54 protein-coding genes and 1 other RNA gene (2 of these 55 only partly in view) are annotated in these 57182 nt (G+C 59.2%); 26 read left to right on the top strand and 29 right to left on the bottom strand.

The genetic code is table 11. From position 1 onward, the window contains the following. Window positions 1-75, bottom strand: the 5' end (the start) of a protein-coding gene (locus GRX76_RS05400; protein WP_160152373.1) for a GspE/PulE family protein. 1710 nt of this gene lie to the left of the window's left edge; the window shows 75 of its 1785 coding nt (coding positions 1-75); its start codon is at window positions 73-75; the stop codon falls past the left edge of the window. 213 nt (window positions 76-288) lie between these two features. On the opposite strand from GRX76_RS05400, the gene GRX76_RS05395 reads away from it, so the two are divergent. The 3 genes from GRX76_RS05395 (at window position 289) to GRX76_RS05385 (ending at window position 3167) form a co-directional block, all read left to right on the top strand. Next, window positions 289-966: a TIGR00153 family protein gene (locus GRX76_RS05395; RefSeq protein WP_160152372.1), complete on the top strand. Its 678-nt coding sequence runs from the start codon at window positions 289-291 to the stop codon at window positions 964-966. Window positions 967-978: 12 nt separating this feature from the next. Continuing rightward, complete coding sequence (locus tag GRX76_RS05390; protein ID WP_160152371.1) at window positions 979-2256, top strand: inorganic phosphate transporter; 1278 nt, start codon at window positions 979-981, stop codon at window positions 2254-2256. 113 nt (window positions 2257-2369) lie between these two features. Continuing rightward, window positions 2370-3167, top strand: coding sequence for a PhzF family phenazine biosynthesis protein (locus GRX76_RS05385; RefSeq protein WP_160152370.1), 798 nt, complete (start codon window positions 2370-2372; stop codon window positions 3165-3167). Window positions 3168-3245: 78 nt separating this feature from the next. On the opposite strand, the gene GRX76_RS05380 is transcribed toward GRX76_RS05385, so the two are convergent. Then, complete coding sequence (locus GRX76_RS05380; RefSeq protein WP_160152369.1) at window positions 3246-4535, bottom strand: Xaa-Pro peptidase family protein; 1290 nt, start codon at window positions 4533-4535, stop codon at window positions 3246-3248. 62 nt (window positions 4536-4597) lie between these two features. Continuing rightward, window positions 4598-5068, bottom strand: coding sequence for a DUF6314 family protein (locus GRX76_RS05375; protein ID WP_236250634.1), 471 nt, complete (start codon window positions 5066-5068; stop codon window positions 4598-4600). Between the two features lie 18 nt (window positions 5069-5086). Between GRX76_RS05375 and GRX76_RS05370 the strand changes: the two genes are divergently transcribed. The 4 genes from GRX76_RS05370 to ilvD all read left to right on the top strand — a co-directional run bounded on the left by GRX76_RS05370 (window position 5087) and on the right by ilvD (window position 10695). Further along, a complete protein-coding gene (locus GRX76_RS05370; RefSeq protein WP_160152367.1) occupies window positions 5087-5950 on the top strand; it encodes a carboxylate/amino acid/amine transporter in 864 nt (287 codons plus the stop codon). 23 nt (window positions 5951-5973) lie between these two features. Further along, the gene (gene argE / locus GRX76_RS05365) at window positions 5974-7128 is read left to right on the top strand and encodes an acetylornithine deacetylase (protein WP_160152366.1); all 1155 of its coding nucleotides are present in this window, start codon (window positions 5974-5976) and stop codon (window positions 7126-7128) included. Between the two features lie 257 nt (window positions 7129-7385). Next, window positions 7386-8696 carry an amino-acid N-acetyltransferase gene (gene argA / locus GRX76_RS05360; protein ID WP_160152365.1) on the top strand — a complete coding sequence of 437 codons (1311 nt, stop codon included), beginning with the start codon at window positions 7386-7388 and terminating at the stop codon, window positions 8694-8696. Window positions 8697-8859: 163 nt separating this feature from the next. Further along, window positions 8860-10695: a dihydroxy-acid dehydratase gene (ilvD, locus tag GRX76_RS05355; protein ID WP_160152364.1), complete on the top strand. Its 1836-nt coding sequence runs from the start codon at window positions 8860-8862 to the stop codon at window positions 10693-10695. A 65-nt stretch (window positions 10696-10760) separates the two neighbouring features. Here the strand turns inward: ilvD and GRX76_RS05350 are convergent, their stop codons facing one another. From GRX76_RS05350 to lgt, 10 genes are all read right to left on the bottom strand, one after another. Continuing rightward, window positions 10761-11411, bottom strand: coding sequence for an energy transducer TonB (locus GRX76_RS05350; RefSeq protein ID WP_160152363.1), 651 nt, complete (start codon window positions 11409-11411; stop codon window positions 10761-10763). A 224-nt stretch (window positions 11412-11635) separates the two neighbouring features. After that, window positions 11636-12973: a lipopolysaccharide assembly protein LapB gene (locus GRX76_RS05345; protein ID WP_160152362.1), complete on the bottom strand. Its 1338-nt coding sequence runs from the start codon at window positions 12971-12973 to the stop codon at window positions 11636-11638. A gap of 12 nt (window positions 12974-12985) precedes the next feature. Continuing rightward, entirely contained in the window at window positions 12986-13609 is a 624-nt protein-coding gene (locus GRX76_RS05340) for an energy transducer TonB (RefSeq protein WP_160152361.1), read from the bottom strand. A 5-nt stretch (window positions 13610-13614) separates the two neighbouring features. Then, the gene (locus GRX76_RS05335; RefSeq protein WP_160152360.1) at window positions 13615-14016 is read right to left on the bottom strand and encodes a biopolymer transporter ExbD; all 402 of its coding nucleotides are present in this window, start codon (window positions 14014-14016) and stop codon (window positions 13615-13617) included. A 151-nt stretch (window positions 14017-14167) separates the two neighbouring features. Further along, the gene (locus GRX76_RS05330) at window positions 14168-14695 is read right to left on the bottom strand and encodes a MotA/TolQ/ExbB proton channel family protein (protein WP_160152359.1); all 528 of its coding nucleotides are present in this window, start codon (window positions 14693-14695) and stop codon (window positions 14168-14170) included. Window positions 14696-14709: 14 nt separating this feature from the next. Next, window positions 14710-16077 carry a MotA/TolQ/ExbB proton channel family protein gene (locus tag GRX76_RS05325; RefSeq protein WP_160152358.1) on the bottom strand — a complete coding sequence of 456 codons (1368 nt, stop codon included), beginning with the start codon at window positions 16075-16077 and terminating at the stop codon, window positions 14710-14712. Further along, complete coding sequence (locus GRX76_RS05320) at window positions 16074-16856, bottom strand: DUF3450 domain-containing protein (RefSeq protein ID WP_160152357.1); 783 nt, start codon at window positions 16854-16856, stop codon at window positions 16074-16076. The genes GRX76_RS05325 and GRX76_RS05320 overlap by 4 nt, the downstream gene beginning before the upstream one ends. 273 nt (window positions 16857-17129) lie before the next feature. Continuing rightward, on the bottom strand, window positions 17130-17654 hold the full coding sequence (locus GRX76_RS05315) for a dihydrofolate reductase (protein WP_370463948.1): 525 nt from the start codon (window positions 17652-17654) through the stop codon (window positions 17130-17132). Continuing rightward, on the bottom strand, window positions 17651-18484 hold the full coding sequence (locus GRX76_RS05310) for a thymidylate synthase (protein ID WP_160152356.1): 834 nt from the start codon (window positions 18482-18484) through the stop codon (window positions 17651-17653). Before GRX76_RS05310 ends, GRX76_RS05315 begins: the two co-directional genes overlap by 4 nt. Before the next feature lie 20 nt (window positions 18485-18504). Beyond that, complete coding sequence (gene lgt, locus GRX76_RS05305; protein ID WP_160152355.1) at window positions 18505-19395, bottom strand: prolipoprotein diacylglyceryl transferase; 891 nt, start codon at window positions 19393-19395, stop codon at window positions 18505-18507. A gap of 90 nt (window positions 19396-19485) precedes the next feature. Here lgt and GRX76_RS05300 point away from each other — a divergent pair, with 90 nt between their 5' ends. From GRX76_RS05300 to GRX76_RS05280, 5 genes are all read left to right on the top strand, one after another. Then, entirely contained in the window at window positions 19486-20310 is an 825-nt protein-coding gene (locus tag GRX76_RS05300; RefSeq protein ID WP_160152354.1) for an NRDE family protein, read from the top strand. Between the two features lie 446 nt (window positions 20311-20756). Continuing rightward, entirely contained in the window at window positions 20757-22724 is a 1968-nt protein-coding gene (locus tag GRX76_RS05295; protein WP_160152353.1) for a murein L,D-transpeptidase, read from the top strand. A gap of 320 nt (window positions 22725-23044) precedes the next feature. Further along, a complete protein-coding gene (locus GRX76_RS05290; RefSeq protein WP_160152352.1) occupies window positions 23045-24448 on the top strand; it encodes a murein L,D-transpeptidase in 1404 nt (467 codons plus the stop codon). 376 nt (window positions 24449-24824) lie between these two features. Further along, window positions 24825-26075 (top strand): murein L,D-transpeptidase, encoded by a 1251-nt coding sequence (locus tag GRX76_RS05285; RefSeq protein WP_236250556.1) that lies wholly within the window; start codon window positions 24825-24827, stop codon window positions 26073-26075. A 492-nt stretch (window positions 26076-26567) separates the two neighbouring features. Next, window positions 26568-27101 (top strand): DUF882 domain-containing protein, encoded by a 534-nt coding sequence (locus GRX76_RS05280; RefSeq protein WP_160152351.1) that lies wholly within the window; start codon window positions 26568-26570, stop codon window positions 27099-27101. An 86-nt stretch (window positions 27102-27187) separates the two neighbouring features. Here GRX76_RS05280 and GRX76_RS05275 read toward each other — a convergent pair whose 3' ends face one another. Both GRX76_RS05275 and GRX76_RS05270 read right to left on the bottom strand, forming a co-directional pair. Then, on the bottom strand, window positions 27188-28396 hold the full coding sequence (locus GRX76_RS05275) for an imelysin family protein (protein WP_236250555.1): 1209 nt from the start codon (window positions 28394-28396) through the stop codon (window positions 27188-27190). A gap of 102 nt (window positions 28397-28498) precedes the next feature. Continuing rightward, window positions 28499-29200 (bottom strand): HAD family phosphatase, encoded by a 702-nt coding sequence (locus GRX76_RS05270; protein WP_160152350.1) that lies wholly within the window; start codon window positions 29198-29200, stop codon window positions 28499-28501. Window positions 29201-29632: 432 nt separating this feature from the next. Between GRX76_RS05270 and GRX76_RS05265 the strand changes: the two genes are divergently transcribed. Continuing rightward, complete coding sequence (locus GRX76_RS05265; RefSeq protein ID WP_236250633.1) at window positions 29633-30136, top strand: RNA pyrophosphohydrolase; 504 nt, start codon at window positions 29633-29635, stop codon at window positions 30134-30136. Between the two features lie 102 nt (window positions 30137-30238). Beyond that, entirely contained in the window at window positions 30239-32518 is a 2280-nt protein-coding gene (gene ptsP / locus GRX76_RS05260) for a phosphoenolpyruvate--protein phosphotransferase (RefSeq protein ID WP_160152349.1), read from the top strand. A 131-nt stretch (window positions 32519-32649) separates the two neighbouring features. On the opposite strand, the gene gcvH is transcribed toward ptsP, so the two are convergent. Both gcvH and gcvT read right to left on the bottom strand, forming a co-directional pair. Beyond that, a complete protein-coding gene (gene gcvH / locus GRX76_RS05255) occupies window positions 32650-33039 on the bottom strand; it encodes a glycine cleavage system protein GcvH (RefSeq protein ID WP_160152348.1) in 390 nt (129 codons plus the stop codon). 87 nt (window positions 33040-33126) lie between these two features. Further along, window positions 33127-34215, bottom strand: coding sequence for a glycine cleavage system aminomethyltransferase GcvT (gcvT, locus tag GRX76_RS05250; RefSeq protein ID WP_160152347.1), 1089 nt, complete (start codon window positions 34213-34215; stop codon window positions 33127-33129). Window positions 34216-34562: 347 nt separating this feature from the next. Here gcvT and GRX76_RS05245 point away from each other — a divergent pair, with 347 nt between their 5' ends. Both GRX76_RS05245 and GRX76_RS05240 read left to right on the top strand, forming a co-directional pair. After that, window positions 34563-36344 carry an SLC13 family permease gene (locus GRX76_RS05245; RefSeq protein ID WP_160152346.1) on the top strand — a complete coding sequence of 594 codons (1782 nt, stop codon included), beginning with the start codon at window positions 34563-34565 and terminating at the stop codon, window positions 36342-36344. A gap of 186 nt (window positions 36345-36530) precedes the next feature. After that, window positions 36531-37208 (top strand): 2OG-Fe(II) oxygenase, encoded by a 678-nt coding sequence (locus GRX76_RS05240; RefSeq protein ID WP_236250554.1) that lies wholly within the window; start codon window positions 36531-36533, stop codon window positions 37206-37208. Window positions 37209-37246: 38 nt separating this feature from the next. On the opposite strand, the gene GRX76_RS05235 is transcribed toward GRX76_RS05240, so the two are convergent. From GRX76_RS05235 to GRX76_RS05200, 8 genes are all read right to left on the bottom strand, one after another. After that, entirely contained in the window at window positions 37247-37813 is a 567-nt protein-coding gene (locus GRX76_RS05235; RefSeq protein WP_160152345.1) for a CBS domain-containing protein, read from the bottom strand. 123 nt (window positions 37814-37936) lie between these two features. Next, entirely contained in the window at window positions 37937-38227 is a 291-nt protein-coding gene (locus tag GRX76_RS05230) for a hypothetical protein (RefSeq protein WP_236250553.1), read from the bottom strand. Between the two features lie 202 nt (window positions 38228-38429). Further along, window positions 38430-39692 carry a hemolysin family protein gene (locus tag GRX76_RS05225; RefSeq protein WP_160152343.1) on the bottom strand — a complete coding sequence of 421 codons (1263 nt, stop codon included), beginning with the start codon at window positions 39690-39692 and terminating at the stop codon, window positions 38430-38432. Window positions 39693-39698: 6 nt separating this feature from the next. Next, window positions 39699-40784: a rhomboid family intramembrane serine protease gene (locus GRX76_RS05220; RefSeq protein WP_160152342.1), complete on the bottom strand. Its 1086-nt coding sequence runs from the start codon at window positions 40782-40784 to the stop codon at window positions 39699-39701. Between the two features lie 249 nt (window positions 40785-41033). Further along, on the bottom strand, window positions 41034-42269 hold the full coding sequence (locus GRX76_RS05215) for a UbiH/UbiF/VisC/COQ6 family ubiquinone biosynthesis hydroxylase (protein ID WP_236250552.1): 1236 nt from the start codon (window positions 42267-42269) through the stop codon (window positions 41034-41036). 59 nt (window positions 42270-42328) lie between these two features. Next, a complete protein-coding gene (locus GRX76_RS05210; protein WP_236250551.1) occupies window positions 42329-43612 on the bottom strand; it encodes an FAD-dependent monooxygenase in 1284 nt (427 codons plus the stop codon). Continuing rightward, a complete protein-coding gene (pepP, locus tag GRX76_RS05205) occupies window positions 43609-44943 on the bottom strand; it encodes a Xaa-Pro aminopeptidase (RefSeq protein WP_160152341.1) in 1335 nt (444 codons plus the stop codon). The genes GRX76_RS05210 and pepP overlap by 4 nt, the downstream gene beginning before the upstream one ends. Before the next feature lie 56 nt (window positions 44944-44999). After that, on the bottom strand, window positions 45000-45596 hold the full coding sequence (locus tag GRX76_RS05200; protein WP_160152340.1) for a UPF0149 family protein: 597 nt from the start codon (window positions 45594-45596) through the stop codon (window positions 45000-45002). A gap of 261 nt (window positions 45597-45857) precedes the next feature. Here GRX76_RS05200 and GRX76_RS05195 point away from each other — a divergent pair, with 261 nt between their 5' ends. From GRX76_RS05195 to GRX76_RS05180, 4 genes are all read left to right on the top strand, one after another. After that, window positions 45858-46061, top strand: coding sequence for a TIGR02449 family protein (locus GRX76_RS05195; protein ID WP_160152339.1), 204 nt, complete (start codon window positions 45858-45860; stop codon window positions 46059-46061). Continuing rightward, window positions 46061-46375: a cell division protein ZapA gene (locus GRX76_RS05190; RefSeq protein ID WP_160152338.1), complete on the top strand. Its 315-nt coding sequence runs from the start codon at window positions 46061-46063 to the stop codon at window positions 46373-46375. Before GRX76_RS05195 ends, GRX76_RS05190 begins: the two co-directional genes overlap by 1 nt. Before the next feature lie 200 nt (window positions 46376-46575). Beyond that, window positions 46576-46755: non-coding RNA, 6S RNA (ssrS, locus tag GRX76_RS05185), on the top strand. Between the two features lie 56 nt (window positions 46756-46811). Beyond that, complete coding sequence (locus GRX76_RS05180) at window positions 46812-47453, top strand: 5-formyltetrahydrofolate cyclo-ligase (protein WP_160152337.1); 642 nt, start codon at window positions 46812-46814, stop codon at window positions 47451-47453. A gap of 104 nt (window positions 47454-47557) precedes the next feature. On the opposite strand, the gene GRX76_RS19155 is transcribed toward GRX76_RS05180, so the two are convergent. Both GRX76_RS19155 and ilvA read right to left on the bottom strand, forming a co-directional pair. Continuing rightward, entirely contained in the window at window positions 47558-47698 is a 141-nt protein-coding gene (locus tag GRX76_RS19155; protein ID WP_201277016.1) for a hypothetical protein, read from the bottom strand. A gap of 385 nt (window positions 47699-48083) precedes the next feature. After that, window positions 48084-49607 carry a threonine ammonia-lyase, biosynthetic gene (gene ilvA, locus GRX76_RS05175; protein WP_160152336.1) on the bottom strand — a complete coding sequence of 508 codons (1524 nt, stop codon included), beginning with the start codon at window positions 49605-49607 and terminating at the stop codon, window positions 48084-48086. A gap of 176 nt (window positions 49608-49783) precedes the next feature. On the opposite strand from ilvA, the gene rpiA reads away from it, so the two are divergent. From rpiA to GRX76_RS05160, 3 genes are all read left to right on the top strand, one after another. Continuing rightward, on the top strand, window positions 49784-50461 hold the full coding sequence (gene rpiA, locus GRX76_RS05170; RefSeq protein WP_160152335.1) for a ribose-5-phosphate isomerase RpiA: 678 nt from the start codon (window positions 49784-49786) through the stop codon (window positions 50459-50461). A gap of 45 nt (window positions 50462-50506) precedes the next feature. Continuing rightward, entirely contained in the window at window positions 50507-51133 is a 627-nt protein-coding gene (locus tag GRX76_RS05165; RefSeq protein ID WP_160152334.1) for a hypothetical protein, read from the top strand. 199 nt (window positions 51134-51332) lie between these two features. Further along, window positions 51333-51677 carry a DUF4168 domain-containing protein gene (locus tag GRX76_RS05160; protein ID WP_160152333.1) on the top strand — a complete coding sequence of 115 codons (345 nt, stop codon included), beginning with the start codon at window positions 51333-51335 and terminating at the stop codon, window positions 51675-51677. Window positions 51678-51694: 17 nt separating this feature from the next. On the opposite strand, the gene GRX76_RS05155 is transcribed toward GRX76_RS05160, so the two are convergent. After that, window positions 51695-52021 (bottom strand): helix-turn-helix domain-containing protein, encoded by a 327-nt coding sequence (locus GRX76_RS05155; protein WP_160152332.1) that lies wholly within the window; start codon window positions 52019-52021, stop codon window positions 51695-51697. A 141-nt stretch (window positions 52022-52162) separates the two neighbouring features. On the opposite strand from GRX76_RS05155, the gene GRX76_RS05150 reads away from it, so the two are divergent. After that, a complete protein-coding gene (locus GRX76_RS05150) occupies window positions 52163-53260 on the top strand; it encodes an AraC family transcriptional regulator (protein WP_160152331.1) in 1098 nt (365 codons plus the stop codon). A gap of 76 nt (window positions 53261-53336) precedes the next feature. On the opposite strand, the gene GRX76_RS05145 is transcribed toward GRX76_RS05150, so the two are convergent. Then, window positions 53337-54566, bottom strand: a complete 1230-nt coding sequence (locus GRX76_RS05145) for an OmpA family protein (RefSeq protein ID WP_160152330.1) — start codon at window positions 54564-54566, stop codon at window positions 53337-53339. 270 nt (window positions 54567-54836) lie between these two features. Here GRX76_RS05145 and GRX76_RS05140 point away from each other — a divergent pair, with 270 nt between their 5' ends. Then, on the top strand, window positions 54837-55985 hold the full coding sequence (locus tag GRX76_RS05140) for an acyl-CoA dehydrogenase family protein (protein ID WP_160152329.1): 1149 nt from the start codon (window positions 54837-54839) through the stop codon (window positions 55983-55985). After that, on the top strand, window positions 55982-57182 hold the 5' portion of the coding sequence (locus tag GRX76_RS05135; protein WP_160152328.1) for a DASH family cryptochrome. Its footprint extends 116 nt past the window's final position; the window shows 1201 of its 1317 coding nt (coding positions 1-1201); the start codon lies at window positions 55982-55984; its stop codon lies beyond the right edge, outside the window. The genes GRX76_RS05140 and GRX76_RS05135 overlap by 4 nt, the downstream gene beginning before the upstream one ends.

Genomic DNA, 57182 nt, shown 5'->3' with positions numbered 1-57182 from the left:
GCTCACCAGGTCTTCCAGTAACCCCGGCAAGTCGAGAACCCGGTCCGCGCCTCTCACCCCTGTGCCTACAGCCATACCCTGTTACCCGTCTACGCTTAAGTGTGAAGGCGCATTGTAGCTCTATTGATCGGCGGTGAAAGTGCGAGAGATTCGCAGAATGGCGGCGAAACCAAAGCGTCACTGTGCCCTGCGCAGATGTTGGGGTACCATGCCGCCAAATTTGGCCGCTGCGGGTTCAACCAAGCGGCCTTCTTGTTAACTGTCAGGACCGGAAAAAAGGAACAGACCATGCCCCTGTCCAATATCGCCAACCTGTTCGGCCGCTCGCCGATCAAGCCGATCAAGGAGCACATGGCGACTGCCCACAAGGCGTCAGCGGATCTGGTGCCCTTCTTTGAAGCCCTCATGCAAGGGGACTTCAGCACTGCCAAAACCGTACAACAGCGCATTTCCGCCAGCGAGAACCGCGCCGACGACATCAAAAAAGACCTGCGTCTGCACCTGCCGGACAGCCTGTTTATGCCGGTCTCCCGCACCGACCTGCTGGAACTGCTGCACGCCCAGGACAAAGTGGCCAACAAGGCCCAGGATATCGCCGGGCTGGCCATTGGTCGCCAGATGGAGATCCCGGCCTCCATGCACGCCATGATGAGCACCTTCGTGGAAAGCGCCGTGGCCGCTTCCGCCCAGGCACTTACCGCCATCAACGAACTGGATGAACTGCTGGAGTCTGGCTTCGCCGGACGCGAGGTGGACATCGCCCAGCGCATGACCGAAGAGCTCGATGACCTGGAGCGCAAGTCCGACAAGCTCGAAGTGGAAGTGCGCGCCTCTCTGTTCAAAATGGAGAAAGGGCTGCCGCCAGTAGACGTGATTTTCCTCTATCGGATCATCGAGTGGGTCGGCGACCTGGCCGATGAGGCCCACGGTGTGGGCAACCGATTGCAACTGTTGCTCGCACGTTAAAGGGGGAAGACCATGGATATCATTGCTCAGTACGGCCATATCTTCCTGATCCTGGCCTGTGTTTTCGGTTTCTTCATGGCCTGGGGTGTGGGTGCCAACGACGTCGCCAACGCCATGGGCACCTCGGTGGGCTCCCGCGCACTGACCATCAAACAGGCGATCATCATCGCCATGATCTTCGAATTCGCCGGCGCCTACCTGGCCGGTGGCGAGGTTACCTCCACCATCCGCAAGGGCATCATCTCCCCAGACCTGTTCAACGATAAACCGGAACTGCTGGTGTACGGCATGCTGTCGGCACTGCTGGCGGCGGGTACCTGGCTGATGATTGCCAGTATCCTCGGCTGGCCGGTGTCCACCACCCACTCCATTGTCGGTGCCATTGTCGGTTTCTCTGCCGTGGGTATCTCCGTGGACGCGGTGGCCTGGGCCAAGGTCGCGAGCATCGTTGCCAGCTGGGTGGTATCGCCGGTGCTCGCAGGCACCATTTCCTTCCTGCTGTTCAGGAGCGTGCAGCGACTGATCCTCAATACCGAGGATCCCTTCAGCAACGCCAAGCGCTACATCCCCATGTATATGTTTGCGGTGGGCTGGATGATCTCCATGGTGACCCTCACCAAGGGCCTCAAGCACGTATTCAAAGACGCCGGCATTTCCCTTTCCTTCTGGCAGGACGCGCTGATTGCCGGCGTTATGGGCCTGGTGGTGATGGGTGTAGGTATCGCTCTGCTGAAGCGCATCAAGCGCGACCCGGCAATGGAAAAAGACAACCGCTTCGCCAACGTGGAGCGCGTGTTCGCCATTCTGATGATCTTCACCGCCTGTGCCATGGCCTTTGCCCACGGCTCCAACGACGTGGCCAACGCGGTAGGCCCGCTGGCGGCGGTCGTAAACACCGTGCAACAGGGTGCGGTCACTGCCAAGGCGGTAATGCCACCGTGGATCCTGCTGCTGGGTGGTGCCGGTATCGTCGTCGGTCTCGCCACCTATGGTTTCAAGGTTATGGCGACCATCGGCCGCAAGATCACCGAGCTGACTCCGAGCCGCGGTTTCGCTGCCGAGCTGGGCGCGGCCTCTACCGTGGTGCTCGCCTCCGGCACCGGCCTGCCCATCTCCACCACCCACACCCTGGTGGGTGCGGTACTGGGGGTTGGCCTGGCACGAGGAATCGGCGCACTCAACCTGCGCATGATCACCACCATTGCCGCCTCCTGGATCGTCACCCTGCCCGCGGGCGCGGGTCTGGCGATTCTGTTCTTCTTCTTCTTCAAGGGCGTCTTTGGCTGGTAAGCACCCAAAGTTGGGTTGGTAATAGAAATTACCGCCCGCGCCTGTTAAAAAGGGAGAGCTAATTAGCTCTCCCTTTTTTTTGTTTGTGCTGGCAATGTGAGAAGGATCCCTCCATGCAACTGCCCATCTATCAGGCTGACGCCTTCACCTTAGAACTCTTCAAAGGCAACCCTGCCGCCTACGTACCGCTTACCCGCTGGCTCGACGACGCGCTACTGCAACAGATCGCCGCCGAGAACAATCTCGCCGAAACCGCCTACACCGTGCCCGCTGGCAACGGCTTTGAACTGCGCTGGTTTACGCCCGGCGAAGAAGTCCCCCTGTGCGGCCACGCCACCCTGGTAACCGCCCACCTGCTGTGGACGGAACTGGGCTTTACCGACGAAGAGATCCACTTTTTTACCCGCAGCGGAGAGCTGGTGGTGCGCCGGGACGGCGAGCAGCTGGCGCTGGACTTTCCCGTCCAGACCAATCGGGATATCCCTGTCGTCGATGCGTTCACCCTGGCACTGGGCACAGAGCCTCTCCGTGCACTCGAAGTTGCCGGCTCAGATGACCAGCTGCTACTCGAGTTCGCTTCCGCGGAAGTTGTCGCCGGGCTCGACCCCGATATGCGTGCAGCGGCAAAGCTGCCCTACAAAGGCCTGATCTGTACCGCCCCCGGGGAGGGATTCGACTGCGATTTCGTCAGCCGCTTTTTCGCCCCCGCCATCGGCATCGACGAAGATCCGGTTACCGGTTCCGCACACACGCGGTTGGTGCCCTTCTGGGCCGAGAAACTCGACAAAACCGCATTGAAAGCCAGACAGATTTCCCCCCGTGGTGGCGAGCTGGATTGTGAATTGAAAGGTGATCGCGTGATCATGCGCGGCCGTGCGGTGACTTACCTGCGCGGGCAGATCACCCTGTAACAGAAGGCTATCGCGAGCTAAACCGATAGAGGGCCGGACCTGTTGACCGGCCCCAAGATCCACCTCAATACAACGACATCACGCCAAGCGCCCCAAAGGGCTGGCGAGGCTGTCTGGCGGCAGGGTAAACCAAGCGGGGCCCTCTTCCGTCATGTACAGGCAATCTTCCAAACGCACGCCGAATTCTCCGGGAATATAGATACCCGGCTCGTTGGAAAAGCACATGCCCGGTGCCAGTTTCACTTTCTCACCCCGCACAAAGTTCACCGGCTCATGCCCTTCCATACCGATGCCGTGACCAGTGCGATGGGAAAGACCGGGCAAGCGGTAATCCGGCCCGAAACCATTTTTCAGGTAAAACGCCCGCACCGCATCGTCAACACTGCCCGCGGGGGCGCCGAGCTTGGCGGCCTCGAAGGCAACGTTCTGGCCCTCGCGGACCAGCTGCCAGATTTTTTGCTGTTTTTTGCTGGCTTCGCCGTAAACAAAGGTGCGGGAAATATCCGACTGGTAACCCTCTACGCTGCAGCCACAGTCCATCAAAACGACCTGTCCTTCGCGGATCTGCTGCGGTTGATCGGTGCCATGGGGATAGGCACTGCCCTCACCGAACAGCGCCATGGTCCAAACACCCTGCCCACCCAGCGCAGTCTGCGACTCGCGCATCAGCTGATTCACATCCGCCGGTGTCATCCCCGGGCGCAGCTGCTTCAACACCATGCCGTAAGCCGCCAGGGTAATTTCATTGGCCTTTTTCATCAGCGCCAGCTCCGCCGGGCTCTTGACCATGCGACAGCCGCGAGTGACAGGATCCGCACTTACCTGCTTGAACCCGGGTAGCGCTTCGCGCAGCCCATCGGCGACAAACCAGCGCACCGAGGCCTCCAAGCCGATAACGCCAGACTTAGAGCCGGGCTTAGAGCCAGGCGTAAAGCCGCGATCTTTCATCACCGACGCTACCCGTGCAAATGGGCTCTCGTGTTCGTGCCAGGTGCGCACGTCACTGCCAAAGGTCATCGATTCACGCACCGACGGCTCTTCAAAAAACGGCGTAACCACCGCAATGTCGCCGCGCCGGGGGATAATCACACAGGTCAGGCGCTCGGAGCGCCACCAGCGAATACCGGTGAAATACAGCATTGCAGCGCCAGGTTCGAGCACAATGGCGTCGATGCCCGATGCATCCATCAACTCCTGGGCCTTGGCGACCCGCGCCTGCCGCTCAGCCACAGTGATCGGCTGCACGCCAGCAAGCAGGGACTCAGGCTTATTAGCTTTTGCAGGGGATTCGGTAGCCGCGCGCAGGGGCAGGGCCGGCGCCACCGCCAGCAACGCGGCCGCTTTCAGTAGTTGACGTTTGGTGGGCATGAAACACTCTCCACTATTTATAATTGGCAGAGAGTATCGTGTTTTAGCGCTAAAAACAGGCGCTACCAGTAGTGATAATGCAGGCGCTCGTTCTTGCGCGGTCCGTGGATCTGCCAAATCAGTTCGATTTCATCCGGGTGCAGAATCAGGTCGGCGGTGTAGGTATCCTCCCCGCAAAGATGGGGAGACTGATGGCGAAACCCGTGTTCCGTCACCGGCACCAGATTGAACAGCAACACCGGCGCCTCGCGACGCAAATGTTCAAGGCGCACAAAATCGCTACAGCGCGTCCAGCGATAGCGGTTTTGCAGATCAACCTTGTGCCCGTCGGCATCGGTAAACTCGGCCCGCTCGGCAAACAGGATATGCGCACCGAAATTGCTGACGCCCACTTCGCCACGCCCGTGCCCACGCCAGTTGGTTTTCGACCCGGGGCCGTTACTGGCATTGAAGCTGAAGGCACGGACTTTCTTTAAACGCTCACACAGTTGCGCCAGGGCCTCCAGACCTTTGTAATCCACCCGTTTGTTCACCAATTCGATATCCAGTTCATGATTCTGCTGATACTCATCACCCTGCTGTGGGCCTTTTCTTTCAGCCTGATCGGTGTTTACCTCGCCGGCCAGGTCGACAGCTACTTCGCGGTTCTCACCCGGGTTCTACTGGCAACCCTGGTATTTCTGCCGCTACTCAACTGGCGTACTCCGCCGCGCACCGCGCTCACATTAATGGCGGTCGGTGCCGTGCAGCTGGGCCTGATGTATCTCTTTTACTACCAGTCTTTCCTGCTACTCAGTGTTCCGGAAGTGCTGTTGTTCACCATCTTCACCCCGGTCTATATCACCCTGATCTACGACCTGCTGGCCCACCGCTTCTCACTGTGGAATCTGTTGATTGCCGCCGTCGCGGTACTCGGAGCAGCCATCATCCGCTGGAACAACCTCAGTGAGGACTACTGGAAAGGCTTTTTAGTGGTACAGGGCGCCAACCTTTGTTTCGCCACCGGCCAGGTAGCCTACAAGCAGTTTATGCAATCTGACCAAAAGCGCGCAGCCACCCTTCCGCCGCGGCAAACCTTCGGCTGGTTTTTCATCGGCGCCAGTATCGTAGCGGCTACTGCCTGGCTCATACTGGGCGAACCAAAGTACCCGAGCAACGGGGTTCAGTGGGGCATATTGTTGTGGCTGGGTGCCGTAGCATCCGGGCTGGGCTACTTTCTCTGGAACAAGGGCGCCACGCAGGTATCCCTCGGCACACTCGCGGCCATGAACAACGCGCTGATTCCGGCCGGGTTACTGGTAAACCTGTTACTCTGGAATCGCGACGCGAACCTGCCACGCCTCGCTATTGGCGGCGCTATCATCGTAGCCGCGGTATTGATCAGTGAGTGGCGCAACACGCACAGACGGAATTGAACTTTTTTAGAAGGACAAATGAAATGAGCATCCGCACTCTGCCAACGCTGCAGAGCCAGCTGCAACAACTGGTTGCCAGCCCCAGCGTCAGTGCCACCAATCCCAAACTGGATATGGGCAACCGCGGCGTGATCGACCTGCTGGCTGCCTGGCTGGAGACCCTGGGTTTTCGCATCGAAATCATGCCCATGGAGGACCAGCCCCACAAAGCCAACCTGATCGCCACATTGGGTCAGGGCGATGGTGGACTGGTGCTTGCGGGGCACACGGATACAGTGCCTTACGATGACGACCGCTGGCAGTCAGACCCGTTCAAACTGAGCGAGCGCGACAACCGTTTTTACGGTCTCGGCAGTACGGATATGAAAGGTTTTTTCCCCTTGGCGATTGAAGCCGCGAAAGCCTTTGCGAATAAGCCGCTGCAGCAACCGCTGATCATTCTCGCCACCGCCGATGAAGAAACCTCCATGTCCGGCGCCCGCGCGCTGGTGCAAGCCGGTCTGCCCAAAGCCCGCTACGCGATTATCGGCGAGCCCACCGGCCTCAAGCCCATCCGCATGCACAAGGGCATGATGATGGAACGGCTGCGCATTACCGGCCAGGCCGGGCACTCGTCCAATCCCGCCTACGGCGCTAGTGCGCTGGAAGCCATGCACACCGCCATGTCGGAAATTCTCAAACTGCGTGGGGAGTGGCAAGAGCGCTACCAGAATCCCGGTTTTGCCGTGCAGGTTCCCACCCTGAACCTGGGCTGTATTCACGGCGGCGACAACCCCAACCGTATTTGTGGCCACACCGAATTGCAGTTCGATCTGCGCCCACTGCCGGGCATGCCGATGGAGGAACTACGCGGTGAGCTTCATCAGCGCCTGAAAGATACCGTCAGTGGCGAAAAAATTTCGTTGGAAATGGATTCACTGATCGGTGGGGTCGAGGCCTTCGAGGAACCGGCACAGTCTGAACTCGTGCAGGTCGCGGAGAAATTTACCGGCCACAGCGCCGAGAGTGTAGCTTTTGCAACCGAGGCGCCTTTTTTACAAAAACTCGGGATGCAGACCATCGTGCTCGGTCCCGGGGATATCGACCAGGCACACCAGCCGGATGAGTATCTGGGATTGGAGCGGATTGACCCGATGGTGGAAATTCTCAGAGGCATGATCGGGCGTTTCTGCCTGTAGTCGCGAGCAAGATTGAAGACCTGTGGCGGTGCCGCTACCGGGTGCGCTTTTACGAGACACGCCGTAAACCCATCCCTGGGGGCTCGTCTGCGGCCGTCCTGGCCGCAGACGGTCTCGTAAAAGCGCACCCGGTATCGTCACCTTCGCGGAAAAATCTGCGTTTTTAAACAAAAATGAAACAGTAATTGGAAATTAATCCCGCAGAAAATGCGGTATATTCGCTTACTAACCGAGCCACCTGCTGAAATGACATCGTCGTGAACACCGATAACACCACACTTAACTGGTTCCGAAACGCTGCGCCCTATATCAATGACCTGCGCGGGCGAACCCTGGTGGTTGCAATTCCCGGGGACGGTTTCGAGCACGAGAATTTTCGCAACCTGGTGCATGACCTAACGCTGCTGATCAGCCTCGGGGTAAAACTGGTGCTGGTGCACGGCGCGCGCGCGCAGGTGAATCGCGCACTGGAAAGGGCCGGCATTGAAAGCCGCTTTCAGGGCAATACCCGCATTACCGACCGCGAAACCCTGGAAGTCATCAAGGCCGCGGTGGGTAAATTGCGCTTTGAAATTGAAGCGGCCTTTTCCCAGGGGCTACCGGATTCGCCGATGGCGCGCTCCGCGCTGAAGGTGGTATCCGGGAATTTCGTCACCGCGCGCCCGGTGGGCATCATCGACGGTACCGATATGCGCTGGACCGGCCAGGTGCGGCGCATGGAAGTGCCGGCGATTACCCGCGCACTGGACGAAAATTCTCTGGTGCTGTTATCGCCATTCGGTACCTCGCTGACCGGCGAGCTGTTTAACCTGAATTATCTGGATCTTGCGGCGGAAGCGGCCAAAGCGCTCAGGGCGGAAAAACTGATTCTGTTCCGCGACCTGCCGCAACTGAAGGTGAATGGGGAGCCGGTATACGACCTGAGTATTCACCAAGCGGAAGACATTGCCGATACCGTGGACAGCGAGACGCTCAGCTGTGCCCTCAGCGCCTGCAATGCCGGAACCCAGCGGGTACACCTGCTGAGCTACGCCGATAACGGCGCGCTATTGCAGGAGCTACTCAGTCGCGAGGGTGCCGGCACCATGATTTACCGCGACAGCTACGAAGTCATTCGGCGCGCGCGGATCAATGACGTCGGCGGGATTCTCGGGCTGATCCGGCCACTGGAAAAGCAGGGTATTCTGGTGCGCCGTTCGCGGGAAAAGCTCGAATCGGAAATCGACCATTTCACCCTGGTGGAAGTGGACGGTACCCCGGTGGCCTGTGCCGCGCTCTATCCGATTCTCGACGAACAGGGCGATACCATCGCCGCGGAAATCGCCTGCGTGGCAATTCACCCGGAATTTCGCGGTGGCGGCCGCGGCGCCAAGCTGTTGCAACACCTGGAACGACAGGCGAGAACCCTGGACCTGGCAGAGATTTACGTACTCACCACCCAGACCGAACACTGGTTTATCGAGCGCGGCTTCACCCAGGTGGACGTCTCGGCGCTTCCCGCCAGCCGGAAGTCTCTTTACAACATCCAGCGAAATTCCCGCGTTTTACGCAAGGCCCTTAAAGGGTAATAGCCTTGCGATAAACAGGGCGCAGGGCGGACAAGCTTTGCGCCAATTTCCATCATTGCCACAAGCCGCGCAATAAGGCTCCCGTTTTGCTAATCTGTCGCGTCCTGCCTGCGCGCCGGGCAGCCATCCATTGAATTCATTGTTTTCGGTTATAAGTACCACTATGCCTCAGTACCGCTCCCGCACATCCACCGCTGGCCGCAATATGGCTGGCGCTCGCGCCCTGTGGCGCGCCACCGGCATGAAGGATGAAGATTTCCACAAGCCGATTATTGCCGTGGCCAACTCTTTCACCCAGTTTGTGCCCGGGCACGTGCACCTGAAAGACATGGGCCAGCTGGTAGCGCGGGAGATCGAGAAGGCCGGTGGGGTGGCGAAAGAGTTCAACACCATCGCCGTGGATGATGGTATCGCCATGGGCCACGACGGCATGCTGTACAGCCTGCCCAGTCGCGAGATCATCGCCGACTCGGTGGAATACATGGTGAACGCCCACTGCGCCGACGCGTTGGTGTGTATCTCCAACTGCGACAAGATTACCCCGGGAATGCTGATGGCCGCCCTGCGGCTGAATATTCCAGTGATCTTTGTGTCCGGTGGCCCCATGGAAGCGGGCAAAACCAAGCTGGCCGATCACAAGCTGGATCTGGTGGATGCCATGGTCATTGCCGCGACCGACGACGCCAGCGACGAGCAGGTGGCCGAATATGAACGCTCCGCCTGCCCGACCTGCGGCTCCTGCTCTGGTATGTTTACCGCCAACTCCATGAACTGCCTGACCGAGGCCCTGGGCCTGTCACTGCCAGGCAATGGCACCATGCTCGCCACCCATGCCGATCGCGAACAATTGTTCCTGCGTGCCGGACGCGAAATCGTGGCGCTGGCCAAACGCTATTACGATAACGACGACGAGACGGCGCTGCCGCGCACCATTGCCAATCGCGCTGCTTTCTCCAATGCGATGGCGCTGGACATTGCCATGGGCGGCTCCACCAACACTATTCTGCACCTGCTCGCCGCAGCCCTGGAAGGTGAAGTGGACTTCACCCTGGCGGACATCGACCGCCTGTCGCGCAAGATTCCACAGCTGTGCAAAGTGGCACCCAATACCCAGAAATACCATATCGAAGACGTTCACCGCGCCGGCGGCGTCATGTCGATTCTCGGGGAACTGGAAGCCGGCGGACTGCTGGACGCCAGCCTGCCCACGGTACACAGCAACTCCTTCAAGGAAGCGCTGGAGCAATGGGACATTCGCCGTACCGACGACCCCGCAGTACACAAATTCTTCCGCGCCGGCCCCGCCGGTATCCCAACCCAGACGGCCTTCAGTCAGGATTGCCGCTGGAACAACCTGGACGGCGATCGCGAGAACGGCTGCATTCGCTCGGTGGAGCATGCCTACTCGCAAGAGGGCGGCCTGGCAGTGCTGTTCGGTAACCTCGCGCCGGACGGCTGTGTGGTAAAAACCTCCGGGGTGGAAGAGGAACTGTGGCAGTTCGAAGGGCCGGCACATATTGTCGAGAGCCAGGAAGACGCCGTGGCACACATCCTGGAAGGCAAGGTGAAGGAAGGAGAAGCGGTTATTGTGCGCTACGAGGGCCCAAAAGGTGGCCCCGGTATGCAGGAGATGCTGTATCCCACCAGCTACCTGAAATCCAAGGGGCTGGGTAAGTCTTGTGCCCTGATTACCGATGGCCGCTTCTCCGGTGGCACCTCCGGCCTGTCTATTGGCCACGTCTCACCGGAAGCCGCTGGTGGAGGCAATATCGGCCTGGTGCAGGACGGCGATCTGGTGCGCATCGATATACCCAAGCGCCTGATCGAAGTAGACATTCCGGAAGCGGAGCTTCATCGCCGCCGCGAAGCCATGAATAACAAGGGCCAGGAAGGCTGGAAGCCTGCCAAGGTCCGCCCGCGCAAGGTTAGCCGCGCACTCAAGGCCTATGCACTGCTCGCTACCAGCGCCGACAAGGGCGCGGTACGAGAGATCGACTGATCTGCGAGTCGATATCCCTTAAAAAAATAGCGGGCCGATAAGCCCGCTATTTTTTGCCTTACCCCTTATTCTGCCATTTTGAAACTGATCCGATTGCGCACACCGTGCTTCTCCACCGGTTGCCCCTCAGACATCAAAGGTCGGTATTTGAAACGCTCCACCGCATTGAGTGCGGCACTGTTGAAAATATCCGTCGGCACGCCGGCGCTATCATAGCCACCGACAACACTCGGGTTTTTCACACTGCCATTCGTGCTAATAGTGAATTCCACCACTACATAACCCTCTATACCCCTCGCCAGTGCCCTGCGCGGGTAGCGCGGCGCCGGCTTGTAGATGGGCAAAGGATCGGCATTCACCAGCGTCGGATCGAATGTCCGCCGCTCGACCACCGGTGGCTCAAAAGTTATCGGCACATCGCCCGGTTCAATATTCCGCTCCACCACGGTTGGCTGAACGGTCGGCGGTATTTCCTGGGGCTTCAGCACCGGATCCGATCGATAGACCGTAGGTGTTACCTCCGGCATATGAATCGGCGCAACCCTGGGGGGAAGCGCTTCCGTTGGTGCCCGGTAGTCAGTGGCAATCAGTTGCGACATACCCAGCAGTAACAGCCCGGTAACGCCGAGCGCAAACGTGCCGTTGCGTAGCAGGACTGCCGATTTTTTGGAAATGGAAAACTGGGGAATGGTATTGGGCAGATAAGCCTGTTCCATAAACACCTCTCCTTTTTATTTTCAGGTGTTGATTGGTCGCGCCAGCGACTGAGTGTCGTAGCGCGGCGGAAAAAGCTGATCAGCTACTTTCAGTATTTAGTCGATTCTGGCGAAAATGCAAATAATTCCCATTTATTGACCAAGTAAACGCCAGTCCACGCAAAAATCAGACAAAAAAAAGGCCGCACTAAGTGCGGCCTCTCGGTTCGGATAAAACACCCGGCTTACATTGCCAGTTGCTTTTCCCGCTCCGCTTCGTTCTCTACGAACGTAATCCACTGGCTGGCAAACTTCTCGGAGCGCTTGTCTTTCTTCGCTTCTTTGAAGTTCTTCAGTGCAGCGTCGTACTTCTTCAGGTTGGCATTGGCCATACCCAGCACGATGTAGAGCTGATCGGGACGTTTGATATCGCCCTTTTTCAGCGCCTTCGCACCCATGTCTACCGCTTCCTTATTCTTGTCCAGATCCAGGTAAATACCTGCCAGACGGGAATAGAGGTCGCCTTTATCAGACATGCTGGCCGCTGCTTCCAGCTCCGGAATCGACTTTTGCAGCTCCTGAGCCATCTGGTAAGCCTGAGCCAGGGTTTCCAGATTCTTGGAGGTACGCGGGATCTTTTTCTCTTTGATACCCTTGTCGATTACCTTGGCACCCTTGTACGGCATTTCCGCACCCATAAAGAGGTAAGCCATGTTCAACAGCTCTTTCTCTTTCTGCAGGGCACCAGCAAGGTAGGCGGCTTCCATCATGTGAAGCATATCGTCTTCACGCTTGAGTTCGCCGTACATGCCCGCCAGCTGCTTGTAGTACTCCCCTTTCGGGTAGTGCTTAACCAGCTTCTCAAGGATGTTGGTCACTTGCTTGTAGTCGTTCTTCTCGTAGTAGAGGAAACGCTGCAGGCCGAACCATGGTTCCTTGGGCACCTTGCCTTCTTTTTCGTACATGGACACTGCCTGGTTCATATCGGCCAGTGCCTTGTTGTTGTCACCCAGCTGGTAGTAAGCCTGGGCGCGCAACGCGTAAGAATCGGCAGTAATGCGATCGGAAACCGCGAACCACTTGTTCAGGTAGTTGACTGCTTCTTTGTAGTTTTCGGTTACAAAGTACAGCTGGGCTATGGTGAACAGGGTTCCTACTTCCAGTGCTACTGGCAGGTTGGATTCACCCTGCTGCAGTACTTTCTTGTAGTTGGCGATGGCGTCGTTGTAGCGCTCCATCTGGAAATAAACGAAGCCGTAGAAGTAGTACATCTGCGCTATTTCATAGCCGTTGTACTTGTCTTTTCCCGCTTCCATTTCCTTCAGAGCAGCCAGCGCGGCCGGCCAGTTCTGGGCATCGGCAGCTTCCTGCACAGCACCCAGCTTTTTGAACACGTTCTCACGCATGGCCGGCACTTTGCGGGTCTTCTGCTCGCTCTGGGCTTCCGCCTGGGCGAAAGGTGCAGATACACCCGCAGCCTCCAGTACCGTAACGCTTACGGCTGGTGCCAGTACCAGGGGCAGCGCTACGGACGTGCGCAGGACGAGCCTGGAAAGGCTTTTCGTCACGGTCGTCATAATCATATGCGTCCCCTATTAGTTCTTGGCCATGTTGAAGCTGATCTTGGTTTTTACACCAGGCACTTCAATTGGCTCACCATCAACAACCCGCGGCTTGTACTTGTACTTCAACGCAGACTTGATCGCCGCACTGTTGAAGATAGTGGTGGGGTTACCGTCGAGCGTGAATGCTTCCACGACTTTCGGGTCCCGCACAGAGCCGTTCTTGGTTACCGTGTATTCCACAACTACCCAACCTTCAATACCACGCTGCAGTGCGCGACGCGGATACTGGGGCTGAACCTTCACGATCGGCAGGTAGTCACCTTCAGAGGCGAAACCACCGATACCACCCACGTTGAGGTCGGCGCTGGCAGCCGGGGCAGACATGTTCAAAGCATTGTCTACGTCAGGCTGGTCAAACTCCGGCTCCGGCATATCGGGCGGCGGCTGTTCAGGTTCGTCGGGCTTGTCCGGTTTGCTGGTATCGTATTGCGTTTCGATCTTCTGCTCCGGCATCACGACGTCGGCTACCTTGATCTGCTCTTCCTCTTTGGGAGCACCCAAGTTGGCTTCGATCAGCGCATGCATGGTGAAGATCAGGGCAAAAGTGGTGGCTACCGCCAGCGCACCCGCCCCTACTAGTCTTACCGGGTTCATAGCTGTTAACTCTTCTCTGTAGCGACCGAGACTTTCTCGATTCCGATCTTCCTGGCCGCATCTGCGATCAGGGCAACCTTCTCGATACTCGCCTTCTTATCGGGCTGAATAACCAACCACCCTTTCGGGTTTTCGGCATAGAGACGCTCCAGGGTGTTTTTCACCAGGCGGTCGTCTACTTGCTCTTTGGCAATCCAGATTTCGTCGTTGTCGTTAATCGCTACCAGAATAGAGGCGGCTTTGAGGTCAGCGGTAGTCGCTTCCGGCTTAACAACATCGACGCCCGGCTCCTTGATAAAGGTCGCGGTGACGATGAAGAAGATCAGCATGATGAACACCACGTCCAGCATGGGCGTGAGGTCAATTGCTTGCCCTTCTTCTTCTGCCGTAGTCTTTTTTCTGCTCATTGCAACTCTCTCTAGCGAAATGCTAATAGCGAGATTTGGCCTTGTGGAGCCTGCACATCAGCGATGTGATAGTGAAAGCTCCCTGAATTGGCTAAACCTTCCGGTGAACAGGCCCCAATTGAGGAACCTGCGCACCTGTACAGTGGTGCCGTCAGTGATCCATCGTCAGATGATCTTCCAGCAGCTGGGTTTCACGCTCTGCGGTACGGGTGATGTAGGTATTGGCAAATACCCCAGACAGTGCAGTCACCATACCCGCCATTGTCGGGATGGTGGCCATGGATACACCGCTGGCCATTTGCTTGGCATCACCACCGCCAGTGATCGCGAGAACTTCGAACACGTTGATCATGCCCCAGACAGTACCCAGCAGGCCGAACAACGGCGCCAGGGCAACACAAGTCTGGATCATGTCCATATTGCTCTGAATTTTCTCGGATACCCGGGAAACCAGTGCGTAGCGGATCTGGTGAGCACTCCAGGATTTGCGCTCGGGGCGCGCTTCCCAGGTGTCCACGGCGCCCTGAACGTCACGTTTCAGACCGCCATTGAAGTAAAAGACCCGCTCGAAAATCAGCGTCCACATGAAGAAGGTCAGGCCGGCGATCAGAAGTAGTACTGGCCCGCCCGACGCCATAAAGGCGTTGACGGCGGCCCATGCGTCATTTAATGCGTGCATGTTGCCGCCTCCTCTTATTTACGCTCAGCGTTTTCTGCAACGATACCGGCACTCTGTTCGTCCAGGATGTGCAGGATGCGCTTGGCACGGCCGTTCACGATGGTGTGCAGCAGCACGGTCGGGATAGCCACGACCAGACCCAGAACGGTGGTTACCAGTGCAGAGGAGATACCACCCGCCATGGCTTTAGGATCGCCCGCGCCGAAGATGGTGATCGCCTGGAAGGTGATGATCATACCGGTAACGGTACCCAGCAGACCCAGCAGCGGAGCAACCATGGCGATGATCTTCAGCAGGTTCAGACCGGATTCGATGGCCGGACGCTCTTTCAGCACCGCTTCTTCCATCTTCAGTTCCAGAGTCTCGCCGTCAACACCTTTGTTCTCTTCCGCAACAGCCAGAACACGACCCAGCGGGTTGTTGGTGTTTGGAGTAGAAGAGCGCAGCTGGGCATTCACTTTAGAGTTAACACCGGACAGCACCAGCAGACGCCACAGGGCCAGCAGTACCGCAACTACACCAACTGCAGAGATGATGTAACCAACGATGCCACCCTGGTGCCAACGCTCAACCAGGCTCGGGCTGGCGATCATGGCTTTCAGGTAAGAACCGCCGGTAGGACCAGTGGGGTCGATACCGAAGGGGCTGAAGCCGCTGGTCGCTGCCTGCAGGTCAGACGCCATGCTCAGGTACTTGCCGTCGGGCTGACGGATCAGCTCGGCCATCTTCTGGTTGTCGTTCATTTCCAGGTATTTGCCGTTGGAAACCAGGTTGAAGTTACCAACACGTACAACTTCCTGCTCAGCCTGCTCACCGTCGGGCTTGATCACAGTGCCGCTGAACTTGACAACTTTGCCTGACTCCACAGTCTCACGCTGCAGCTCGTACCACAGACGCTCGATTTCCTTGATGGTCGGCAGTTTGGTCGCAGAGTTCATTTTGTCGATCAGCTGATCGAGGAACTCGGCACGGCCAGGGTATTGAGCGGAAACCAGGGAACCTTGCAGGTTGGCGCGCAGGTCGCCAGCGGTAGAGGTCAGGTGACCAAACAGTTCTTTCAGAGAGCCGAGGCGCTCGTCCAGCTGCTGACGCTTTTGTTGAACCAGCAGTTCCTGTTCTTCGTACTTCTTCTCCAGCGCCGCGGAGCGGGCTTCTTCAGAAGTGCGGGTGTTTTCTGCCTGGCTCAGCAGGGAAGCCTGATTGGCTTTCTGGCGACGGAAGTCCGCTTCGCGCTTTTTGTGCTCGGCAGACTCGGCAACTTTAGAGGTCTGAACCATTTTCAGCAGTTGGTCCAGGGAGGTAGCTTTGTCCTGGGCTACAGCGGAAACGCTGATCAGGCCAGCGGCAGCTACTGCTAATACGCTTTTGGCGATGGTTTTCATTGCGCAGCCTCCGGAGCCGGAATCGGCATAGTCATGATGTCGGTAGTGGCCTGTTTCTTGGCGATTTTCAGACCCTGCATGATTGCGCGGCGGTATTCGCCGGAATCGATCTCAACCCATGCTTTCTGGGCCTTGTCGTAAGCCAGAGAGATTTTGGAGTCGGTGGTCTGAGCTACCAGGGCAATACGGCCGATCTGCAGTACGTTTACTTCACGATCCTGACCGTTCACGTTCAGGGTATCGCCGTAGCTGTCGATCTTACGCGCGTATTCGGCTTCGAAGTTGTACAGCTCCAGCACCTGACGGAATTTCTCCGCTACAGTGATATCGGAACGGTCCATATTGTTCTTCACACCGGCGAGGTTTTCTTTACGCTCGGCCAGTTTGAAAGGGGCGTCCAGTTCGATGAACTGCTCCAGGCCGTCCAGCATGCGCAGGATCAGGGGCTGGATTTGACGCTCGATCACGGTGACCTGATCGATAGACTCGTCGAGGTCCTTGATCACGGACAGCTGGTTGGCCAGCTGCTTTTCGAGCTGACGGTTGTATACACGCAGACCGTCAATCTCTTTGTTCACAACCTTGAACTGCTGGAGCAGGTCAGAGGTTTCCTGAGCGATCTTGTCGATACGCTTTTGAGATGCAGTCGCTGCCGCAGTTTTCTGCTGACCGACTTTAAGAACGGTGTCGAGTGTATCCGCAGTGGCTACGCTACCGTACAGTGCGCCGGCAGACAGCGCAGTGGTCAGCGCCACAGCCATGAATCGCTTGGTTTTCATTAGACCCCCCAGTGGGTTCAATATTTCACAACATGGTCGCGATGAATTAGCTGCCACAACGCGGTAGTTTTTTGGTTTGAAGACAGCTAAGAGCCGCACATTGTAAACAGGCGAATTGATTATTCAAATGCCGATTGACTGAGCCGCCTCCCCTGTGTAGCAAGGTAACACCCGGGTAACACCCCCGGGGTTCATGCACACAATTGCAGCGGCTCAAACTGTGCAACATTCGACCAAATCTACTCGAAAGAGTATTTTTTAGTCAAATTGCATTTATTTAAACCTGTCGTACTGGACTAAGCAGTAGTTGTATTCGTCCTTGTCCGAAGCCGGGTAACAGTCCCTTCCGACCTCTTCCCAGGTTTCATCCAGTTCCGGGAAGAAGGCGTCTCCCTCCACCTCTGCTTCCACCTCGGTGATATACAAACGCTGTGCCAAGGGCATTGCCTGGCGGTAAATTTCAGCACCACCAATGACCATAATCTCTTCAGCACCATCACCCGCCGCCGCCGCTTGCGCAGCCAGCGCCAGCGCCTGTTCCAGGGATGCCGCCAGCGACACCCCCTCTGCGCGCCAGTCCGGATTGCGGGTGATAACGATATTTTTCCGCCCCGGCAGCGGTCGACCGATGGATTCAAAGGTCTTGCGCCCCATCACCACGGGCTTGCCCAGGGTGGTGCGCTTGAAAAACTGCAGGTCCCCGGAAATCCTCCAGGGCAGCGCATTCTCGCGACCGATGGCGCGATTGCGCGCCATCGCCACAATCATGGCCAGCGGTGGTTTCAGCCCCGCCATCATACCGCCACCGGGGCGGGGATGTGCGGGTGCGCCTGGTAACCCTGTAGCTCAAAGTCCTCAAAGCGGAACTCGAACAGGTCTTTCACTTCGGGGTTGATCACCATCTTCGGCAGCGGCAGGGGTTCCCGGGACAACTGCTCCTCCACCTGCTGCATATGGTTGGAGTAGAGGTGGGCGTCACCGAAGGTATGCACGAAATCGCCGGGCTCAAGGCCACACACTTGCGCCAGCATCAGGGTGAGCAGGCTGTAGGAAGCGATATTGAAAGGCACCCCCAGGAAGATATCCGCACTGCGCTGGTACAGCTGGCAGGACAACTTGCCATCGGCCACGTAGAACTGAAACAGGGCGTGGCAGGGTGCCAGCGCCATTTTGCCGGCTGCCGCATTGGCACTTGGGGAGACCCCTTCATCGGGCAGGTCCGCCGGGTTCCAGGCACTGACAATCAGGCGGCGGGAATCCGGGCGCGTCTTGAGCTGCTGAACAAGGTCTTTTATCTGGTCGATATGGCGACCATCGGCGGTAGGCCAGGAGCGCCACTGATAGCCGTAGACAGGCCCGAGGTCGCCCTTTTCCGTCGCCCACTCATCCCAGATGCGCACGCCGTTTTCCTGCAGGTAGCCAATATTGGTATCGCCCTTCAGGAACCACAGCAGCTCGTGAATGATGGAGCGCAGGTGGCATTTCTTGGTGGTAATTAACGGAAAACCCTCGGCCAGATCAAAGCGCATTTGATAACCGAATACGCTGCGGGTACCGGTGCCCGTGCGATCGCTTTTGAGGGTGCCGCTGTCGCGCACATGGCGCATGAGGTCGAGATACTGCTTCATTTATATAACCGGCCGTAAAGTTAGTTGGCTTCGCGCTTGGCGGCGCCGTTACTGGGCTTGCTGGAGCCCTTCTGTTTCTTATCCTGCCCTGCGGCATTCGGTGTTTCACCCTGGCCACGGCCTTCGGGCAGCGGCTGGGTGCGGTAACTCCAGATCAGCAAGATGATACCGGCAGCGATCATCGGCAGGCACAGCAATTGACCGCGGGTCATCCAGCCGAACATCACACTGATGCCGGTATCTGGCTGGCGCACAAACTCCACCAGGAAGCGGAAAATACCGTAAAGCAGGATGAACAGCCCACCCACAGCCAAACGTGGGCGCGGCTTGCGGGAGAAAATCCACAACACCACAAACAGGACCAGGCCCTCAAGAAACGCCTGGTAAAGTTGCGAAGGGTGACGTACCAACAGCTGCGGGTCACGGGGAAAGACCATTCCCCAGGGCATGTCGGTTTCCCGCCCCCACAACTCTTGGCCGATAAAATTGCCGATACGCCCGAGCCCTAGGCCAATGGGTACCAACGGCGCCACAAAATCGATCAGCGCGGGGAAGGTAGTGCCGATCTTGCGCGCATAGATCGTCGCCGCAACCATCACCCCGATGAGGCCGCCGTGGAAGCTCATGCCGCCCTCCCAGACCTTGAACAGACTGAGCGGGTGCTGCACCAGTTCGCCAAAGTTGTAGAAGAACATGTAGCCGAGACGACCGCCCACCACCACGCCAATGGCGCAGAACAGGATCAGGTCCTCTACCTCGGATTTGATCACCGGCGACCAGGGTTTCTGGGCGCGACGCAGGGCCAGCCACCAGGCAGCAACAAAGCCCACCAGGTACATAAGGCCGTACCAGTGGATCTTGAGCGGCCCTATGGCCACTGCAACGGGATCAATCTCGGGGTAAGTCAGCATACTCAAACCGCAGTTATTCAAGTTGGGCGTTATTATGGTTGGAAAGTTATTGCCATTTAAAGCCCAGGAGTGGGCCCCGGGGGAAAATCCATGTGCCTGCTTCTGATTGCCTACCGCCAGCACCCCCACTATCCCCTCGTGATGCTGGCCAACCGGGATGAGTTCTACCAGCGCCCAACGGCACCTGCCCAGCCCTGGCAGGAGCAGGCAATCACCGCAGGCAGGGACCTGGAAGCCGGCGGCACCTGGCTCGGCATGGCGCCGGGCGGCCGGGTAGCGGCGGTAACCAATATCCGAGAGCCCGGCACCCCGGAGCCCCCGAATGCGCAGTCCCGTGGCGAAATCCCGTTGGCATTTCTATCCGGCACGGCCAGCCCCGTCGACTTTTCCACAGGCCTCGAAGGCGCGCGCTACCGCGGGTTCAATGCAGTACTGTTTGACCACAAGGTCGGGGCAGCACTGGTCTGCGCAGGCAATCGCCACCAACCCTTTGCCCTGACACCCGGTGTTCACGGCATCTCCAATGGCGCCGCGGACGCCCCCTGGCCCAAGGTCACCCGCGGCAGGGAATCCCTGGCAGCACTGGTTGCCGAGCTCCCGGAGCAGCTGGACAGTGAACATTTTGTGGCCCCGGCGATGGCACTGCTGGCGGACACACTGCGCGCGCCCATCGCACAACTCCCGGATACCGGAGTGGGAAGGCCAATGGAATTGGCCCTTTCGTCCATTTTTGTGCGCATCGAACCGGAAGATCTCGCCGGCGAGTCGCCGATTTCCCTGGCCGGTGGCTACGGCACTCGCGCAAGCACGCTGGTCGCCGTGCACCGGGATGGCAGCACACACCTGTGGGAACAGACTTATGTCGACGGCCAGGCCAGTGGCAGGCTGCGGCACTTTTCGTATCCGCCAACTTAGTCCTACCGCCAACTTGGCCCTACCGCCAATTTTCGCGGCGGAAGTTGTGCGCCCGCCCGGTAACACTCACCTCATTTCATCGGTATCAGCACCCTGCTTGCCTAATCTTTCCACGAAAAGCGCACTCTTTTCCTGCCAGCCACCATCTCCGGAGCAAATCGCACCAACCAACTAAGGTGAAATGAAGTTGGCGCCAAGCAAATTTCGCATTTGTTGCCATACTTAATTTCACAGGCAGGCGGATGTTGAGATACGCGCAAAACGGCTCTCAACTTTCGCTTACATAAAAGGAAGGTCGCGCGGGATGCTCGACTTAGGTGTGCCGTTGGCGACTCTCGGTCGTCGATCGAATAAGGACAGGCACTCCGAAGGTTGGGAAGGTATGAACGATCGGGCACCCGGCTTCCGCACTGTAAACCGGCGCCCTGCAGTATCGCTGAGGTACCATGTCATATTTCATTCCAGAGCGTCGCAAACACAAATCGCCGCTGCCGCTGATTTTTCTCGGCAGTTTGTGTGTGTTTGCCCTCTATTACGCTTTTACAGCCAATCAGAAAACGGTGCCGGTACTGCCGGAAAATGCCGTGCGCCCCCATTTGGTGAACTGGCTGGAGGACAACCCCGACGCCTGGCCGGCCCAGGACCCGATCTTCAATCCGGTGGCCGTACGCCGCATTTACCGGCGCACGGATTACCGGCTGCTGTGGTTTGATAACTACAGCCTCAGCGATACCGCCAACGACCTGCTGAAGCAGCTCACGGCCTCCAGCTCCGGTAATCCCAGCAGTATGGTGGACTACCGCTATCACCTGGGTTATTTCGACCGCACCCTGCGGGACTCCCCACAGCGCCTGCAGATGGCCGCGGTGCTGGACGTACTGCTGACGGATGCCTTCATTTCCTACGCTCAGGATACCCAGCTGGACAAGCTCAATCCCAAGAGCCCCAAGCATCACCCGCGTCTGCGCCGCAAGGACATCACCCCGGTCAACCTGACCGAGGGCGGCTTCCAGATGGCCAGCGCCCGCGGTGATGGCGACGACGCCGCCAGTGGATTCGAGAGCCCGCTGTATGCGGCCAACGACAGCGGCCGGCAGTATTTCCGTGGCTACAACCGCAGTGGGCAGAGCGCCCAGAGCACTGACCGCTCGCGCTACTATACCCAGCAGCGCTCTCAACAGGCCTACACCAACGGCTCCCGCTACGGTACCAGCCACGCGTCACGCTACTCCACCCATAGTTATCCACAGGCCTATCCGCGCGTGATGCCGCGCTTCCGCAGCCTGCAGGATGAGGGATCCGGTCTGACACCGAGTCACGGTGAGGGACTGTACACCGAAGAGAATACGCCTTTCGGCAGCGACGCCCAGGCCCTGCGCGAGCAACTGGCCCGCTACCGGGATATGGCCGCCCGCGGCCAGTGGCGCCCACTGCCGCCGGGACCGGCCATGACCCTGGGTGCCAAGCACGCGAATGTGGTGCACCTGCGCAACATGCTGACGGTGTACGGGGACTATTACAGCTACGGCAACGACAACAGCAACAAGTTTGACCAGCGGTTGCACGAAGCGGTGGTGCGCTTCCAGGCACGCCACGGCCTGAGACCCGACGGCATTGTCGGCCAACAGACCCGGCAGCGCCTGAATATCTCACCCACGGCACGTGCGCACATTATCGAAACCAACATCCGCCGCCGGGAAAAACTGCCCGCCAACCTCGGGGATCGCTTCATCCAGGTCAATATTCCCGGCTACAACCTCAGCTACGTCGAAAACGACCGCATCAAGCTGTCCATGAATGTGGTGGTGGGCAAGAAAGTGCACCAGACGCCGGAGATCAACACCCGCGTCGCCCGCGTGGTCTTCAACCCCACCTGGACGGTGCCCCGCAGCATTCTGGTCAACGAGATACTGCCCAAGGCCCGCGCCAATCCCCACGGCATGGAAAACATGGGTTACCGGGTGGTGAACGGCAGTGGGGATTACCTGCCGCTGACCTCGCAGAACCTGAAATCCGCGGCCGCCGGTGGTTTCCTGATGCGCCAGAAAGGTGGCGAGCAGAATATCCTCGGCCGGGTGAAATTTGAGATCCCCAATGCCGACGACATCTATCTTCACGACACCCGCGCCAAAAGCCTGTTCGGCCTGACCGACCGCGACTACAGCCACGGCTGTGTGCGCCTGGCCAAACCGCGCCAGCTGGCCGAGGTGCTGCTGCGGGACGAGCCGGGCGACTGGAGCCGCTACCGCATCGAACAGCTCACCACCGGTGACGACACCACCGAAGTTCGCATGAGCCAGAACGTGAAGGTCTACCTCACCTACTGGACCGCCTGGGTAGACGGCCAGGGCCGGATGAACTTCCGCCCGGACATCTACGGCAAGGACGGCCTCGCGGTAAACCAGTTCGACTGATCGATCGCTGGCTCCCATTGGAGCCAGCCCCCTCTTCTCTCACTGCCCACCAAACGCCGGGTGGCAACCCCACCCGGCAAACCCGGCTCCGCATCTCGCCATCTCCTTCCGTCCCGCTCTCCAATATTCCGAAACCACTCGAAAGCCTTTCCCCGAATACCGCAATCGTATTTGGCGCCATTCCGGTCACAAGTTACCAATTAGGGGTATGTGGATCGCTGACTGCGACCAAATCCGGACGTTTGTTCGCCCTATTTGCACTCGCAGCCTCGGGACAATCGCCTTGATGAGTAATTGCTTGATCGTTTAGGGGTCAGTTGATGGGTAACAAGCTGGGAATTCCGTTGGGCTTCGGCGCCGCCATGATTCTGTCTCTATCGCTGGATGGGCTGGCCGACCAGCCAGCCAAAGATAGTAGCAATACCGAAGACGAGGCCCTGGTCACACAGGCCTCCGAAGCACGCACTGCTCAGCGCGCTTCGCCAGACATAAACCACGAAAAAGCACCCGAGAACGCCACCCCGGTAGCTGTTGCCGGCAACCGCAATGACTACAGCCCCTTCACGCCCTACGGACGCCAGTATGCGCTGATGCGGGAAGAACTCGCGCGATACCAGGCGCTGAGCGAGGGGGGGCACTGGCAGCCGCTACCCAAGGGACAGACACTGGCACCCGGCGTAAGGGACCCGCAGGTGCTGGTCCTGCGCAGCCTGCTGATGCAGTACGGCGACCTGCCTCTTAGCGACGATATGGCCAGGGCCGCCCTGGAGAACAGCGGCCCCGAAGGCGGCAAAAGCGCGGGTAAAAAGCCCGCAGAAACTTACGACGATACAGTGCGCCGGGCGGTGGAACGGTTTCAGCGGCGCCACGGTCTGCGCGCCGATGGCATCGTCGACCGCGCCACCCGCGACCACCTGAACATCCCCCCCAAACAGCGCCTCGCCACCCTGGAAGCCAATATGCAGCGCTGGCAAAAAATGCCCAAAGACCTGGGACCGCGCTACATCCTGGTCAATATTCCCGAGTACACCCTGCGCCTGATGGAGGGGGAGCGAGAGCAGTACCGCATGCGCGTGGTGGTCGGCAAGACCAAACACGCCACACCGCTACTCACCACCCGACTCACCCGTGTGGTCTTCAATCCCACCTGGACGGTACCGCGCAACATCGCCGTGCGCGAACTGCTGCCCAAGGGTACCGCCAACCTCGCTGCCGGCGGCTACCGGCTGGTGAACAACCGCGGTAAATCCGTGCCTTTCAGCGGTGGCAACCTGCGCGCCCTGCGCCTGGGTAGCGTGGCCCTGCAACAGCGAGGCGGCGAGGGCAATGCCCTGGGGCGCTTCAAATTCATTATTCCCAATCAGCAGGCCATCTTTCTCCACGACACCCAGAGAAAGGAGTTGTTCAAACGCAACCAGCGCGCCTTCAGTCACGGCTGCATACGCCTGGAAAAACCCCAGGAATTTGCCGAAATCGTTCTTGCCAATCAGAACCCTAAACGCGGTCAATGGGATGCAGAGCGCCTATCCCGTTATGCCAGTGGCACGCGCACTCGCTCCGTGGCCCTGGATCAACCCATCCCGGTCCATATTGCCTACTGGACTGCCTGGGTCGATGAAGAGGGGCTGCTGAATTTCCGCCCGGATGTCTACGGCCGCGACCGCCCCGCTGACAGCGACGATGCACAAGAACCCGATCCAGAAAGCGGCGACGCAGCAGAGTGAGGTAAGGGGGGCCCTAATGAAAATCAGCAAGAGCAGTACACCCAGCGCAAATCGACAGTGCCCGCAGCGGATCGCCGCGCGGCACCTCTCGGCAGTCGCCGCCCTGAGCTGCTGCGCGCTGCTACCATTGGCGATCATCACATACGCAGACGACGCGCAGACCGCCAAACCACCAGCTGAAAATACCCGGCAGGGCTCTCAGCCAGATAAGAGCCCTCAGCCAGACAAGAGTCCTGAGCCAGACAAGAGTCCTGAGCCAGACAAGAGTCCTGAGCCAGACAAGAGTCCTGAGCCAGATAAGGGCCCTCAATCAAATAAGAGCCCTCAGCTAAATAAAAGTCCCCAACCAGAGACGGACGCCGAGCAGCAGTCCAAAGTGCAGCAGCCTTCCGCCGACGAAAAAGTGCCGGCACCGGCGCCGGAAGATGAAGATTTAGCCGAAAATGAGGAAGAAGCCGCAGCCGGCAGCGATGATCAGGAACCAACCCCAGAAATTCCCGAGGAACAAACACCCGAGCTTGCGGTTGATACCGATACGGCAAAAACACCCCGCCCGGGAAAAGATGGCGCCATCAATTTCGCCACCGCCGGGGATGCGCTGCGCAAACAGGCCGCACGTTACCGGGCCATGACCGTGCAGTGGCAGCCGCTTGCGCCCGGCGGCCCCCTCGCCGCCGGCGATCGGGGTCCGCGGGTTGCGCAATTGCGCCAGCTATTAAAGCAGTTCGGTGATTACACCGGTCAACCGGGGCCGCTGAAGATTGCCGATGACCAGCCACAGCGTTTTGACACCGGCCTGAAGCTGGCGGTAGAGGCCTATCAGCGCCGCCATGGAATGGAGGTTACCGGGCGCGCCGATAAGTCCACACTGAAAGAACTGGAACGCTCCCCCGAAGAGCTGGCGCGCCTGATGGAACTGAACGCAGAACGCTGGGACAAGCTGCCGGCGAAACCCGGCAAACGCTACATACTGGTGAACGTACCGGACTACCAGCTGCAACTGGTGGATCAGGAGCGGGTGGTGCTGACCATGAAAACCGTGGTGGGTAAAAGCACCAAGCGCACTCCGGAAATGACCACAAAAGTAGTATCGGTAGTGTTCAACCCCACCTGGACAGTGCCCCGCAGCATCCTGCTCACCGACCTGCTGCCCAAGGCACGCAACAATCCCGAGGCGATGCACAAACGGGGTTACCGGGTGGTGAAATACGGCACCAACCGAACCAGCCCGATCAATGATGCAAGCATCGAGAGCGCCGCCAGTGGCAAGGCGACCCTGCGCCAGATCTCCGGACCGGGCAACACACTGGGGCGGGTCAAGTTCGTGATCCCCAACAAACAGGCCATCTTTCTGCACGACACCCAGGCACAGAGCCTGTTCGAGCACCGCCACCGCGCGTTCAGCCATGGTTGTATCCGCCTGCAGCAACCGGAAGAGCTGGCCTATACATTGCTCAAACCACAGGGCTGGGACAGAACCCGGGTGGCGCAGGCGACCACCGGGGATGAATCGGTCACCATCAAAGTAGATAGCCCGCCAAAACTGTTCATTACCTACCTTACCGCCTGGGTAGATACCCTGGGCCAGGTGCAGTTTCGCCCGGACATCTACCACCGGGATCGGTGACCCACAGGCCTGACTGGTCTTCAAACGCCCATTCTGGCGCCCTATACACCAATAACTGAGCATATCGTCCGCCCCGGCTTTCGGGGCGGACTGCCATCTGCAGCCCCGAATTCCCACGATCAGCCTCCTGCCAACCCCCGCGCAAACGCCCGTATTCTGTCGGCGGGCCCGATATATACCGGAATCCGCCACCAGACCGAGGGTTTCTGTACCTAGCAGTCACAGAAAAATAATATTCCCCGAAAGACAACGCTGTCATCTCACTTTGCCATGATTTCCCGTCCAACTGGGCAAAAAAAATCCGCGGTGGGTAGCCTGCTAGAAAAAAATAGCCAGGTTATTTTTTGATCAATTCGTTATCAGAGCTGATCGGTTTGTAACCAAAGGCTATTTTTTGTACAGTGCAGCCATACCGAGTAGCACTGGAAGCCACTCGAAGACTAGAGGCTCATGAAGGCAACACTTACTACGAAAGCAAAGGCGGTACAGGGTATGAAAGAACTTTCACGACGCAGGTTTTTGGCAGTTTCTGCAGCTACCGCGGCGGCGGTTTCAGCCGGCCCCGCATTGGCAAAAGTAGGCAAGTCGCGCACTCTGAAAATGCGCAACCTGCATACTGGTGAGCGCCTGAACACCGCTTTCTGGGCGGATGGCGACTACGATAGCAGCGGCCTGAAGCAATTCAACCGTCTGCTGCGCGACCACCGCGCCAACGAAGTCACGCGCATGGACCCGAAACTGTTCGACATCGTGTACAAGCTGAAGGAAAAGCTGAACTACAACGGTGAGGTAGAAATTATCTCCGGCTACCGTTCGCCGAAGACCAACGCCAAGCTGCGCGCAGCTGGCCGCGGTGTGGCTCGACGCAGCTACCACACCCGCGGTATGGCACTGGATATCCGCATGCCGGGTGTCGCACTGTCCAAACTGCGCCAGGCAGCACTGGACCTGAAAGCAGGCGGTGTAGGTTACTACCCGAAGAGTAACTTCGTGCACGTCGACACTGGCCCGGTTCGCCGCTGGTAATCAACGGCCGGTAGCAACCGACAACAAAAAACCCAGGCACTGCCTGGGTTTTTTTATGCGCGAGTGATTTCCGGTCCTGTTCCGGCTTAACCCTCGCCCTCCGGAGCCGTCAGGCTGACCGGCGTCATATCCTCATCCCGCGCCGGCACCTTGGTATCTCCGGAAATCAGTCCGATCAAGGCTTCAATTTGATGCCGGCTGCGCTGCAGCTCTGCGGGTGCTGCCAGCTCGATAGGGTCTTCCATCTTCAGCAACCGCGCTTCCAGCTCACCAAAATTCTGGGCCAGTGCCTCGGCCTGGTGCCGATCGAGCATCAGGTCCGCAAGGCCGCCGCCCCCTTCCGGCAACCAGCTGGCCTGCAGATTGCGCAATATAGCGAGCAGCGCCTGCTTGGAGTCCGCAGCGTGGCCACTTTCCACATCACTCTCCGAACTCTCCGGCAAGCGCGGCAGAATTTCGTTGCGCAGCAACGCCACATGCGTCGCCCGAATCCACTGAATGCGCGCTGCCGGACCTTGCGCCAGGTAACGCTGGGACAGGTCATTGGCCGTCAGCGGCCAGCGTTGCGCCAGTCCCGCCAGGTCCTCACTGATGCCCTGTGCAATCAGCCGGGTCAGCTCGCGGCGGCGGTTGGCGGCCTGGGCTTCCGGTTGTTCTCCGCCGCTGGCTGCAACAAACTGCTCGGCCGTGCGCTCACTGGTGGGCCCCCAGAGCATGATCTCCAGCGCGTGAAAACCGGTGCTGGCTTCCTCGTGGGCCGTGAGTCGGTGCTGTTTGCGCAGATTGGCCAGATTCAGCTCAATCGCGGTGTCGTTGACGATGCCACTGGTGGAATAGCCGGGCACCGTGTCCAGGTATCCAGCCTGGGCCGGCCAGCTGTCCAGCGCCAGCATCAGTTCGCTGCCCTGCTGCTGCAGGTCCGACGGCGAAAAGGCCACTTTGATGAATGGCAGGGCGCCGGCCAGTTCGCGGTGGGCATCCAGCCATGCGAGCTTGGCCGCCTCCAGATGATCCTCGGTGGGCGATTCCAGCAACTGCACCACCGCGCGCTCCAGCGCCTGGGCGGCGGCTTCGGCATCGATCACCTGCGCCTGTCCCGCCTGCCAGTAGTCTGCGGAGAAACTCTCGGCCGCCGCGGTATTGATTACCTGTGTCGGCGCTACCGCGCCGGCGCTTTCAACTTCGGCTTCAGGCTGCTCGCGCTCACAGCCGGTACCGGCCAGCAGCAGTCCGCACAGGGCCAGGGCCAGTGCCCGGCGGTTCAACATATACGGTTTGATGACTGCGTTTTTCACCTGATATCCAGCCCTGATCCTATTTCCAAAAAAATTAATTGCGATATACCCGAGTGCTGAGCCCCGCGATGACGCGATCGCGCGATCAACCCACCAGCACGATTAACCATCCAGCGCGCTCAGCGCACCCAAAAAGTCTTCGTGGTCCCCGCGCAAGCTAATCACCTGCCAGCCCCGCGACAGCGCCTCGTCGTGCAGCCGCTGATCCGGGTCCACGGCCACCGGGTGTTCCACCTGCTGCAACAACGGCAGGTCATTGATGGAGTCGCTGTAAAACCATTTTTCCCCCTGCGCGTACTGCGGGTGCTGATCCAGCCACTGCTGCAAACGCACCACTTTGCCCTCCTGAAAGCAGGGCTGACCGGCTACCTGGCCGGTAAATTTACCGTCAACCTCTTCCGGCTCGGTGGCCAGCAGGGTGTCCACGCGCAGCTGGGAGGCGATGGGCTCAACCACGAAGCGGTTGGTCGCGGTGATGATCATGATGTGGTGCCCGGCGTCCCGGTGCCGCTGGATCAAGGTCTCGGCATGCGGCAGCCAGATCTCACTGATCACTTCCTGCATGAACTCCCGCTGCAGGTTATTCAGTTGACCGCGGGAAAGTTGCGCCAGTGGCTCAAGGGCAAACGACAGATACGCGAAGATATCCAGTTCGCCACTTTGATAGTCCCGATAGAAGCGGTCGTTCTCACTGCGGAAGCGCTCACCGTCAACGCATTCCCGGGCTACCAGAAACTCGCCCCAGGCGTGATCGCTATCGCCACCAATCAGGGTGTTGTCCAGATCAAAAATCGCCAACTGCACAAAAATCTCCTTTATTGAATATAGGGCACAGTTGGCGCACAGGCTGTCCTGTTAACCTGTTTATGCGCCAGACCGCTCCTCGGAAGCCACCGACCTCCCTGCACGCCCTGTCCGAAGGCGCAGGATTTTACCCCGGAGCGACCGGGCTTACACGGACGGGTGTCACTGAATTGCCGTATTTCAGTCGCTGTGGAACAATGCAGAACATTATGGTGCGGCGGAAGCCCCTGACTAGCCAGGGGCCTGAGCCAGCCGGCACCGCTGAAATTTGAGGACGGTATTTTGGGCAACGGCAAGCAGACTCCCGCCGGGCGAAAACACCGCCGCAGACCCGCCAGAAACTCCGCACGCAACAGCAAATCCGACGCCGGCAACCCTGCCCGCAAAACGGACGCGGAGAACACTGGTACAGCGCCAGGCGACAGCAGCAATATCGACAGTGAGGGCTTTCGCCCCAACGTCGGGATCATTGTCCTGAATGAGCGCGGACAGGCGCTCTGGGCGCGCAGGGTTGGCGGCAAGGACGCATGGCAGTTTCCCCAGGGCGGCATCAACCCGGGTGAAACTCCCGAACAGGCGCTCTACCGCGAGCTCTACGAAGAGGTCGGGCTGACCCGCAGCCAGGTCACCTTGCTGGCAACCACACGCGGATGGCTGCGCTACCGCCTGCCGCAAAGGCTGGTGCGCCGCCGTTCGGAGCCGCTGTGCATCGGCCAGAAGCAGAAATGGTACCTGTTGCAGCTGAATGCGGAAGAAAGCAACATCAGCTTCAACAATGGCTACAAGCCGGAATTTGATCACTGGCGCTGGGTGAGTTACTGGCACCCGCTGACCAAAGTGGTGACCTTCAAACGGGAAGTTTACCGCCGGGCGCTCACCGAACTGGCGCCCACCCAAATACAATTGGAAAGACGCTGGCTGAAGCGCGACCAGTAACCCTTCGCCGGGCAACAGGTCCGGCAACAAGGATACAGCGCACGGCCAGTGACAGCCCCCGCCAAGGCGCGGGGCCACAGGAACAGGGCGAGGAAAGCCACATTGCTCGGATCACTGCGCAGCATCGTTCAGGAAGTCAACACCGCACGGGATCTGCACTCGGTGCTGGATATTATTGTCCGGCGCGTGCGGGACATCATGCACACCAAGGTGTGCTCGGTGTACCTGCGCGATAAACAGTCCGGCAACTATGTATTGATGGCGACCCAGGGCCTGAACCAGGACGCCGTCGGCCAGGTTCACCTGGCACCCGGCGAGGGCTTGGTGGGTAACGTTGCCACCCGCGAGGAGCCCATTAACCTCGAACACGCCGAGGCCCACCCCGCCTTCCAGTATTTCCCCGCCACCGGCGAGGAGCGCTTCTCCGCCTTTCTCGGCACCCCCATCATCCACCACCGCAATGTGCTCGGTGTGCTCGTGGTGCAGCAGGCCGAACGGCGCCGCTTCGACGAAGGCGAAGAGGCCTTTCTGGTCACCCTCTCGGCCCAGCTCGCCGGTGTTATCGCTCACGCCGAGGCTACCGGCGCCCTGGCCAACATGGGCCAGCAGCGCAATGAAGCAAAATTTACCGGCCTCGCCGCCTCCCCCGGCGTCGCCATCGGCCGCGCGCATATTGTCGCGCCGCCCGCCAACCTCGCTGCGGTTCCGTTCGCCTGCACCATGGATGTCGACGGTGAGCTTGCCCTCTTCCACCAGGCCCTGGCCGCCGCCCGCGATGAAATCCGCGATGTGGGCGAGCGCCTGAAGAACGACCTGAACAAGGAAGAGCGCGCCCTCTTCGACGCCTATATCAGTATGCTCGACGACAGCTCGATAGCAGTCGAAGTGTGCGAGCGCATCCGCCAACAACTCACTGCCAGCCGCGCCTGGGCCGAGGTCATGCTGGAGCATGTGCGCCGCTTCGAGGCCATGTCCGATTCCTACTTCCGCGATCGCGCTGCCGATGTACGCGACCTGGGTGCACGGGTGCTGATGCACCTGCGCCAGCAGGAGCAGAGCCAGCGGGAATATCCCGACAATACCGTGCTTGTCGGTGAAGAACTCACCGCCTCGGTGCTGGCCGATGTGCCGCGGGAAAAACTCGCTGGCCTGATTTCCGTCAAGGGTTCCGCCAACAGCCACGTGGCCATTATTGCCCGCGCCATGGGCGTACCGGCGGTGATGGGGGCCCAGGAGTTGCCCTGGGAGCAGGTGGACGGCGTCGACCTGGTGGTGGACGGCTACCGCGGCGAATTGCACATACACCCCGGACCGGAGCTGAAGCGCCGCTACGACGCCATTGTCGAAGAGGAGCGGGAGCTGGCCCGAAACCTGGACCACCTCGCCAAACTCCCCGCCGAGACGGCCGATGGCCACCGCGTGCGCATGTGGGTCAATACCGGCCTGATGGCAGACGTAGTGCGCTCCCTCGAGCGCGGTGCCGAAGGCGTCGGTCTCTACCGCACCGAGGTGCCTTTCCTGCTGCGGGATCGCTTCCCCTCGGAGGAGGAGCAGCGGGAAATCTACCGCGAACAACTCCAGGCCTTCGCCCCCCGCCCGGTAACCATGCGCACCCTGGATATCGGTGGCGACAAGGCCCTCAGCTACTTCCCCATCGAGGAAACCAACCCTTTCCTCGGCTGGCGCGGCATCCGCGTGACCCTGGATCATCCGGAAATTTTCCTGGGGCAAGTGCGCGCGATGATGAAGGCGAGCCTTGGTCTCGATAACCTGCGCATCATGTTGCCGATGATCAGCGGCGTGAGCGAACTGGAGGCAGCGCGCAAACTGGTGGACCGCGCGTACGATGAGTTACTGGACGAAGGCTTCAACATCCAGCGCCCACCGCTGGGGATCATGATTGAAGTGCCTTCGGCTGTGTATCAGGCCCGCGAACTGGCCAAGCGCGTGGACTTCATGTCCGTGGGCAGCAATGACCTGACCCAATACCTGCTGGCCGTGGATCGCAATAACAGCCGCGTGGCGGGTATCTATCACAGCTTCCACCCGGCGTTGCTCCAGGCCTTACTGCAGGTGGTAACGGCGGGGCACGAGACCAACACCAAGGTGGGTATCTGTGGCGAGCTGGCCGGCGATCCCGGCGGCGCCCTGCTGCTTGTGGCCATGGGCTACGACGTCCTGTCCATGAACGCCACCAACCTGCCCCGGGTCAAAGCGGCACTCCGGGAAGTCAACAAATCGGAATTGGACCAGCTGCTGCAGCAGGTTCTACTGATGGAAAGCCCGGAGCAGATCGAAGAGAAATTGCGCGGGTATTTGCAGGATCTCGGTATCGGCGGTCTGGTACAACCGCAGCAGACCGAGGCGAATTCGGACTCTTGAAGGGGGCCGGTGGCGCACCGGGCGTGGTCTTACGGGACACGCCGCACCGACTAACGGCACCAACTAACGGCACCAAAAAAAACGCCGGGCATTAAGCCCGGCGTTTTTGCATTGAAAAGAGAAAAGGGTAATCAGCCCTCTTCGCTCTCCGCCTTGTACGCTTCCGCGTCCATCAGTTTGTCCAGCTCGCTCTCATCGCTAGGCTTGATCTTGAAGAACCAGCCGTCGTCGTAAGGGCTGGAGTTGACGGTTTCCGGCTCGTCTTCCAGCGCTTCGTTGATCGCGATGACTTCGCCGGAAATCGGCGCGTAGATATCGCTGGCCGCTTTCACAGACTCAACAACACCCGCCTCTTCACCGGCAGACAGGGTAGTGCCCACTTCCGGAGTCTCCACGTACACCACGTCACCCAGGGCATCCTGGGCGTGGTCGCTGATACCCACGGTTACGGTGCCATCCTCTTCCAACCGCGCCCACTCGTGGCTGGAGGCGTATTTCAGTTCGCTGCGAATCTCGCTCATGGGCGTTTTCCCTCAAATAAGCTGCTAAACAGTACTTTCAAAAATGAATTAAATTAGAGTGCGCGGCAATCGCTGCGCACACCAAGCTCACACCAGCGATTTGCCGTTGCGCACGAAGCTCGGCTTGACCACCCGCACCGGGATCAGCTTGTTGCGGATCTCAACCTGCGCGGTGTCACCAACACTCACCGGCACCCGCGCCATCGCAATGGAATAGCCCAGAGTGGGGGAGAAAGTTCCGCTGGTGATGATACCGCGGCGATCCGCGCCGTCTACCACAACCTGCTGACCGGCGCGCAAAACACCGCGCTCTTCCAGCACCAGGCCCACCAACTTGTTTTCGACACCGGCGGCTTTTTCCTGCTCCAGTGCTTCACGGCCAATAAACGTGCGATTCTCGGGTTCCCAGGCGATGGTCCAGGCCATATTGGCCTGCAGCGGGGAAGTGTCATCGTCCATCTCGTGGCCGTAAAGGTTCATGCCCGCTTCCAGACGGAGGGTATCCCGGGCACCGAGGCCACAGGGAGCAACACCAGCCTCTGCAAGCGCGGTCCAGAAACCGGCGGCATCGTCGTTGTTGAGCATGATTTCCAGACCATCTTCACCGGTATAGCCGGTGCGGGCGATAAACCAGTCACCGCGAGCAAAGCTGTTGAATACCTTCAGGCCGTCGATGGCAGCGGCCCAGTCGATGCCGAGAACGTCTTTTACCTTGCCGATCGCTTCCGGCCCCTGAATGGCGATCATCGCCAGGTGCGGGCGCTCGGTCAGGGTTACCTCAAAGGCTTTGGCCTGCTCGTTCATCCACGCCAGGTCTTTCTCGCGGGTGGCGCAGTTAACCACCACGCGGTAACCGGGGTCGCGCAGGTAGACAATCAGGTCGTCCACCACACCGCCCTGTTCATTCAGCATGCCGGTATACAGCGCCTTGCCGGGGTTGCCATCGAGCTTGGCTACGTCGTTGGCCAGCAGGGTGCGCAGGTAGTCCTTGGCGCCGGCTCCGTCTACGTCCACGACAGTCATGTGCGAGACGTCAAACATGCCCGCTGCGCGGCGTACCTTGTGGTGCTCCTCCAGCTGTGAGCCGTAGTGCAGCGGCATATCCCAGCCGCCGAAGTCCACCATTTTGCCGCCCATGGAAACGTGGGTATCGTAAAGCGCGGTTTTATTTCCCATTATTCGCTGATTCCTGTGATCTGATCCCCTACCCGAAGTTGCTCAGGGTAGCCGGAAAGTCGACCTGGCAGGCTGACTGGAGAAAGTCGACCTGCAAAGCCCCTACAAATTTAGCCGCGTATTCTAACGGCCGCCCAACAGCAGTTACCAGATGCCGATACTCTGCAAAGACTAGCAGCCGCAGTGAAAAATATGCTTGAAGCGGTGTTCACCAGCAGGCCTGATGGCGACAAATGCCCCCACGATTCGAATATCGCTATATCAATATGTGAAAAAATAACTTTTGGTGCCAAAGGGTTTGCAGTAGTTTTAGCCGTCTTATTTACTGCGAACGCACGCTCTCTGTTATGGATTGGTCCGGCTGGTTTTCCCTTTTTCTCGTCTTTGCCGTACTGGCCACACTGATTTTTTCCCGCATCCAGGCCTATCTGGTGATGATGGCGGCGCTCACCCTGTTGAGCGTGACGGGGATACTTTCCCCCGGTGAGGCACTGTCCGGGTTCAGCAATAGCGGCCTGATCACCGTGGCCGCCATGTTTGTGGTCGCGACCGGAATCCACGCCTCCGGCGGCATCGATATGATGGTCAAGCACCTGCTGGGGCGCCCCAGGACTGTGCGCTCTGCCATGTTGCGGGTATTCGCGCCAGTGGTGGCCCTGTCTGGCTATCTCAACAACACCCCGGTAGTGGCCACCATGATCCCGGCGCTGAATGCCTGGGCCAAGCGCATTGACGTGGCGCCCTCCAAACTGATGATTCCCCTCAGCTACGGCGCGATTCTCGGTGGCACCCTGACGCTGATCGGCACCAGCACCAATCTGGTAGTGAATGGCCAGTACCAGTCGATTACCGGCAATGAGGGCTTCTCCCTCTTCTCCATTGCCGCAGTGGGTCTGCCCGCCGCGCTGATCGGTGTGGCCTTTATGCTGATCTTTTTCCCGCGCTGGCTGCCAGATCGTCGGGAAAAGAAGCCCTTCGGCAACCTGCGGGAATTCACCCTGGAAGTGGCGGTGGACAGCAATGGTCCACTGGTCGGAAAAACGGTGGAGGACGCCGGCCTGCGGGGTCTGCGGCGGGTTTATCTGGTGGAAATCGAGCGCGATAACCGGGCGATCACGCCGGTGCGCTCCGAGGAAAAGCTACGCGGTGGTGACCGCCTGGTATTCGCCGGTGAGACCGAAGCCATCTCCGATCTGCTGCGCATGCGCGGCATAGTGCCCTCGGACCACGACGATAGCGACTCCGCTCTCAAGACCGGGGTGGAAGAGCGTCGTCTGGTGGAAGTAGTCGTCTCTCCCCACTGCGAAGTGATCGGCAGCAGTATCCGCGATGCCCAGTTCCGCAAACGCTACGGTGCCGCGGTACTGGCGGTAGCCCGCAACGGCCAGCGGGTGTCCGGCAACCTCGGCAGCACCAAGCTGAAGGCCGGCGATTCTTTACTGCTGGAAGCGCGCCCCGGCTTTGTACTGCGCCAGCGCTATAGTAAAGACTTCCTGCTGATCAATGACCTGGAAGCAGAGAGCCCACGCCACGAAAAAGGCCTCACCGCCTGGCTGATTCTGATCGCGATTGTACTGGCCGCCGGCACCGGCCTGATCAGTATGCTCAACGCCTCCCTGCTCGGCGCCGGCGCCATGCTGGTGACTCGCTGCTGCTCAGTCAACCAGGCGCAGAAAAGCCTGGACCTGCCGGTGCTGATTACCATCGCCGCTTCTTTTGCCCTCGGCGTGGCCCTGCAGAAAACCGGGGTCGCCGCAGTTGTGGCAGAGATGGTGATATCCCTGTCTTACGGCCACCCCTGGCTGATGCTGATCCTGGTGTATCTGTGCGTTTCGCTGTTGACGGAAATGGTCACCAACAATGCCGCAGCCATCATCATGGTGCCCATAGTGCTGCAAATTACCGCCAGCGCCGGGCTGAACCCGGAACCGTTTATGTTCGCGGTGATGATGGCGGCCTCCGCCAGCTTTGCCACCCCTCTGGGTTACCAGACCAACCTGATGGTCTACGGCCCCGGCGGCTACCGCTTCTCCGACTACCTGAAAGTGGGCCTGCCGATGAACCTGCTGGTGGGCACGGTGACCATCGCGATTCTGCTGACCGGCTGGGATCTGGTGCTAAGCCCTTAATGCACAGCCCTAAACAAATAGCCCGGACAAATAACCCTAAGCGTTCAAATCCGGCGAATTTTTCTGGCACGCCGGTTGAACTGGTTGTATAAAGATCGACCTGTTCAACCGCCGCGCCGGCCGCCGCCACAGACCTCCCTCTCGGCCAGCACCTTCCCGCGCAGCCCCATTCCGGAAACAACCTATTTGAACGCCGTTTTATCCCTTGAGGAGAACGCCTGGCGCCGCGGCCCCGATGGCGACGACCCGCTGGACCGTATTGCCAGCGCCCTGCGTGAAACCGGGTATATCGTATTACCGGCACCCCTGCCGCCGACCCTGCTGGGGTCACTGCTGCGACACTTTCGCTCCATCGACCGCGCGCGCTTCCAGACCGCGGGCATCGGCCGCGAGCAGGAGCACCAGCTGAATCAGTTTGTGCGCACCGACGAAATTTTCTGGCTGGACAAGTCCAACCCGGCCGTGGCCGCCTACCTGAGCTGGGCGGAATCCCTGCGCCTGGGGCTGAACCGGAGACTGTTCCTGGGGCTGTTCGATTACGAGTGCCACTACGCCCGTTACGACCGCGGCAGCTACTACAAAAAGCATCTGGATGCGTTCAAGGGCAACACCAACCGGCTAGTCAGTACGGTGCTCTACCTGACCCCCAATTGGCAGCCGCAGAATGGCGGCGAGCTGCAGATCTATACCCCGGACGGGGAAGAAGTGATTGAAAAAGTGGCGCCGCGCTTCGGGCAGATGGTGATCTTCCTGTCGGAGGAGTTCCCTCACGAAGTACTCACCAGCCACCGCCCGCGCTATAGCGTTACCGGCTGGTTCCGGGTGAACAACAGCCTTGGAGATACGATCGATCCGGCCCGCTAGGAGCCGGGTCGACCCACCCGATCAAAACCCATTTTCGGTCAATGCACCGGGGCCACTGCGGTCAGCATTTCGGCAAAGCTCGCCGGGGTATCGATAGCAAAGTCCATATTCAGGCGCGCCGCCACATCTTCGGCGCTGATCACACCACGCACGTGGTGCTGGTCAACATCCACCACCAGGCAGTGGCGCTGCCCCGCGCGACGCATGGTTTCCAGCACATCGCGAATCGAAGTCCCCTGCAGCTGGGCATAGCTCAGCAACTGCAATTGATTGCGCCTATGCATCAGGTCGGCAACCGTCAGCTCTCCGCGATTCTGTCCCGCCGCCACACACTGCATTACCCGCTGATAGGACACATCTTCTGCAGTGAGGAGACCAGTGAAATCACCGCGATGATCCATCACCAGCACCCAGGATCTGTGTCCGGTGCGCAACACTTGTGCCGCATCTAACGCGGATACCGATGCCGTCAGTACTGCCGGGTGGTGTTTTTTGAAATCGGTAACGAACTTGAGCGCAGGAGAACTCAGGGTAAGCTCGTGAAACTCTTCCGGGAAAACCAGTTTGTCCACATCCTGCAGCGGTACCAGATCCAATTTTTTCATGACAACAATTCTCTTTTTACGGGCGCAGCAATCCGTAAACCTGGACATTGCGACCGGATTATTCTGGGGGGACCCGGCAGCAAAGCGGTACTGCCGGAGCCTGATTCGATAACACTCAGAAAATTATTGCCGGGCTGGCGGCCCGCGAATGGTATGGGCCGCACGGGCTGCAGAAGAGAGAGGGGAAACACTGGCTGACTCGGGAGCAACAGTGGCAGCCTCAAGGACTTGCCGCTGAGCAACAGGAAGAACAGCAGCAACGTCCGGCTGATCCGGCTGTTGCTCGTCGCCATCCAGCAGCAGTGTGCCAATCACTTTGTCGACGGAATCCAGCTGTACCGACTGCGACTCCGCGCGACCTTCGGCGCAGAGCAGCATGGACTGCAGCAGTATCAGTAGGATTCCAAGACGCACGTTATGACTCACTGGCTTTTCGAATTATGTCTTTGTCGCGAGGAGTGAACCCGCCGCCGACAACTTAGTTATCCGTCCGCGACAGGTATTTTTCAAGGGCCTTGCGGTGAACCGTTGAAAAAATTCGTTCACAAGATCAGTAAACAAAACCGCCACAAGAGTTCGATAGCACTCATTGGGACCGCAAAATACTGACGGGGTTCTAATTTTCCCCGCGGTCATCCGGTTTCGTTTTCTCCTGTGGCCCTTTGTCGAACGGCTCGGCCCCCGCGGATTTTTTTTCAGGATTACCGTCCTCACCCGCAACCGATGACGACTCACTGTCCGGTCTGTCTTCCCTGATAATTTCCTGTAACTGCTCCTGGGGCTCGGTTTCTGCCTGTTGCTCCTGCGCCGTTTCATCCACCCGCAGACCGTAGCGCTTGGAGCGCCAGCGCCACAGGCGCTTGGCCAGTTCCTGGCGATCCGGGGTTTTATCGGCTTCGTCGACGATTTCCTCACCCAGAAGCGTTTCGAGAATATCCTCCAGGGTTACCAGCCCCTCCAGGCTGCCGTATTCATCCACTACCGCGCTGATCTGCACCCGGCGCGACAGCATTTTGTGGAAAGCCTGGTAGATGGCCGCCGTCTCCGGCAGCATCAACAGGTCCCTGCGCAATTCCCGCAGCTGCCGCTGCTTTAAATCACCGCCGGCGTCACCGCGCGCATAGGCCGACAACAGATCCTGCTTTAGCACAAAGCCGACCACATAATCCGGATCATCCTGCTCGTACACCGGGATGCGAGAAAAGCGGCTCTTGTCCACATACTCATAGGCATCGGCGATGGACATATCCTGGGACAGCGAGAACACCACGGTGCGCGGCGTCATCACTTCCCGCACCGTGTGATCCCGCAAGGTATAAAACAGGTTGTGCAGAATACTGGACTCGTGCCGTTCCAGTTGCCCCTCGGCTTCCCCCAGTTCCGCCATCACCGCAAACTCTTCGCGACTGAACCCGGTCATGGTGGGCCCGCGGGCCATGCCCTTGGTCAGCCACTCCGACAGCCAAACAAATGGCTTCAGCAAAATCACCAGATAGCGCAGAGCATAGGCGGTTGCCGGGGCCAGCTGACGCCAGTAAACCGCGCCAAGAGTTTTGGGAATGATTTCAGAAAAGACCAGAATCAACAGCGTCAGTATCGCCGAGGCAATCCCCAGATAATGACTGCCAAAGACAGCCGCGGCCTGCGCCCCGGCACCGGCGGCGCCCACGGTGTGCGCAACCGTATTGAGGGTAAGAATGGCTGCCAGCGGCGCATTGATGTCATCCTTGAGTTGCCGCAACAGGCCACCGGATTTATGCCCTTCCCGCTCCAGCAAACTGATGTAGGGGCGGGTCACACTGAGCAGCACAGACTCGGCGACCGAACACAGGAATGAAAACCCAAGGGCAACCAGAACATAAACAATCAGTAGCAACATGGGTAATCAGAATCTTTTGCGCGCGTTGGCCGAAGGGGGGGCATCCGTCGAGCTGCTATTACCCGGCTCTCCCCCGCCCCCGACTCCGACTCCGACTCCGACTCCGCCCCCAAAATAGTGCCGGGCTCCGCCCGCTATACAGAAGAACAGCCCCAGAATCAGCCCTGCGGCAAAACCGCCCAGATGTGCGGCATTGGCTATACCGCCAGCAATAAAGTAATCCACCAGGCCACTCATACACACCAGCAACCACACGACCGCAAGCCACACCAGAGACGAGGGCAGATCCCGCCACTGAGGCTGCCAGCGCTGGATAACAAAGGCGACGCCAATCAGCGCATATACCACGCCGGACATACCACCAAACAGGTTCTGTGGCGCCCAGAAATACTGCGCCAGATTGGCAACCGGTGCGCTGATCAGTACCAGCAGGGCAAACCACAGCGAACCGGCACGGGCCTCCAGCGAGCGCCCGACAATCCAGATACCAAGGCTGTTAAACAGTGCGTGCGGCAGGGAAAAATGCACAATGGCCGGCGTCCACAGGCGCCAGTATTCCCCGTGCGCCAGATGCCGGGACAGGGAGGAAACCGAGGGACCAAAATCGCCGGTTTGCTGCGGAAAGATCACCAGGGGTTCGAACCAGCCCTGGCGCAGCAGAAACCAGCCGATAAAGCACAAGGCAATCAACAGCAAACTGACCGGGGTCTGCAACAGAGGCCAGTCGGGAATGACCGAATACACTGCCGTTTTCTTTCGGGGCTCTGCGCCTGGCTTGGCATTCGCGTCCACCGACTCCGGCAAAATTTTATTCTGCGGTTCATCAACCTGCGCTTGTCCGGCCGATGCGGATTCGCTTTCGTTTTCGTCGTAGACGTGCACCTTGACCTGCGCGAGATCCAGCTCACCAGACTGCCAGCGCTCCAGCAACTGCTTCATGGGATCCACGAGCTGCGGTGCCAGGCAGGCAACCCGCTGGTGATTGTTCTCTTCGGTGATGCGCAGAGGCAGTTGGTGGCGGCGAATAAAATCCGCCACTGCAGAAAGGTCTTGCTGCAGGGGGAAGTCGCACACGGTGATCCAGTTACTCAAGTGCCGATCCTTTTACTCTCGGGGCAGAAAAAACAGACCGCGGGACTCTAACAAATTTTGTCGGGAGATTCTGAATGCCGCCATTTTTGCGCCTAGCTCCTCACACACCAGCCTCACACCTTACTCCTTGCACCTCGTTCCTCGCGCCTCACCCCTCGCACGGCGCACAGCAGGCCAATAAAAAACGCGGCCCAGCGCCGCGTTTTTTATCGAACACCGCGACCGCTGGATCTCCAGGGCCTGCAAGCCTTACACCGACATGGCGCGCATGATGATGCGTTTCTTCAATAGTGGGCTGGCATCCACCATGCTCAGCCCGGTATTGCGCAACCAGCGCCAGTGCAGATCACCGGCACCGAACAGGGATTTGAACGTGCTCATGGCCTTGAGCGTGGCCGCGTTTTCACCGCGGCGACGGCGCTGGTAGCGAGACAGCACTGAAGTGTGCGCCGGCGAAATTTCCCGTTTCAGGGCGCGGCCGATCTCCTCACTCAATACCAGCACATCCATCAACCCCAGGTTCACGCCCTGACCAGCCAGGGGGTGAATGCTGTGGGCGGCATCACCAATCAGCACCGCACCCGGACCGAAATAAGCTTCCGCATGGCGCGCGCGCAGCGCAAAAGAAAAACGCTCACTGACGGACTCGATTCCGCCGAGGCGGCTTTCAAACGCCTTTTCCAGATTCAGGGCAAACGCCTTGTCATCCAGCATCACCAGTTCGCGGGCAAGGACATCGTCGGCGGACCAGACCACCGCACAGTGGCGATCATCGCCCAGCCCCGAGAGTGGCAGGAATGCCAAGGGGCCGGTATCCAGGAATCGCTGCCAAGCGGTAAATTGGTGCGACTGCTCGCACTTGGCGATACACACCAGCGCGGTCTGTTGATACTCCACATCCCGGGTGCGAATGCGCAACAAATCCCGCACCCGTGAGCGGGCGCCGTCGGCGCCGATCAACAGGCGCGTGGTGAGTACCGGAGACTGGTTGTCCAGCCCCTCTACGGCATCGCGGTCCGGGCTGCGGGATTGCAGGTGCCAGAGACCGCAGTCCCGCCACCAGCTTTCCAGCTTGAACCCGGTCACCAGGTCCACATTGCTCAATGCATTGATACGCGCGCGCAGTGCCGCCAGGATCACATTGTTTTCCACAATGTGTCCCAGGTTCGGCAACTTGACGTCGCGACAGTCAAACCACACGGAACCGGTACCCTCAGCATCCCACACCCGCATCTGCGTATAGGGGCACTCGCGCTGGCCGGCTATCTGCTGCCAGGCCCCCACCTCTTCCAGCAGTGCCCGGGAGGATTCCGTCAGCGCGACCACGCGAGCGTCGTAGTGCTCGGGGTCTACCGGCGGTTCGATCGAAGAGGCCTCCAGCAGCGAAATCCGCAGCTGCGGGTGGCGCACGGCCAGCAGTGCCGCCTGCGCCATACCCACCATGCCGCCGCCGACGATGGTGACGTCCATTCGCTGTCTGTTCATAGGCAGTTGTTCTCCGCGCTGAATTGCGTGTTGACCGAATCAGATACTTATAGGGTGGATCAGAGCGCCAAACCAGCGGCCTGGCGGGCAAAGCCTGCGCGCAGGGGGGGAAACAGCGACAGCCCCAGCAATCCGGCCTGCCGCAACCCGCTGATCAACAGGTTGCGGGAGGCAAACAGGGGGGGGATGCGGTCACTGAAACCGATGGTCAGCTGCTGATCATGTTGACGTTCGCGCCAGTAAGCCTGAAGTAAGTCTAGCTCGCCGGGGCGGAATTGCCCGCAACCGGTGCCCTGATCCGCCAGTGTCCGACCGGTGGCAATCGCCCGCACCAGGCCATCGCAGTCCCGCAGGGTGAGATTGAACCCCTGGCCTGCCACCGGGTGCAGGAAATGCGCACAGTTGCCCACCAGCGCCACGCCCCTACGCACCTGTTCCCGCGCCAGCGACAGCTTCAGCGGATAGCTCTGCAGCTTGCCGGCGCGCAGGATGCGCCCCGCACGCCAGCCAAAAGCCCGCTGCAGGTGTTGCACGAACTCGGCCTCCGACAGGGCCGCCAGTGCGTCCCTGTCGCTATTTTCACAGGTCCATACCAGCGCCGCCCGGTGGGTGCCATCCCGGTGTGGCAGTGGCAGAAGTGCCATGGGGCCGCTGTCGGTGAAGCGTTCGAAGGCCACGCCGCCGTGGTCGCGCTGTAGGCCCACGGTAGTCACCAGTGCCTGCTGGTGATAATCCACTTCCGAGGAGGCAATCCCCAGCTGGCGACACAGCGGCGAGCCAACACCGTCGGCCACGACCAATAAGCCCGCCTGTAATTGCTGTGGCTTATCACCGCTGTGCCAGCTCAATCGCGCACCTTCCGGCAACATCTGCACTCCGGTCACTTCCGCCGGTGCCAGTACTTGCACGTCGGTTTCTGTCAGCGCCCGGTACAGCAGAGGTCCCAGGGCGGCATTTTCAATCACCGCGCCGAGCATGCCGTCAAAACTTGCCGCAGCCTCCACCTTTGCATCCAGGGTGGCACCGAGGCTGTGGCCGCGGTCGCTGACCTGCACTTTGCGAATGGGCGCGGCGTACTCCCGCAATTGCGGCCACAAACCGAGCTGGGCAAACAGTTGCAGGCTGCCGGCGGCAATGGCTGTTGCACGGGTATCAAAACTCGGCAGCGTCAGGCTGGCATTACTGTCTGGCAGCGGCTGGCGTTCCAGCAGGGAAACCGTTATTTCAGGGCACTGCTGTGACAACATCAGCGCGAGACAGGCGCCCGCCATACCGCCACCGACAATCGCCACATCGGTTTCCGGCGGATCGGAAGCGTTGATAACTTCGGTGGACTCGTTCACAGCAGTGTCTCCTGCACCAGATCTCCGGTACTCATCAGGTGCTCGATATCCGCGACACTTTTGGGCGCCGCCGCAGACAAAACCTGAGCGCCATCTTTCATCAGTGCCACATCGTCTTCGATACGGATGCCGATACCGCGAAATTTTTCCGGCACCGCATCGTCGTCCGCAGCGATATATATTCCGGGCTCAACCGTCATGGTCATCCCCGTTTCCAGTTGTCGCCACTGGCCATGGACTTTGTAATCGCCCACATCGTGCACATCCATCCCCAGCCAGTGCCCAACGCGATGCATATAAAAGCGGCGGTAGGCGCCGGACTCGATCAACCCGTGTGTATCGCCCTTCAGCAGTCCGAGGTCCTTGAGCCCGCGCACAATCACTTCCACACTGGCGCGGTGGGGCTGGTCCCAGTCGTTCCCGGCCACGATCTGTTCGATCGCCGCCTGCTGGCTCGCCAGCACGATTTCGTACACAGCTTTTTGCGGGCCACTAAAGCGGCCGTTGACGGGAAAAGTGCGAGTGATATCCGCCGCGTACCCGCGGTATTCACAGCCGGCATCAATCAATACCAGGTCGCCGTTTTTGAGCGGTGCATTGTTGGCGCAATAGTGCATCACCAGAGCATTGCGACCGCCACCGACGATACTGGTATAGGCTGGCTCGCGCGCGCCCGCGGCGGTAAAGGCGTGCAGTAATTCTGCTTCCAGGTGATATTCCGACAACCCGGGCTTGCAGCGCGACATGGCGCGGCGGTGCCCTTCGGCACTGATCTCGGCCGCGCGCGCCATCAGGCGGATTTCCGCCGCACTTTTATACAGGCGCAAATCGTGTAGCAGAGGGTCCAGGCTGACCATTTCCGGCGCGCCACTGCTCGCCGGCGCGCTGTCGATGGATTTGAGATAGGACTGCAGGCGACGATCCAGTTGGGGAAAGCGCCCCATGGTGTAACAAATCAGGTCCCGCCCTTCCAGCAATCCCGGCAAGATATCGTCGAGATCACCGATCGGGAACGCATCGCAGAGCCCGCAGTATTCCGCCGCCCGCTCCGGCCCCAGGCGAGGGCCATCCCACATTTCTTTTTCCTCATCCCGCTCGCGACAGAACAGCAGCGCCTGCCCCTGGTCGCGCCCGGGGATCAGTACCAGCAGAGACTCGGGCTCATCAAAGCCACTGAGATACAGAAAGTCACTGTCTTGGCGAAAAGGAAAATAGGTATCCCGCGAGCGCAATTGCTCACGCGCCGCCGGCACTATGGCGAGGCTGTTTGGTGGCAGCCCATCGACAAGGCGTTGCCGGCGACGGGCATATTCTGCTTTGGAAATATTCATGAACTGGAAAAATATCTGGGCTGGCGGCGGGAGTTTGGCACCTTTAGCGCACCCCTTCAGTGCAATGTGGGCGCATCAGTGGCCGGCGTCTCGCCGCCATCCGCTGCAGAGTTGCATTCCACAAAGATATTCAGGGCTGCCATACGCACATATTCCTGCACTTCGAATAACTCACGCTCCTGCTCAGGATTGTTTTCCAGGTCGGAGGCATTCAGCTGGGCAATCTCTGCCAGGTCTTTCAATGCCTCGCTGCTGGTGGGCAAGAGTTCACCGGCATACTTGCCGATTCCGAACCCGTGCAAAAAGCCCTCACACCAGTGGCACAAGGTCTGGCCGCGCTCGGCCAACTCATCGCTACTGCTGAGCAGAGGCTGGAATGAAAAATTGTTATCCGCAAGGTCCTGCTGGCTTCGCTCGGCCAATTGCAGCGCATCCCGTAGCAGGTCGGCAGGTACCGCATCCAGGTCGAGAAATTCCGCCAGCTCTTTCTGCCAGCGCGACTTGTCCGGGCGTGCACCCGCGGCCAGCAGGCCACAGATAAACCCGTGCAGTTCACTGGGGCCGATTTTTCCGCCGGCCACCACAATCTGGTTGGCGAGGTCATCAAAGGATATTTCCCTGGCTGACGCTGCGGAAGGGGTTGATGGGGACATAAACTCTCCTGGTGACACCGGCAAACAAAGCTAGGGTGCGATTAACGCACCAAACTGGTGAAATAATGGCTAGCGCCCGTTCACACTAAAGACGCGGGGCAATTGACCCCCTATTACACCGGCAATATAGTAGCGGAATCCCCCGACTCCCGCAGTCGTGGCGCTGGATTTTATTCCGGTCAATGCAAAGAGCGGCCGCCGTTGACGAGCGGCGGCGCAACAAGTCGCAGGGGTAAGCGGCGCACCGAATACGCAGGCATTATGGACAAACTACAGGCGTTAGAATTGAAACTGGACTCGCTGATACAGCAGTGCCAGCAGCTGACCGCAGATAACCGATCACTGCGTGAACAGGAAGGCCAGTGGCTGCAGGAGCGCCAACGGCTGATTAAAAACAATGAAGTGGCCCGCAGCCGCGTTGAAACAATGATCAACCGACTGAAAGGCCTGAGCCAAGAAAACTGATGAGCAGCAAACCGCACAATTCCGCCACAGTGGCCGTCACGATTCTCGATAAAGAGTATCGCGTTGCCTGTTCGGAAGAAGAGCAGCCGGGACTGCAGGCGTCTGCGCGACTGCTCAATGAGCGCATGGCCAAAATCCGCAATAGCGGTTCCGTGATCGGCGCGGAGCGCATTGCGGTGATGGCAGCCCTGAATATCGCCCACGAGCTGATCCAGGCCAAGGCCGGGCTCGCGCGTCAGCCGGTGGAAGAGGAAATGCTCGATCGCCTGCACGAAAAAGTCCAGGCGGCGCTCAACAAATTCGACCAGGCTTGATCCCGGCGTCTCTCGCGTCGCGAATCACTCACAACTATCTAACCAACTCTTCCCTGCCTGCGTTCCACTACTCTGTCTTCTATTCGCTACACAGCTTTATATAAGACCTTCGCAACCGCGATGCTTGACTATCGCCAAAAAGCACATTTTTCACGGAAAGTGCGTTTAGCCAAGATAGCTTCCAAGTTGTATAATTACCCCTCGCCCTGAAGTGTTGGCCAGTTGACTATGTCCTGAGCCGATAATTCTACCCTGGAGGTTCCCAGCGGATGTTGGTGTGCAAGTCCGCCTTGTAGCGGAAAGCCTTATGCATTCCGGTAACCCCCACCTTGAGCCTTACGGTTCAAGGCTATGTCATCAGCCGCATCTTCGGGGCTCCTAATTCCTTACGCCGGGCAGTGCGCCAACTTCACTGCCGCACATCCAGCGTCCGCCGATGTCAGACACTCCCGTACCCACAGTCAAAACCCAGCTGCGCCGACAAATTCGCGCTGCGCGACGCGCCCTGAGCCAATATCAGCAGCGCCTGGCCAGCCAGCGGCTGTGTGCACGCCTGGCACTGTGTCCAGAGCTGAAACGGGCCCGCCACATCGGCATTTACTGGCCCATGGACGGCGAGATCGATCCGCGCCCGCTGCTGACGCGCTTCCCCGACAAATACTTTTACCTGCCGGCACTGCCCCGCGGCAGCCGCTCCACCATGACCTTTCTGCATTGGTCGGGCACCCCCCTGCGCTACCGCAACCGATACGGTATTCCTGAACCGCTGGTTCGCCGCAACCAGCCCTCAGGCATTGCGCCCGGGAAGACATCTCGCATCGCGAAAGTCCGGCCACCACACAAAATGGACCTGGTGCTGCTGCCTCTGGTGGCCTTTGATCCTTCCGGGGCGCGCCTGGGTATGGGTGCCGGTTACTATGACCGCACCTTTGCCTTCAAGCGTTTACGGCCGGGCAGTGGCCCAAAGCTGGCGGGCATTGCCCACCAGTTGCAGTGCGTACATCAGTTAACGGTGGAGAGCTGGGATATTCCGCTATCAGTGGTGGCCACAGATCAGCAGTTATACCGCTGCACCTGAGCCTCGCTAGATCGCAATGGGTGCCCCCGAACGGCAGGCACAAAAAAAGCCAAACCTTTTCGGGTTTGGCTTTTTTTGTGGCATTCAGCCTGCGGGCGAAGGGGTCAGCGAGTAACCACTCCCTGCTGCAGCGCCGCCGGGGCCTCTTCCTGGTCGGAAGAGAACACCTCGGTCAGACCACTGCTGCTCAGCAGTACGCCCGCAACAAAGACAACTACAGCGAGTGTCAATGCATCGGGTTTCATGGGGACCATCCTGTTAGATCTGAATTCTTGTTGTTTTTAATTCGTTCGAGTTCTTTTTTACCTGGCGATCTGCGCCGCCAGTTGTGATTTAGACGTAGGCTCCCAGAAAAGTTCCGGTCCAGAGGAAAAATTCCTCCTTCTCACAGCTGCTCGGTCACCCGCATCACTACCCTTGCCAAACTGATGCCAAGTTGGCATTCAGCTGGCCCACAAGGGCTAATCACCGGTCAAAAGATACTCGATCGATGGCCAAATAGTAACCCGTCAAGCGCTTTTTTTTGAGAGAAACCTCACATTTTGGAAATTGCAAGTTCGACAGACCCGCGCGGGTGAACTACCCACCGCAAAATCTGACGACTGGCACACATATTCCACTGCACCCGGTTCATTTCCCCTGGGAAAGGAAGAACTGGTAGGCCGGATTCTCGGTTTCTTCCCAGAAGGGGTAGTGCAACTGGTCCAGCAGGGCCCGTAGCGCCGGGCGCTCAGCCTCGGCTACCTCCAGCCCCACCAACACACGTCCGTAGGCCGCGCCGTGGTTGCGGTAGTGGAACAGGGTAATATTCCAACGCCCCGCCAGTTGCTCCAGGAACTTGCGCAGTGCTCCGGGGCGCTCGGGGAATTCGAAGCGGTAAACCACTTCATCCTCGATACCCGGCGCGCGGCCGCCAACAAGGTGGCGGATATGCAGCTTGGCCATTTCATTGTCGGTGAGGTCAGTCACCCGGTAACCGCCCTCCTGCAATTGCGCAACCAGCTGCTGGCGATCCGCATCGGTGGTCACCTGCATGCCGACAAAGATGTGTGCCTCGCCGCTGTTGGCATAGCGGTAGTTGAACTCGGTGATGGAGCGATCGCCCAGATCCTGGCAGAACTGCAGGTAGCTACCGGGCTTCTCCGGAATGGTTACCGCCAGTACCGCCTCGCGCTTCTCGCCGATTTCAGTGCGCTCACTGATATAGCGCAGGCGGTCGAAATTGGTGTTGGCGCCACTGCATACCGTGGCCAGGGTGGCGTTTTCACCGCCGCTCTGTTCCACATACTTTTTCATCCCGGCGAGGCCCACAGCACCGGCGGGCTCGGCAATGGAGCGGGTATCCTCAAAGATGTCCTTGATCGCCGCGCAGATTTCGTCGGTGGTCACGGTGATGACCCCATCGAGGGTCTCGCGCAGTACCCGATAGGTTTCCTCGCCGATCTGCGCCACGGCCACACCATCGGCAAACAGGCCCACTTGCGGCAGGCGCCCGTCGCGATTGCCCTCGTCCATGGCCAATTTCAGGCAGGCAGCATCTTCCGGCTCTACCGCGTAAACCTTGATCTCCGGGCGCACATATTTGATGTAGGCCGCCATACCGGCCGCCAGGCCGCCGCCGCCTACCGGGATAAACACCGCATCCAGATTGCCGGGCTGCTGGCGCAGCAATTCCATCGCCACGGTGCCCTGGCCGGCGATCACGTCCGGGTCGTCGTAGGGGTGGATAAACACCAGGCCGCGCTCTTCCACCAGCTCTTTGGCGCGGGCAGCGGCCTCGTCAAAGGTATCGCCGTGCAACACCACCTCGGCACCGCGCATGCGCACCGCATTCACCTTGATCGCCGGTGTGGTCGACGGCATGACGATGGTCGCGCGCACCCCCAGTTGCTGGGCCCCCAGGGCCAGGCCCTGGGCGTGATTGCCCGCCGAAGCACAGATCACACCCTTGGCGCGCTGCTCCGGAGGCAGCTGCAACAGTTTGTTATAGGCGCCGCGAATCTTGAAAGAAAACACCGGCTGCAGGTCTTCGCGCTTCAGCAGAATGCGGTTTCCCAGGCGATGTGAAAGCTGGCGCATGGGCTCCAGCGGGGTTTCGATGGCGACATCATAAATACGCGCGTCTAAAATGCGCTTGATATAGGACTTGGGCATGACAAAAACCGACTGCCGGTGGACGTTTGCAAGCCCGCCAGTCTAATCGCTATGCAGCAGCAAAGCCACTTTCAGGCCATTTTTGCGCGAAAAAATATTCGAAAGCGGGTATTTTTGTGGCAAAAATTGCACATGGACGCATATTTTCCTTACAGGACAGCCTTACGGGACCAGCTATGAACCAGGATCAACTGAAACAGGACGTCGCCCGCGCCGCGGTGGAATACATCACCCCCATGCTGGATGCCGACACCATTGTCGGCGTCGGTACCGGCTCTACCGCCAATTACTTCATCGATTTCCTCGCGGAGAAAAAGGGCCTGTTTGACGGCACCGTCGCCAGCTCCGACGCCTCCGCCGAGCGCCTCAAGTCCCACGGTATTCCCGTGTACGACCTCAACGCGGTGGACAGCATCCGTGTCTACGTGGACGGCGCCGATGAAACTAACCCGCTGCTGCAGCTGATCAAGGGTGGCGGCGCCGCGCTCACCCGCGAGAAAATTGTGGCGGCCTGCTCCGAAGAGTTTGTGTGTATCGCCGACGGCAGCAAATGGGTCGAAGTGCTGGGCAACTTCCCACTGCCGGTCGAAGTCATTCCGATGGCGCGTTCCTATGTTGCCCGCGAGCTGGTGAAGCTGGGTGGAGACCCGGTGTACCGCGAGGGAGTGACGACCGACAATGGCAATGTCATTCTCGACGTGCACAATATGCAGATCGCCAAGCCCCTGGCATTGGAAGACGCCATCAACAATATCACCGGTGTGGTCACCAATGGCCTCTTTGCGGCCCGCCCCGCAGACATATTGCTGCTCGGCACCGCCGATGGCGTGAAGACGATCAAATCAAAAGTCTGAGCAACAATCTAAGTAACAATCTAAGCAACAATCATTTGGAAGCTGATGATTCATAAGAATAAGAAACTGAAACTGGCGTTGCTCGCCCTGCCCATGCTGTTGATGGCGGGCTGCGCCACTACCCCACCCAGTAATACCGACAATATCTGCGAGATCTTTCGCGAGAAAGACGACTGGTATCACGACGCCGCCAAGTCCTCACGCAAGTGGAATACCCCCATCGCCACTATGATGGCCACACTGCACCAGGAGTCCCGCTTTGTGCACGACGCCAAACCGCCGCGCACCAAGATCCTGTGGATAATTCCCGGACCGCGCCCTTCGGATGCCTACGGTTACGCCCAGGCACTGGGCCCCACCTGGAAAGGCTACCAGCGCTCCACCGGCAACTACGGCGGTGACCGCGACGATTTCGCCGATGCCATCGACTTTGTCGGTTGGTACCACAACACCAGCCAGCGCCAGTGCCGGATCAAGCCGAACGATACCTACAGCCTGTACCTCGCCTACCACGAGGGTCAGGGAGGCTTTAATCGCCGCACCTACCGCAACAAAAAATGGCTAAAAAATGTCGCTCAGAAGGTTTCAACCAGGGCCCAGAGCTACCAGCGACAACTCAATAGTTGCGAGGCCTCACTGAAAAAACGCAAAAAATTCCTCGGACTTTTTTGACGCCGCACAAACGGTGAGTTGGCACTGCCACACAAAACGACCGCCGCCGGTGCAGACTGGCGGCAAATGGCCCAAACGGGCCTGAATACCAACTACCCTAAGCAGACAGCGCCTCAACACCGCCAAGGCTCTGTAGCCCTCATCCGACGCTGGGCGTGCACTCCGCACAGATGCGTGATCTCAATAACGAGAGGTGCTCATGAAGCCGACCGCCATTTACTCCGCCGCACTCGCACTGGCTCTCGCCGTTTCCAGTGCCTTTGCAGAAACCGCTGTGAGCGACGCGCAGCTACAGAAATTTGCCGATGCCTACCGCTCCATTGTCACCCTGAGCCAGGAATACGCGCCCAAGATCAAAGCGGCCGCGGATGCCGCAGCTGCCGAAGCCATCAACGTGGAAGCCCAGTCCAAAATGGTCGCCGCGGTGCAGGGCGCGGGCCTGAGCAAAGAAGAATACCAGGGCATTGCCACCCAGCTGCGCAATGATCCAGCGCTACTGCAGAAGGTGAACGACATACTGCAGAAGGCCGCCGCCCCGCAGTAACGGCTACGCCAAAGAGCCTAGGGCGCCGGAATCCGCTCCGGCGCCAGCTCCAGTACGGCAGCAATCTCTTCCAGGTGCGCCCGCACCCAGCTGCCATCGATCGAACCCCAGTCTTTCAGTTCGTAATAACCGTCGTTATTGCGCACCCCCTGCTGCACAAACTCCACCTGAGTGCCGTGCCCCGGCAACCCCTTGGCGATCACGTCCTGCACCGTGCGCCGCGGCCAACCTGTCACCTCCTCCAGCGCAGGATTGTTGGGGCGCGGTAACTGCTCGATCAGATAGGTAATCAGCAGACGGCGGCAGATGGTGGGGTTGAGTGCACAGGTAATGGCTTTGTCCATGATCACTTCCTGTAGTTTTTAGATTGGCGGTTGGCAGACGACAGAAAAACCATTTGTAGCACATTGATTTCCCAATTTCCCGGAAGCGGGACTTTTTATGCACCTTTTTGCATAATCCCCCCATTCAGGTGCGTAATAACAATGCACTCCCCCTCAACGACACCGGAGCCGGGAATCGTGACCGTGGAGACAGAAAACCAAGCCCTCGACCATGAGCAGTCTGACGCGGGCCACAAGGACCCCGGCATTCTGGCGGCCGCGGTATTTGCCCACCTCGCCGGGGCCAAGGCCGCGGGCGTCGACACCGACCAGCTGCTGCTGAGCGCCGGTATCGAGCCCGCCACCACCATCCGCAACGACGCCCGTATTGGCCGCGAGCAACTGGCCCTTCTGTTGCGCCTGTTGTGGGATCAGCTGGGGGATGAGTCTGGCGGTTACCTGGCGCGCCCCTGGCTGCGCGGTACCTTTGCGATGATGGCCCATGCCACCATCACCTGCCCCAATTTGCGGCGGGCCCTGCTGCGCTCCGGGCGCTTTGTCAGCATGGTCAGTGACGACCTGCACATCAAACTGGTGGAAGATGGGGAAGAGGCCCGCCTGATTTTCCATCACGGCAACCAGAAACAGTTACCGAACCAGAATTTTGTCGAATCCCTGGCGGTCATCTGGCTGCGTTTTTTCAGCTGGCTGATCGACCGCACCATTTTGCTGGAACGGGTACACCTGGCCTTTCCGCCACCGGATTACGACGAAGACTACAGCGATATGTTCCCCTGCCGGCACTACTTTCACCAGCAGGAAAGCTGCCTGGTATTCAGCACCCGCTACCTGAACATGCCGCTGGTGCGCGACGCCCAGCAGCTGAGTGAATTCCTCGCCCGCGCCCCTGAGTGCCTGCTGACCCAATATAAGTCCGATAACAGTTTCACCGGCCGCATCCGCCGCATGCTGCAAAGCCACAACAGCATCGAGAACCTGTCCCTGGACGATGTGGCCGAGCGCCTGTTCACCTCGCCACAGACACTGCGTCGACGCCTGAAAGACGAAGGCAACAGCTGGCAGGACATCAAGGATTCCGTGCGCCGGGATATGGCCATGTACCAGCTCAAACAACAGGAAACCGCAGTGGCCGAAATTGCCGAGCGCCTGGGTTTTTCCGAGCCCAGCGCCTTCAACCGCGCCTTCAAGAAATGGACCGGTCTCGCACCCGGCGCTTATCGGGACAAGTACCGCAATTAAATTTATTGCTCCAGCAAAAAGAAAACCCGCGGCGAACCGCGGGTTTTCTTTTTCAGGCATTCACTGTCGATCATTTCTACTCGAAGGAGGTCACCTTCACCACGATACGACGGTTCTTCTGCTTGCCCTCTTCGGTGTCGTTGCTCGCCACCGGGTCGGCGGAGCCCACGCCCACCGCCTTGATACGGGTGGCATCGATACCGGCATCGGTCAGCATCTTCATCACCGCCTGCGCACGGGATTCAGACAACTTCTGATTGGCCCCGGCATCGCCGTCGCTATCCGTGTGGCCTTCAATCATGATCGAGAGCCCCGGGTTTTCCTGCATCACGGTAATCAGCGCCTGTACGTCCGGTAGTGATGCCGCGTTGGGCATGCTGCCGTCGGTGGGGAACTCGATATTCAGCGGGAACTCGCGGTTCGGGTCGCGCTGGGCATTGGCCAGGTAATCGCGGAAGTCTTTGCCGAAATCGCCACTGGTGACCGGCTCCTCGGCCACCACCACATCGTCTTCGACCACCGCCGGTTCATCGGTTGTTGCCGGCTCCTCGGTGACCACTACCTCATCCTGTTCCATGACCACACCACCGGTGCCGTCATCCAGTTTTTCTTTCTTGGCGCACATGTTCAGCGCCCAGAGTACACCCAGGGCAATCAACAGTGGCCACAGCCACTTGCCCCAGCCACTTTTTTTGACCGGCGGCGGTGTCCGGGTGTGCGCAGTCTGACGCGGCGTGGTTTCCACCACCGTGCGCTCCGCCAGTTCATCGAGGTTTTTCACCCCCAGCTCCTGCAGCAGCCCCGGTGGCAGCTTGTCTTTGACATGCGCCTTCTGCCCCAGCAACAGCGCTGCCAGGCCCTCCATATTCAGGCCTTTGCTTTTTACCAGCTTGCCGATCAGCGACATGATCACCGGCGCGGCAATGCGCAGCAGGCTGCCGCCCTTGGTGCTGTTCAGCCCCAGCGCGCCGGCAACCGCGTTGATCACACCGTCGCGCTTACCGCCAAACAGGGATTCCAGCATGCTGCCGCCCACATCCTGCAGACTGGTCATCTTGTCCGGTGTGGAAAAAATATCCGCCGGCGACGACAGGTCCATGCTGGTGCTCTTGGTCGCCATATTCAGCAGAGCGCCGAGACCGCTCTCGCTGCCGGCCTTGTTCAGCATACCCGCAAGTACCGATGCGGCCCCGGTGGTGAATGCAGATTCACTTTTGCCTTCCGGCAAACCCAGAGCACTACCCAGTGCGCCCAGACCCGATGAACCCAAATGGCGTACCGCCATTTCCAGAAGATTGTCAGCCATTTGCGTACCTCACGTTTACTTGCACTGTTGCCGCCGCGATTGCCTTCGGCGAAATCACTCTCAACAGTGTACGGCACCAAAATCCTCAAGTTAGGCCGTTTCAGAATAAGAAAAACCCGCCACATCAGGATTCTTAATGCGAACCGTCCACAGACTTGGCGTCAAAAGCCATTGTGCCCGGCGCCACATGAGCTAATTTATTCAGACCAGCCATTCCGTATTCACCAACGCGGCGATGGACAACGACAACAGCAATAAAATGGCCCCAACATGATCCCGAGAACCGTCTTCAGTACCGAACACGAACAGTTTCGTGACAGCGTGCGAAAATTCCTCGAAACCGAAGCCGCCCCCTATCACCACCAGTGGGAAAAAGACGGCCAGGTTGACCGCGAACTCTGGCGCAAGGCCGGCGCCATGGGTTTTCTGTGCCCGCAAGTGCCGGAAGCCTATGGCGGGCTGGAACTGGACTTCGGTTACAACGCCATCGTCGATGAAGAAATTTCCCGCCAGGGACTGACCGGTATCGGGTGGGGACTGCACTCGGATATCGCCGTGCCTTACATCGTCAATTACGGTACCGAAGAGCAGAAGCAGAGATACCTGCCCGGCTGTATCAGCGGCGACATAGTCACCGCCATTGCCATGACCGAACCCGGCGCCGGTTCCGATCTGCAGGGGGTGCGCACCACTGCGGTGAAAGACGGCGATCACTATGTGTTGAACGGTTCCAAAACCTTTATCACTAACGGCCAGCATGCAGACCTGGTGGTGGTGGTTGCCAAAACCGATCCCGCCGCGGGCGCCGCCGGTGTCAGTCTGCTGTTGGTTGAATCCGACAGCCCCGGGTTCAAGAAAGGCACCAATCTGGAAAAAGTGGGCATGAAAGCCCAGGACACTTCCGAGCTGTTCTTCGACGATGTGAAAGTGCCGGTGGAAAATCTGCTCGGCGGAGAGGGCCAGGGTTTTATTTACCTGATGCAGGAGTTGCCCCAGGAGCGATTGAGTGTGGCGGTCAATGCCATCGCCAACTGTGAGGCCGCCATCGGCTGGACCATCGAGTACGTCAAAGACCGCAAGGCCTTCGGCAAGCCCATTTCCGCCTTCCAGAATACCCAGTTCAAACTCGCCGAACTGGATAGCGAGCTCACCGCACTGCGGGTCTTTATCGACCGCTGCCTGGAATTGCACTACGAGGAAAAGCTCGACGTCTCCACCGCTGCCAAAGCCAAACTACTGGCGACGGATTTCCAGTGCAAACTGCTGGATGAGTGCATGCAGTTGCACGGCGGTTTCGGCTACATGTGGGAGTACCCCATCGCCCGCGCCTGGGCCGACGCGCGGGTACAGCGGATCTACGCCGGTACCAATGAAATCATGAAACTGATCATTTCGCGGGAACTCCTCAAGCGCGAATGAACAAGAACAACCTGGTCTGGTTCCGCAACGACCTCCGCAGCAGCGACCACCACGGCCTTGCCGAAGCCTGCGGTAATGCGCAGCAGCACGGCGGTAGCGTGGTCGCACTCTACTGCCTGGACCCGCGCCAGTTTGAAAAAGACCAGTACGGGTTTCGGCGCACGGAAAAATTCCGCGCACAATTTCTGCTGGAATCTCTCGCCGATCTGCAGCGGCAGCTCGCGGTCATCAATGTTCCACTACTGATCAGCCAGAAACACCCGGAGTCGGCGATCCCCGCATTAGTGGCGACACTCGGGATAAGCGACCTCTACCTGCAACGGGAGTGGACCCGCGATGAGCGGCTGGTACAGGAGGCCGTGCAGACTGCCGCGGGAATGGCCGCAGTGAATCTGCACGAATTCTATGGCCAGTTGCTGTTGCACCCGCAAGACCTGCCGTTTGCCCCGCAGGATCTGCCTCGTGTATTTACCGCCTTCCGCAAGGCGTGCGAGCAAGCGTGGTCGGTGCGCCCGCCGGTTCCGCGCCCGTCGCCCATGCCCGCCGAAAACTGGCAGATCGGGGCTGATGAAAGTTTTCACACCACCCTGCCGAGCCTCGCTCAGCTTGGTCTGGAAACCTTCACCCCGGATCCGCGTAGCGCCTTCCCATTTCATGGCGGTGGTGCAGCCGCCCAGCAGCGGATTCAGGATTATTTCTGGAAGTCCGAAAACCTCTTACGCTACAAACACACCCGCGACGGCCTTGTCGGCACCGACTACAGCAGCAAGCTCTCCCCATGGCTTGCCAACGGCAGTCTTTCGCCGCGGCAGGTGTACTGGATGATCCGGGAATTCGAACAGGACGTAAAAGCCAACGAGGACACCTACTGGCTGGTATTCGAGTTGCTGTGGCGGGATTTCTTCAAGTTCGTCAGCCTCAAGCACGGAGACCAAATCTTCCATCTCGGTGGCATCCTTGAACAGGACTACTCCTGGCAGCGCGACCCGGAAGAAATCCAGCGCTGGATAAATGGTGAAACCGAGTACGACTTCGTCAACGCCAACATGCGTGAAATCGCGGCTACCGGCTGGATGAGTAATCGCGGCCGCCAGAATGTTGCCAGCTATTTCGCGCGCGAACGGCAGCAGGATTGGCGTATCGGCGCCGCCTACTTTGAAAGCCTGCTGCTGGACTACGACGTCCACAGCAACTACG

Origin of the sequence: Microbulbifer sp. ALW1, assembly GCF_009903625.1 — a bacterium.
Classification (GTDB): domain Bacteria; phylum Pseudomonadota; class Gammaproteobacteria; order Pseudomonadales; family Cellvibrionaceae; genus Microbulbifer.
Note: the sequence above shows the minus strand (reverse complement) of the source record. Positions and strands in the feature narration are given on the sequence as shown.

Bases quoted from the DNA above. Each gene is read 5' to 3' on its own strand.
- GRX76_RS05395 (WP_160152372.1), top strand. From the start codon at position 289: ATGCCCCTGTCCAATATCGCCAACCTGTTCGGCCGCTCGCCGATCAAG.
- GRX76_RS05390 (WP_160152371.1), top strand. From the start codon at position 979: ATGGATATCATTGCTCAGTACGGCCATATCTTCCTGATCCTGGCCTGT.
- GRX76_RS05385 (WP_160152370.1), top strand. From the start codon at position 2,370: ATGCAACTGCCCATCTATCAGGCTGACGCCTTCACCTTAGAACTCTTC.
- GRX76_RS05380 (WP_160152369.1), bottom strand. From the start codon at position 4,535: ATGCCCACCAAACGTCAACTACTGAAAGCGGCCGCGTTGCTGGCGGTG.
- GRX76_RS05370 (WP_160152367.1), top strand. From the start codon at position 5,087: ATGATTCTGCTGATACTCATCACCCTGCTGTGGGCCTTTTCTTTCAGC.
- argE (WP_160152366.1), top strand. From the start codon at position 5,974: ATGAGCATCCGCACTCTGCCAACGCTGCAGAGCCAGCTGCAACAACTG.
- ilvD (WP_160152364.1), top strand. From the start codon at position 8,860: ATGCCTCAGTACCGCTCCCGCACATCCACCGCTGGCCGCAATATGGCT.
- GRX76_RS05350 (WP_160152363.1), bottom strand. From the start codon at position 11,411: ATGGAACAGGCTTATCTGCCCAATACCATTCCCCAGTTTTCCATTTCC.
- GRX76_RS05345 (WP_160152362.1), bottom strand. From the start codon at position 12,973: ATGATTATGACGACCGTGACGAAAAGCCTTTCCAGGCTCGTCCTGCGC.
- GRX76_RS05340 (WP_160152361.1), bottom strand. From the start codon at position 13,609: ATGAACCCGGTAAGACTAGTAGGGGCGGGTGCGCTGGCGGTAGCCACC.
- GRX76_RS05335 (WP_160152360.1), bottom strand. From the start codon at position 14,016: ATGAGCAGAAAAAAGACTACGGCAGAAGAAGAAGGGCAAGCAATTGAC.
- GRX76_RS05330 (WP_160152359.1), bottom strand. From the start codon at position 14,695: ATGCACGCATTAAATGACGCATGGGCCGCCGTCAACGCCTTTATGGCG.
- GRX76_RS05325 (WP_160152358.1), bottom strand. From the start codon at position 16,077: ATGAAAACCATCGCCAAAAGCGTATTAGCAGTAGCTGCCGCTGGCCTG.
- GRX76_RS05320 (WP_160152357.1), bottom strand. From the start codon at position 16,856: ATGAAAACCAAGCGATTCATGGCTGTGGCGCTGACCACTGCGCTGTCT.
- GRX76_RS05315 (WP_370463948.1), bottom strand. From the start codon at position 17,654: ATGATGGCGGGGCTGAAACCACCGCTGGCCATGATTGTGGCGATGGCG.
- GRX76_RS05310 (WP_160152356.1), bottom strand. From the start codon at position 18,484: ATGAAGCAGTATCTCGACCTCATGCGCCATGTGCGCGACAGCGGCACC.
- lgt (WP_160152355.1), bottom strand. From the start codon at position 19,395: ATGCTGACTTACCCCGAGATTGATCCCGTTGCAGTGGCCATAGGGCCG.
- GRX76_RS05300 (WP_160152354.1), top strand. From the start codon at position 19,486: ATGTGCCTGCTTCTGATTGCCTACCGCCAGCACCCCCACTATCCCCTC.
- GRX76_RS05295 (WP_160152353.1), top strand. From the start codon at position 20,757: ATGTCATATTTCATTCCAGAGCGTCGCAAACACAAATCGCCGCTGCCG.
- GRX76_RS05290 (WP_160152352.1), top strand. From the start codon at position 23,045: ATGGGTAACAAGCTGGGAATTCCGTTGGGCTTCGGCGCCGCCATGATT.
- GRX76_RS05280 (WP_160152351.1), top strand. From the start codon at position 26,568: ATGAAAGAACTTTCACGACGCAGGTTTTTGGCAGTTTCTGCAGCTACC.
- gcvH (WP_160152348.1), bottom strand. From the start codon at position 33,039: ATGAGCGAGATTCGCAGCGAACTGAAATACGCCTCCAGCCACGAGTGG.
- gcvT (WP_160152347.1), bottom strand. From the start codon at position 34,215: ATGGGAAATAAAACCGCGCTTTACGATACCCACGTTTCCATGGGCGGC.
- GRX76_RS05245 (WP_160152346.1), top strand. From the start codon at position 34,563: ATGGATTGGTCCGGCTGGTTTTCCCTTTTTCTCGTCTTTGCCGTACTG.
- GRX76_RS05235 (WP_160152345.1), bottom strand. From the start codon at position 37,813: ATGAAAAAATTGGATCTGGTACCGCTGCAGGATGTGGACAAACTGGTT.
- GRX76_RS05225 (WP_160152343.1), bottom strand. From the start codon at position 39,692: ATGTTGCTACTGATTGTTTATGTTCTGGTTGCCCTTGGGTTTTCATTC.
- GRX76_RS05215 (WP_236250552.1), bottom strand. From the start codon at position 42,269: ATGAACAGACAGCGAATGGACGTCACCATCGTCGGCGGCGGCATGGTG.
- pepP (WP_160152341.1), bottom strand. From the start codon at position 44,943: ATGAATATTTCCAAAGCAGAATATGCCCGTCGCCGGCAACGCCTTGTC.
- GRX76_RS05200 (WP_160152340.1), bottom strand. From the start codon at position 45,596: ATGTCCCCATCAACCCCTTCCGCAGCGTCAGCCAGGGAAATATCCTTT.
- GRX76_RS05195 (WP_160152339.1), top strand. From the start codon at position 45,858: ATGGACAAACTACAGGCGTTAGAATTGAAACTGGACTCGCTGATACAG.
- GRX76_RS05190 (WP_160152338.1), top strand. From the start codon at position 46,061: ATGAGCAGCAAACCGCACAATTCCGCCACAGTGGCCGTCACGATTCTC.
- GRX76_RS05180 (WP_160152337.1), top strand. From the start codon at position 46,812: ATGTCAGACACTCCCGTACCCACAGTCAAAACCCAGCTGCGCCGACAA.
- GRX76_RS19155 (WP_201277016.1), bottom strand. From the start codon at position 47,698: ATGAAACCCGATGCATTGACACTCGCTGTAGTTGTCTTTGTTGCGGGC.
- ilvA (WP_160152336.1), bottom strand. From the start codon at position 49,607: ATGCCCAAGTCCTATATCAAGCGCATTTTAGACGCGCGTATTTATGAT.
- rpiA (WP_160152335.1), top strand. From the start codon at position 49,784: ATGAACCAGGATCAACTGAAACAGGACGTCGCCCGCGCCGCGGTGGAA.
- GRX76_RS05165 (WP_160152334.1), top strand. From the start codon at position 50,507: ATGATTCATAAGAATAAGAAACTGAAACTGGCGTTGCTCGCCCTGCCC.
- GRX76_RS05160 (WP_160152333.1), top strand. From the start codon at position 51,333: ATGAAGCCGACCGCCATTTACTCCGCCGCACTCGCACTGGCTCTCGCC.
- GRX76_RS05155 (WP_160152332.1), bottom strand. From the start codon at position 52,021: ATGGACAAAGCCATTACCTGTGCACTCAACCCCACCATCTGCCGCCGT.
- GRX76_RS05150 (WP_160152331.1), top strand. From the start codon at position 52,163: ATGCACTCCCCCTCAACGACACCGGAGCCGGGAATCGTGACCGTGGAG.
- GRX76_RS05145 (WP_160152330.1), bottom strand. From the start codon at position 54,566: ATGGCTGACAATCTTCTGGAAATGGCGGTACGCCATTTGGGTTCATCG.
- GRX76_RS05140 (WP_160152329.1), top strand. From the start codon at position 54,837: ATGATCCCGAGAACCGTCTTCAGTACCGAACACGAACAGTTTCGTGAC.